This window comes from Sinisalibacter lacisalsi (genome assembly GCF_014640115.1).
Lineage (GTDB): Bacteria > Pseudomonadota > Alphaproteobacteria > Rhodobacterales > Rhodobacteraceae > Sinisalibacter > Sinisalibacter lacisalsi.
Window position 1 is genome coordinate 22,501 of sequence record NZ_BMGI01000001.1, and the last position, 56,159, is coordinate 78,659.

General features: G+C 66.0%; 50 protein-coding genes and 2 tRNA genes (1 of these 52 running past the window's edge). 19 read left to right on the top strand and 33 right to left on the bottom strand.

The annotated features are described in order from the left end of the window. Window positions 1–374 precede the first annotated feature (374 nt). Window positions 375–1,355, bottom strand: a complete 981-nt coding sequence (locus IEW01_RS00115; protein ID WP_188525576.1) for an aldo/keto reductase — start codon at window positions 1,353–1,355, stop codon at window positions 375–377. 806 nt (window positions 1,356–2,161) lie between these two features. Here IEW01_RS00115 and IEW01_RS00120 point away from each other — a divergent pair. Continuing rightward, window positions 2,162–3,925 (top strand): FkbM family methyltransferase, encoded by a 1,764-nt coding sequence (locus tag IEW01_RS00120; RefSeq protein ID WP_188525577.1) that lies wholly within the window; start codon window positions 2,162–2,164, stop codon window positions 3,923–3,925. A 32-nt stretch (window positions 3,926–3,957) separates the two neighbouring features. Here the strand turns inward: IEW01_RS00120 and msrQ are convergent, their stop codons facing one another. The 4 genes from msrQ to clpB form a co-directional block, all read right to left on the bottom strand. Then, window positions 3,958–4,575: a protein-methionine-sulfoxide reductase heme-binding subunit MsrQ gene (gene msrQ, locus IEW01_RS00125; protein WP_188525578.1), complete on the bottom strand. Its 618-nt coding sequence runs from the start codon at window positions 4,573–4,575 to the stop codon at window positions 3,958–3,960. After that, entirely contained in the window at window positions 4,575–5,477 is a 903-nt protein-coding gene (gene msrP / locus IEW01_RS00130; RefSeq protein ID WP_188525579.1) for a protein-methionine-sulfoxide reductase catalytic subunit MsrP, read from the bottom strand. Before msrP ends, msrQ begins: the two co-directional genes overlap by 1 nt. A gap of 65 nt (window positions 5,478–5,542) precedes the next feature. After that, complete coding sequence (locus IEW01_RS00135; protein ID WP_188525580.1) at window positions 5,543–7,036, bottom strand: FMN-binding glutamate synthase family protein; 1,494 nt, start codon at window positions 7,034–7,036, stop codon at window positions 5,543–5,545. A 133-nt stretch (window positions 7,037–7,169) separates the two neighbouring features. Further along, on the bottom strand, window positions 7,170–9,785 hold the full coding sequence (clpB, locus tag IEW01_RS00140; protein ID WP_188525581.1) for an ATP-dependent chaperone ClpB: 2,616 nt from the start codon (window positions 9,783–9,785) through the stop codon (window positions 7,170–7,172). A gap of 271 nt (window positions 9,786–10,056) precedes the next feature. Here clpB and pyrF point away from each other — a divergent pair, with 271 nt between their 5' ends. Next, entirely contained in the window at window positions 10,057–10,746 is a 690-nt protein-coding gene (gene pyrF, locus IEW01_RS00145; protein WP_188525582.1) for an orotidine-5'-phosphate decarboxylase, read from the top strand. 105 nt (window positions 10,747–10,851) lie between these two features. On the opposite strand, the gene IEW01_RS00150 is transcribed toward pyrF, so the two are convergent. Both IEW01_RS00150 and IEW01_RS00155 read right to left on the bottom strand, forming a co-directional pair. Next, window positions 10,852–11,121, bottom strand: a complete 270-nt coding sequence (locus tag IEW01_RS00150; protein ID WP_188525583.1) for an NfeD family protein — start codon at window positions 11,119–11,121, stop codon at window positions 10,852–10,854. Beyond that, the gene (locus tag IEW01_RS00155; RefSeq protein ID WP_188525584.1) at window positions 11,118–12,014 is read right to left on the bottom strand and encodes an SPFH domain-containing protein; all 897 of its coding nucleotides are present in this window, start codon (window positions 12,012–12,014) and stop codon (window positions 11,118–11,120) included. The genes IEW01_RS00150 and IEW01_RS00155 overlap by 4 nt, the downstream gene beginning before the upstream one ends. 279 nt (window positions 12,015–12,293) lie before the next feature. Here IEW01_RS00155 and IEW01_RS00160 point away from each other — a divergent pair, with 279 nt between their 5' ends. Then, window positions 12,294–12,770: a rhodanese-like domain-containing protein gene (locus tag IEW01_RS00160; protein ID WP_188525585.1), complete on the top strand. Its 477-nt coding sequence runs from the start codon at window positions 12,294–12,296 to the stop codon at window positions 12,768–12,770. A 45-nt stretch (window positions 12,771–12,815) separates the two neighbouring features. On the opposite strand, the gene IEW01_RS00165 is transcribed toward IEW01_RS00160, so the two are convergent. Then, complete coding sequence (locus tag IEW01_RS00165) at window positions 12,816–13,499, bottom strand: hypothetical protein (RefSeq protein WP_188525586.1); 684 nt, start codon at window positions 13,497–13,499, stop codon at window positions 12,816–12,818. A gap of 250 nt (window positions 13,500–13,749) precedes the next feature. Between IEW01_RS00165 and IEW01_RS00170 the strand changes: the two genes are divergently transcribed. After that, window positions 13,750–15,003 (top strand): DNA polymerase IV, encoded by a 1,254-nt coding sequence (locus IEW01_RS00170; RefSeq protein WP_188525587.1) that lies wholly within the window; start codon window positions 13,750–13,752, stop codon window positions 15,001–15,003. A 10-nt stretch (window positions 15,004–15,013) separates the two neighbouring features. On the opposite strand, the gene IEW01_RS00175 is transcribed toward IEW01_RS00170, so the two are convergent. After that, entirely contained in the window at window positions 15,014–15,877 is an 864-nt protein-coding gene (locus IEW01_RS00175) for an N-formylglutamate amidohydrolase (protein WP_188525588.1), read from the bottom strand. A 163-nt stretch (window positions 15,878–16,040) separates the two neighbouring features. On the opposite strand from IEW01_RS00175, the gene IEW01_RS00180 reads away from it, so the two are divergent. Both IEW01_RS00180 and ykgO read left to right on the top strand, forming a co-directional pair. Then, window positions 16,041–16,115, top strand: a tRNA-Val gene (locus IEW01_RS00180). 65 nt (window positions 16,116–16,180) lie between these two features. Further along, on the top strand, window positions 16,181–16,306 hold the full coding sequence (ykgO, locus tag IEW01_RS00185) for a type B 50S ribosomal protein L36 (RefSeq protein WP_028287243.1): 126 nt from the start codon (window positions 16,181–16,183) through the stop codon (window positions 16,304–16,306). A gap of 86 nt (window positions 16,307–16,392) precedes the next feature. Here the strand turns inward: ykgO and IEW01_RS00190 are convergent, their stop codons facing one another. Further along, entirely contained in the window at window positions 16,393–18,033 is a 1,641-nt protein-coding gene (locus IEW01_RS00190; protein ID WP_188525589.1) for a peptidoglycan-binding domain-containing protein, read from the bottom strand. Window positions 18,034–18,179: 146 nt separating this feature from the next. Here IEW01_RS00190 and IEW01_RS00195 point away from each other — a divergent pair, with 146 nt between their 5' ends. From IEW01_RS00195 to IEW01_RS00205, 3 genes are read left to right on the top strand one after another with little or no spacing between them, the layout of a single operon-like run. Continuing rightward, window positions 18,180–18,839 (top strand): histidine phosphatase family protein, encoded by a 660-nt coding sequence (locus IEW01_RS00195; RefSeq protein ID WP_188525590.1) that lies wholly within the window; start codon window positions 18,180–18,182, stop codon window positions 18,837–18,839. A 10-nt stretch (window positions 18,840–18,849) separates the two neighbouring features. After that, window positions 18,850–19,905: a saccharopine dehydrogenase gene (locus tag IEW01_RS00200; RefSeq protein WP_188525591.1), complete on the top strand. Its 1,056-nt coding sequence runs from the start codon at window positions 18,850–18,852 to the stop codon at window positions 19,903–19,905. Between the two features lies 1 nt (window position 19,906). Continuing rightward, complete coding sequence (locus IEW01_RS00205) at window positions 19,907–21,049, top strand: saccharopine dehydrogenase C-terminal domain-containing protein (RefSeq protein WP_188525592.1); 1,143 nt, start codon at window positions 19,907–19,909, stop codon at window positions 21,047–21,049. Between the two features lie 49 nt (window positions 21,050–21,098). On the opposite strand, the gene IEW01_RS00210 is transcribed toward IEW01_RS00205, so the two are convergent. The 4 genes from IEW01_RS00210 to serB all read right to left on the bottom strand — a co-directional run bounded on the left by IEW01_RS00210 (window position 21,099) and on the right by serB (window position 25,660). Continuing rightward, complete coding sequence (locus IEW01_RS00210) at window positions 21,099–21,494, bottom strand: DUF3775 domain-containing protein (RefSeq protein WP_188525593.1); 396 nt, start codon at window positions 21,492–21,494, stop codon at window positions 21,099–21,101. Between the two features lie 62 nt (window positions 21,495–21,556). After that, complete coding sequence (locus IEW01_RS00215; protein ID WP_188525594.1) at window positions 21,557–22,789, bottom strand: DNA recombination protein RmuC; 1,233 nt, start codon at window positions 22,787–22,789, stop codon at window positions 21,557–21,559. Beyond that, entirely contained in the window at window positions 22,786–24,615 is a 1,830-nt protein-coding gene (mutL, locus tag IEW01_RS00220) for a DNA mismatch repair endonuclease MutL (protein WP_438810801.1), read from the bottom strand. Before mutL ends, IEW01_RS00215 begins: the two co-directional genes overlap by 4 nt. A gap of 175 nt (window positions 24,616–24,790) precedes the next feature. Continuing rightward, a complete protein-coding gene (gene serB / locus IEW01_RS00225) occupies window positions 24,791–25,660 on the bottom strand; it encodes a phosphoserine phosphatase SerB (protein WP_188525596.1) in 870 nt (289 codons plus the stop codon). Window positions 25,661–25,955: 295 nt separating this feature from the next. Here serB and IEW01_RS00230 point away from each other — a divergent pair, with 295 nt between their 5' ends. Beyond that, a complete protein-coding gene (locus tag IEW01_RS00230) occupies window positions 25,956–27,098 on the top strand; it encodes a phosphoserine transaminase (protein ID WP_188525597.1) in 1,143 nt (380 codons plus the stop codon). A gap of 86 nt (window positions 27,099–27,184) precedes the next feature. Further along, window positions 27,185–28,777 (top strand): phosphoglycerate dehydrogenase, encoded by a 1,593-nt coding sequence (serA, locus tag IEW01_RS00235; RefSeq protein ID WP_188525598.1) that lies wholly within the window; start codon window positions 27,185–27,187, stop codon window positions 28,775–28,777. Window positions 28,778–28,838: 61 nt separating this feature from the next. On the opposite strand, the gene IEW01_RS00240 is transcribed toward serA, so the two are convergent. Next, a complete protein-coding gene (locus tag IEW01_RS00240) occupies window positions 28,839–29,465 on the bottom strand; it encodes an alpha-ketoglutarate-dependent dioxygenase AlkB family protein (protein WP_188525599.1) in 627 nt (208 codons plus the stop codon). A 192-nt stretch (window positions 29,466–29,657) separates the two neighbouring features. Between IEW01_RS00240 and dnaK the strand changes: the two genes are divergently transcribed. Further along, window positions 29,658–31,571 (top strand): molecular chaperone DnaK, encoded by a 1,914-nt coding sequence (dnaK, locus tag IEW01_RS00245; protein ID WP_188525600.1) that lies wholly within the window; start codon window positions 29,658–29,660, stop codon window positions 31,569–31,571. Between the two features lie 72 nt (window positions 31,572–31,643). Beyond that, window positions 31,644–32,795: a molecular chaperone DnaJ gene (gene dnaJ, locus IEW01_RS00250; protein WP_188525601.1), complete on the top strand. Its 1,152-nt coding sequence runs from the start codon at window positions 31,644–31,646 to the stop codon at window positions 32,793–32,795. 22 nt (window positions 32,796–32,817) lie between these two features. Here dnaJ and IEW01_RS00255 read toward each other — a convergent pair whose 3' ends face one another. From IEW01_RS00255 to IEW01_RS00285, 7 genes are all read right to left on the bottom strand, one after another. Continuing rightward, complete coding sequence (locus IEW01_RS00255; RefSeq protein WP_188525602.1) at window positions 32,818–34,131, bottom strand: M16 family metallopeptidase; 1,314 nt, start codon at window positions 34,129–34,131, stop codon at window positions 32,818–32,820. Further along, window positions 34,128–35,471, bottom strand: a complete 1,344-nt coding sequence (locus IEW01_RS00260) for a M16 family metallopeptidase (protein WP_188525603.1) — start codon at window positions 35,469–35,471, stop codon at window positions 34,128–34,130. The genes IEW01_RS00255 and IEW01_RS00260 overlap by 4 nt, the downstream gene beginning before the upstream one ends. A 90-nt stretch (window positions 35,472–35,561) precedes the next feature. Beyond that, entirely contained in the window at window positions 35,562–36,095 is a 534-nt protein-coding gene (locus IEW01_RS00265; RefSeq protein ID WP_188525604.1) for a DUF3035 domain-containing protein, read from the bottom strand. Between the two features lie 56 nt (window positions 36,096–36,151). Next, window positions 36,152–36,631 carry a signal peptidase II gene (gene lspA / locus IEW01_RS00270; RefSeq protein ID WP_188525605.1) on the bottom strand — a complete coding sequence of 160 codons (480 nt, stop codon included), beginning with the start codon at window positions 36,629–36,631 and terminating at the stop codon, window positions 36,152–36,154. Window position 36,632: 1 nt separating this feature from the next. Then, window positions 36,633–38,222 carry a bifunctional phosphoribosylaminoimidazolecarboxamide formyltransferase/IMP cyclohydrolase gene (purH, locus tag IEW01_RS00275; RefSeq protein WP_188525606.1) on the bottom strand — a complete coding sequence of 530 codons (1,590 nt, stop codon included), beginning with the start codon at window positions 38,220–38,222 and terminating at the stop codon, window positions 36,633–36,635. Window positions 38,223–38,231: 9 nt separating this feature from the next. Further along, window positions 38,232–39,947, bottom strand: a complete 1,716-nt coding sequence (locus IEW01_RS00280) for a heparinase II/III family protein (protein WP_188525607.1) — start codon at window positions 39,945–39,947, stop codon at window positions 38,232–38,234. Between the two features lie 126 nt (window positions 39,948–40,073). Next, on the bottom strand, window positions 40,074–41,345 hold the full coding sequence (locus IEW01_RS00285; RefSeq protein WP_188526628.1) for an RsmB/NOP family class I SAM-dependent RNA methyltransferase: 1,272 nt from the start codon (window positions 41,343–41,345) through the stop codon (window positions 40,074–40,076). A gap of 65 nt (window positions 41,346–41,410) precedes the next feature. Between IEW01_RS00285 and IEW01_RS00290 the strand changes: the two genes are divergently transcribed. After that, window positions 41,411–41,590 (top strand): DUF1674 domain-containing protein, encoded by a 180-nt coding sequence (locus IEW01_RS00290; protein WP_188525608.1) that lies wholly within the window; start codon window positions 41,411–41,413, stop codon window positions 41,588–41,590. A 13-nt stretch (window positions 41,591–41,603) separates the two neighbouring features. Here the strand turns inward: IEW01_RS00290 and holA are convergent, their stop codons facing one another. The 3 genes from holA to IEW01_RS00305 all read right to left on the bottom strand — a co-directional run bounded on the left by holA (window position 41,604) and on the right by IEW01_RS00305 (window position 45,767). Then, window positions 41,604–42,626 (bottom strand): DNA polymerase III subunit delta, encoded by a 1,023-nt coding sequence (holA, locus tag IEW01_RS00295; protein WP_188525609.1) that lies wholly within the window; start codon window positions 42,624–42,626, stop codon window positions 41,604–41,606. A gap of 3 nt (window positions 42,627–42,629) precedes the next feature. Continuing rightward, on the bottom strand, window positions 42,630–45,176 hold the full coding sequence (leuS, locus tag IEW01_RS00300) for a leucine--tRNA ligase (RefSeq protein WP_188525610.1): 2,547 nt from the start codon (window positions 45,174–45,176) through the stop codon (window positions 42,630–42,632). An 87-nt stretch (window positions 45,177–45,263) separates the two neighbouring features. Then, entirely contained in the window at window positions 45,264–45,767 is a 504-nt protein-coding gene (locus IEW01_RS00305) for a DUF3576 domain-containing protein (protein ID WP_188525611.1), read from the bottom strand. Window positions 45,768–46,055: 288 nt separating this feature from the next. Here IEW01_RS00305 and IEW01_RS00310 point away from each other — a divergent pair, with 288 nt between their 5' ends. Together IEW01_RS00310 and IEW01_RS00315 are read left to right on the top strand one after the other, a co-directional pair. Beyond that, window positions 46,056–46,913 carry a porin gene (locus tag IEW01_RS00310; RefSeq protein WP_188525612.1) on the top strand — a complete coding sequence of 286 codons (858 nt, stop codon included), beginning with the start codon at window positions 46,056–46,058 and terminating at the stop codon, window positions 46,911–46,913. Window positions 46,914–47,015: 102 nt separating this feature from the next. Then, window positions 47,016–47,669 (top strand): YggS family pyridoxal phosphate-dependent enzyme, encoded by a 654-nt coding sequence (locus IEW01_RS00315; protein WP_188525613.1) that lies wholly within the window; start codon window positions 47,016–47,018, stop codon window positions 47,667–47,669. On the opposite strand, the gene IEW01_RS00320 is transcribed toward IEW01_RS00315, so the two are convergent. Together IEW01_RS00320 and ribA are read right to left on the bottom strand one after the other, a co-directional pair. Next, window positions 47,660–48,151 carry a L,D-transpeptidase family protein gene (locus IEW01_RS00320; RefSeq protein ID WP_188525614.1) on the bottom strand — a complete coding sequence of 164 codons (492 nt, stop codon included), beginning with the start codon at window positions 48,149–48,151 and terminating at the stop codon, window positions 47,660–47,662. The genes IEW01_RS00315 and IEW01_RS00320 overlap by 10 nt on opposite strands. Window positions 48,152–48,168: 17 nt before the next feature. Continuing rightward, window positions 48,169–49,254: a GTP cyclohydrolase II gene (ribA, locus tag IEW01_RS00325; RefSeq protein ID WP_188525615.1), complete on the bottom strand. Its 1,086-nt coding sequence runs from the start codon at window positions 49,252–49,254 to the stop codon at window positions 48,169–48,171. A 155-nt stretch (window positions 49,255–49,409) separates the two neighbouring features. Between ribA and IEW01_RS00330 the strand changes: the two genes are divergently transcribed. Further along, the gene (locus IEW01_RS00330; protein WP_188525616.1) at window positions 49,410–50,096 is read left to right on the top strand and encodes a response regulator transcription factor; all 687 of its coding nucleotides are present in this window, start codon (window positions 49,410–49,412) and stop codon (window positions 50,094–50,096) included. A gap of 329 nt (window positions 50,097–50,425) precedes the next feature. On the opposite strand, the gene IEW01_RS00335 is transcribed toward IEW01_RS00330, so the two are convergent. The 3 genes from IEW01_RS00335 to IEW01_RS00345 all read right to left on the bottom strand — a co-directional run bounded on the left by IEW01_RS00335 (window position 50,426) and on the right by IEW01_RS00345 (window position 52,869). Continuing rightward, on the bottom strand, window positions 50,426–51,520 hold the full coding sequence (locus IEW01_RS00335; protein ID WP_188525617.1) for a site-specific DNA-methyltransferase: 1,095 nt from the start codon (window positions 51,518–51,520) through the stop codon (window positions 50,426–50,428). Between the two features lie 96 nt (window positions 51,521–51,616). Next, on the bottom strand, window positions 51,617–52,246 hold the full coding sequence (gene rnhB / locus IEW01_RS00340) for a ribonuclease HII (protein ID WP_188525618.1): 630 nt from the start codon (window positions 52,244–52,246) through the stop codon (window positions 51,617–51,619). Window positions 52,247–52,368: 122 nt separating this feature from the next. Beyond that, the gene (locus IEW01_RS00345; RefSeq protein WP_188525619.1) at window positions 52,369–52,869 is read right to left on the bottom strand and encodes a hypothetical protein; all 501 of its coding nucleotides are present in this window, start codon (window positions 52,867–52,869) and stop codon (window positions 52,369–52,371) included. 175 nt (window positions 52,870–53,044) lie between these two features. On the opposite strand from IEW01_RS00345, the gene IEW01_RS00350 reads away from it, so the two are divergent. Then, complete coding sequence (locus IEW01_RS00350) at window positions 53,045–53,347, top strand: hypothetical protein (RefSeq protein WP_188525620.1); 303 nt, start codon at window positions 53,045–53,047, stop codon at window positions 53,345–53,347. Beyond that, complete coding sequence (locus tag IEW01_RS00355; RefSeq protein ID WP_188525621.1) at window positions 53,319–54,020, top strand: winged helix-turn-helix domain-containing protein; 702 nt, start codon at window positions 53,319–53,321, stop codon at window positions 54,018–54,020. The genes IEW01_RS00350 and IEW01_RS00355 overlap by 29 nt, the downstream gene beginning before the upstream one ends. 67 nt (window positions 54,021–54,087) lie before the next feature. Here the strand turns inward: IEW01_RS00355 and IEW01_RS00360 are convergent, their stop codons facing one another. The 3 genes from IEW01_RS00360 to IEW01_RS00370 form a co-directional block, all read right to left on the bottom strand. After that, a complete protein-coding gene (locus IEW01_RS00360) occupies window positions 54,088–54,963 on the bottom strand; it encodes a lysophospholipid acyltransferase family protein (protein WP_188525622.1) in 876 nt (291 codons plus the stop codon). Between the two features lie 152 nt (window positions 54,964–55,115). Further along, window positions 55,116–55,192, bottom strand: a tRNA-Arg gene (locus IEW01_RS00365). Between the two features lie 41 nt (window positions 55,193–55,233). Then, window positions 55,234–56,159: the 3' portion of a LacI family DNA-binding transcriptional regulator gene (locus IEW01_RS00370; protein WP_268236793.1), read on the bottom strand. The gene runs 148 nt beyond the window's last position; 926 of the gene's 1,074 nt are visible here — the last part of the coding sequence; the start codon falls outside the window, past its right edge; its stop codon occupies window positions 55,234–55,236.

The window sequence follows — 56,159 nt, forward strand, 5'->3', positions numbered from 1 at the left end:
TCCGCTGCGTCGGTGAGGGGGTATTTACGGTTCGGTGCCGGGGGGCGCAAGTGGTTTTTTTCAGAAACATGACATTTTTTCGCCGGGACCCGTTTTTTCAGCCAAAAACATGGGCTTACGCAATCAAATGTCGTTCCGGCCCCGGTTTTGAGCAACAAAGTTTGCCGCGATGCAGCGCGGATTTCCCTGCCCCTCAGGGTTATCCACAGACTCATATGGGGGTGCTTGACCATTTTTTCAAATTTCACCCCTGAATCGGCCCGGATTCCCGGTCGGACCCGGGCGACTCGGCCGATTCCGGCGGGTCGGCGGGGCGATTCACCGGCGAGTCGCGCCGACTCGCGCCGTGAATCGGCCCCGGAACCCCCGATTCATCAGATCGGGCAGCGCACCAGCGGGCGGATTCGCTCCACGTAGACCTCGCGCAGCGCCGCGTGGACCGATTCATCCAGAGGCGGCAGTTCAGAAACCCGGGCATTGCGCGCTGCCTGGTCCGGGCGCGAGACACCAGCGATCACCGAACTCACCGCCTCGTGGTCGAGAATCCAGCGCAAGGCGAAATCGGCGAGGCTCATACCCTCCGGCACGTGCGGACGAATCCAGTCGAGCGCGTCGATCGCCTTGTCCAGTTCGATGCCCGAGAATGTCTCGCCCACCGAGAAGGCCGCGCCATCGGCGTTGTAGTTGCGGTGATCGGTTTCGGGAAAGCGGTGACCCTTCTCGAATTTCCCGGTCAGCACCCCGGAGGCGAGCGGCAGGCGCACGATGATCCCGACGTTTTTCTCCTTCGCCTCGTCGAAGATCTCCCACCCCGCGTCCTGCCGGTAGAGGTTGAAGATCATCTGGAGCGTGGCGAGCCCCGGCCGGGCCAGGCAGAGCCGGGCTTCGGCGATGGTTTCCACGCTGGCGCCCCAGTTCCTTGTCAGCCCTTCGGCCTTCATCTCTTCCATGATGTCGAAGATCGCGCCCTGCTCCAGCACCGCGGGCGGCACGCAATGGAGTTGAACGAGATCGAGGCTGTCGACGCCAAGCCGCTCCGCCGAGGCACGCAGGTGATCGCCGATTGCGCCGGCCTCGTATCCATCGGGATAGAGCGCCTCGGTGCGGCCCACCTTGGTGGCGACGACAGAGCCCTTGCCCGCCCCTTTCAGAAACAACCCCACCTGGGTTTCGCTGCGGCCGGCGCCGTAGACATCCGCGGTATCATAGAAGGTGATGCCGGCGTCATGCGCGGCCTTCAGCGCGGCCTGCGACGTGTCATCCTCGATCGGGCCGAAATCGCCGCCAAGCTGCCAGCAGCCCATGCCGATTTCCGAAACCTCGAAGCCGGTCTTTCCGAGAAGACGGGATCTCATTCTGCCCTCCTTTTCCTATCGGCATCCTAGCTGTGAACACTCACCTGGTTGTTCTTCCGTTTCGGAGTTAGGCTGCAATCGCCAAACTCCAGCCGAGGACCCCGAAGGAAGAACAGCCCACATCACAATGCCCGCACCATGCTGCACAGTCGAGGACTGATCGCCCTGCGACATCGGGGGGCGCCGCCATCGGTGACCGCCATGGAACCCGCGATATCGGTTCGGACAATCTACAAATGGCTGCACCGTTTGCGTGAAGGCGGCAAGCCGCGCGTTCCAATGCCTCGATTGCACCCACCCGCCGCCCGGCCGCTATCGGCGCGACCCCGGCCCGGTGATTTGATCCATGCCGACACCAGGATAGCCGGACCGGTTCCAGCGCGCCGGCCACCGCGTAACCGGCGGGCGCAAGGACAATCGCAGTGGCGTTCCTCGTCCGGGCGCTGCGGTGGTTGCGCAGCAGGGGTCCGTGCGTCGAGCAGGACATGATCGACAAAGTATCAGCCACTATCTCAGGCCTCTGGGGCAAGGCCCTGCGCTGGCTCTGAACAGCCTTGCGTGAAGTCACATCCGGCGTCGGCCCGATGCTTTCCGGCACCCCCGGACAAACAACCGCGATATATGGCGCGAGCCTCGCCAGCAGAAACGGTGCCCCCGAATTGCCCGGCAATGTCTTGTATTGCGCAACAATGTATAGCATCGTTTCGGAAGATGTTGGGATCCCCATGGCCGCTGTTTCGATCCGGCGCCGCCGGACGCGGCCCCCTAAATAACCAAGTTGGATCTTTCCCGTGACGGCAGACCAGATGGAATACGCGGCACTCTGCAAAGGCGTGCGAGTGCCGCACTCTCCCTTCCTGACCGAGACTCGCATCGCCCGCATCAGGGAGGAGCGCTATGAGGGGGACGAAATCGCCGGTGCACTCACGGTGGTGCGACGCGGCGACCGGGTTCTCGAACTGGGCGCCGGCCTTGGCATTGTCGGTGCAGTGACGGCGAGAAACGCTGCGCCCGAAGCCGTGCTGTCCTTCGAGGCCAACCCCGAATTGATCCCACACATCCGCGAGCTCCACCGGATGAACGGCCTCGAAGACACCGTCGAACTGCGCAACCAGGTTCTGGTCTCGGCCATGGAGCGGCCCGACACCGTCACCTTTCACCTGCACAACTCCTTTCTCGGCTCGTCGCTCGCCGAAAACACGTCGCGCAAGACGCGTCCGGTCGACGTGCCGACAGCAGAGTACCGCGCGGTTCTGGAAGACTTCCGGCCCACCGTTCTGATCATGGATATCGAAGGCGGTGAGCTCGACTTTCTGAAGCATGCCGATCTGTCCGGCATCCGGGCGGTGGTGGTCGAGTTCCACCCGAAGGTCTACGGCAAGGAGGGCATGCAGGCTTGCAAGCGCATCCTGCGGAACGCCGGTTTCGAGAAGCTTGACGGTCCCTCGACACGCCTAGTCTGGACGTGCGCCCGCGCGGACCGGGGCGCCTCGCCGCCAGATCCCCTTGGGGGCTGGTCACACGGTCTACGCACAATCACGGGCGCGATTGTCCAGGCCCCCCGACGCCGCGAGAAATACACGCCGTCCGGCGTCATGGAACAGGACGGTACAGATGTGCCAGACGCCGCGGTCTGGCACGGCAAGCGGCGAACCCATGAACCCTTCGCCGCGCCGGCTTCGGTCGCGGAGGAGATCCCCGGCACTTGGCTTTGGGGTGGCACGCTCTGGAGCTATTTCGCGCATTTCATCGTCGAAAGTTCCGGGCGGCTCTGGGCGCTCGATCATCTCGAAACCCCGCCGGACGGAATCCTCTTCATCCCTCGTCGTGACAGCCAAGACACAGACCTCAGCCAGTTCCAGATCGCGTTCTTCCAGGCCCTCGGGATAGATCTTCCCATAAGGGTGGTGACTGACAGCGCCCGGGTTGAAAACCTGGTCGTTCCTGGTCAGGGTTTCGGTCTCGGCGAGATCAGCGCGGGCACCCCGGCGTTTCGCGATTTCATTCATAATCGCTTCGGAAGCGACGTGGAGCCAGAGGGCAGCGATAAACTCTATATCTCGCGCAGCCGGCTCGGACCGAACCGCGGCAAGCTCCTGGGTGAAGAACAGATCGAGGAGGCCCTTGCCAGCCAAGGCTACGAAATCTTCCATCCGCAACTGCACGATATGCGAACCCAGATCTCCCGCTACAAGGCGGCGCGCAAAGTGGTCGCCGCCGAGGGCTCTGCGTTGCACCTGTTCGCTTTCGTCGGCCGCGCCGATCAGAAGGTGGCACTGATCCCGCGCCGCCGCTCCGGGGCCACAACCCATATCATCACACACCTCGAGGGCTTTACCGGTGCCGCGCCGACCGTCCTGAAAGTTCTTCGCGATGTCTGGCAGCCGGTCTCGACCAAGCGCAAACGCCTCGCGGTCGGCGAACCGGACCTACAGCTCCTTCAAGCCGAGCTTGCCCGCGCCGGGTTCATCGACGAAGGACCAGCCTGGCCGCCGCTGGAACCCGACGCAATCCGAGCCTTCCTTGGCGACGGTTTCGAGGCGACAGGCGAAACACTGCTGCCGGGCTGAACCCGTCCGCCGTCCGCCTGCCCCGCCACGGTTCAGGCACGGGCCGACCGGCGCACGACTGGCGGCCGCGGGATCAGCCTGAGCACGATCAGGATCACGAAAGCGGCGAGATAAACCAGCGGTTCGATCTGCCAGCCCTTGCGCAGCATCACGAAATGCACCGCGCCCAGCACAACGGCCGGGTAGACCAGCCAGTGCAGTTGTCGCCACCGCTTGCCGAGTTTGCGCACCGAGGCGTTGTTCGAGGTGGCCGCCAACGGCACGAGCGCGAGGAACCCGACCATGCCCACCGTTATATAGGGCCGCTTCACGATATCGGCCCAGATCCGCGCCGGGTCACGGATATCGAGCACCAGCCAGGTCAGGAGGTGCATACATATATAGTAGAAGGCGAGAAGCCCGATCATGCGGCGGAAACGGATCAGGTTGATCCCGGCAAAGCGCCGCAACGGGGTGACCGCGAGGCCCAGGAGCAGGAACTGGAGGCCGAGCAGCCCCAGCCGGTGCTCCAGCGCAGAGATCGGCTCCGCGCCAAGCCCCCCGGTGAGCCCGAGATAGAAATACCAGAAGGGCGGCAACGCCCCCATGGCGTAGAGAGGCCAGGTCGGCACGCGCCGAAGGCCCGCGTTGATCCGGTCGGAGAGTGACATCAGAAGAACCGGCTCAGGTCCATACCCGCATAGAGGCTTGCCACTTCCTCGGCGTAACCGTTGAACATCAGCGTGTCGATCCGCGACGCGAAGATGCCGGCACCGACCTCCCGCTCGCTCGCTTGGCTCCAGCGCGGGTGATCCACTTCCGGGTTCACGTTACTATAGAAGCCGTATTCACGCGGGTTGGCCTTGTTCCAGCTCGTCGGCGGCTCGCTGTCCGTCAGCGTGATCCGCACGATCGACTTGATCGACTTGAAACCATATTTCCACGGCACCACCAGCCGCAGCGGCGCGCCGTTCTGATTGAGCAGGCTCTCACCGTAGATACCGGTGGCAACCATGGTGAGCGGGTGCATCGCCTCGTCGAGCCGAAGCCCCTCCACATAGGGCCACTCGAGCACCCGCGAGCGCGTGCCGCGCATTTCCTCCGGGCGATAGAGCGTCTCGAAGGCCACGTATTTCGCCGACGGCTGCACGCCGACCTTCTCCAGAAGCGCGCGCAGCTCGAAGCCGTTCCACGGAATCACCATCGACCACGCCTCGACGCAGCGGAAACGATAGATCCGCTCCTCGATGTCCATGCCCTTGAGCACGTCGGCGAGATCGTAGCTGCCGGGCCGGTCCACCAGCCCGTCGATCTGCACGCTCCACGGGTCGGTCGTCATCGCGTCGGCATATCTGGAAGGGTCTTCCTTGCCGGTGCCGAACTCGTAGAAATTGTTGTAGCTCGTAATGTCTTCGTAAGACGTCGGCTCGCGCTCGATCGGAACGGCCGCCGCGATCGGCCCGGCGATTGCGCCGAACCCCAGCCCGGACGCGCCTGCGATGATCTGTCGGCGGTTCAGCCAGCTTTGCTTCGGGGTCACGTCGGCCCAGGTCAGTTTGCTCTTGTAAGCCATCTTGCACCTCTCTCCGGTTTGTCCCCTCCTAGCTGACCTTTCTACGCCCGCCAAAACAACGTGGATCAACTTACCGCGTGCGTGCTGTAACTTGGGTAGAGCTCGTTCATCGGAATCGAGCGGCCATCGTTCTGCACGATGCGCACGTGCCGCCGCCGCATCTGACGCGGCTCCGACACGCCCACCGAATGCGCGATCGTCTCCACCTCGCCGATCACGCCGGCGGCGAAATGCGCCACCTTGTCGGCCTTGATCTGCGGCACGAGGCCCTTCTGCAGCCTCGGATTATGGGTCGTGACCCCGGTCGGGCAGGTGTTCCGGTTGCACTTCAGGGCCTGGATACAGCCGAGCGAGAACATGAAGCCGCGCGCGCTCACCACGAAATCCGCCCCGGCGCAGATCGCCCAGGCCACGTCGCCGGGGTTCACCAGCTTGCCCGAGGCCACCAGCCGGATGCGCTGGTGCAGCCCGCGCTGGTTGCGCAGATCGGTGATGCGCGGCAAGGCCTCGCGGATCGGCATCCCCACGAGGTCGATCAGCGGCATCGGCGCCGCGCCGGTGCCGCCCTCGCCGCCGTCGAGGGTGATGAAATCGGGCGCGCTGTCGGGGCCGCGGTGCAGGATCAGATCGAAAAACTCGGCGAACGGGTCGACACGCCCCACCACCGTCTTGATCCCCACCGGCTTGCCGGTCACCTCGCGGATATGGCCGATCATGTCGAGCAAGTCGCCCCAATCGTCGATTTCCTCGTGGCGGTTCGGGCTTTCGCTGGGCAGGCCAACCGGGATGCCCCGGATCGCCGCGATTTCCTCGTCAACCTTCGCGCCCGGCAGGATGCCGCCCTTGCCGGGCTTGGCCCCCTGCGCAAGCTTGAGCTCGAACATCTTCACCTGAGGATAGGCCGCCACTTCGCGCAGTTTTTCGTCCGAGAGCTTGCCGTCGGGCCCGCGAACCCCGTATTTCGCCGTGCCGATCTGGTAGACGATGTCGCATCCGCCCTCGAGGTGAAACGGCGAAAGCCCGCCCTCGCCGGTGTTGAGCCAGACCCCCGCCTTCTTCGCCCCCATCGACAGCGCCCGCACCGCCGGACGCGACAGCGCACCGTAGCTCATGCCGGAGATATTGAAGAACGAGGGCGCGGCGTAGGGTTCGCGCGCGGTCGGGCCGATCAGCAGGGGCTCGGTCCTGGCGTATTGATCGCCCAGCGGCGGGAAGGCCGCGTTCATGAAGATCGGGGTGCCGGGCAGCGAGATGTTGCGGGTGGAGCCGAAGGCGACGGTGTTGTCCTTGCCCTCGGCCGCGCGATAGATCCAGTCGCGCTGGGCCCGGTTGAACGGCATCTCCTCGCGGTCCATGGCGAAGAAATACTGCCTGAAAAACTCGCCCAACTCGGTGAACAGCCCGCGAAACCGCCCGATCACCGGATAATTACGCCGCACCGCGTCGGCGGTCTGGATCCGGTCCACGGCATACATGAAGACCGCGGCAACCAGCATGAAGCCGATCGCCAGCACCAAGAGCAGCGCAAGCAACTCCAGAATCCAGACGGTCGTTCCCATGAGCGTTCCTCCCGGTTTGGGGGATCATAGGCGATCCGCGCCGTTCCGAAAGGGATTGCGGCTCACCAGCGGGGAAAATCGGCGTGAAAAAGGGCGGGGCGATGCCCCGCCCTTTCACGTCCTGATGCCTGGCTCAGTGCAGCACGGCATCATCCGGCTTGGGCCGGTTCGAGGCCCCGGTCTTGCCACCGATGATCAGCCCGTCGGCCCCGGCGGTTACCGGCACCACGTCGCCGTCGGCGATCTCGCCGGAGAGCAACCGCTCGGCCAGCGGATCCTGCAAGGCGCGCTGGATCACCCGCTTGAGTGGCCGCGCGCCATAGACCGGGTCATAGCCCTGATCGGCGAGCCAGACCTTCGCGTCGGCATCGAGCGAAAGGGCGATGCCCCGCTTCGCCAGCCGCTTCGAGAGCAGGCCGATCTGGATATCGACGATCCCGTCCATGTTGGCCCGGGTGAGGCGATCGAAGATGATCGTCTCGTCGAGCCGGTTGAGGAACTCGGGCCGGAAGTGCGCGCGCACCGCGTCCATCACGTCGCGCTTCGCCTGGCTGCTGTCGGCATCCTCCGGCAACTGGCTCAGCGCCTGGCTGCCGAGGTTCGAGGTGAGCACGATCAGGGTCTGCTTGAAATCGACCCTGCGGCCGTGGCCATCGGTCAGCACCCCGTCATCGAGCACCTGCAACAGCACGTTGAACACGTCCGGGTGCGCCTTCTCGACTTCGTCGAACAACAGCACCTGGTAGGGCCGGCGGCGAACCGCCTCGGTGAGAACCCCGCCCTCGTCATAGCCGACGTAGCCCGGAGGCGCGCCGATCAGCCGGGCGACCGAGTGCTTCTCCATGAACTCCGACATGTCGATACGCACCATCGCGCTGTCGTCGTCGAAGAGGAATTCGGCCACCGCCTTGGTCAGTTCCGTCTTGCCCACGCCGGTCGGCCCGAGGAACAGGAACGACCCCAGCGGGCGGTTCTCGTCGTTGAGCCCGGCGCGCGCACGACGCACCGCGTTGGCCACGGCGATGACCGCCTGGTTCTGGCCGATCACCCGCTTGTGCAGGCCATCCTCCATGCGCAACAGCTTGTCGCGCTCGCCTTCCAGCATCTTCGAGGTCGGAATGCCGGTCCAGCGTTCGACAACGCCCGCGATCTGTTCGGGCCGCACGGCCTCTTCCACCATCACGTCGTCGTCGCGGCTTTCGGCCTCCGACAGCTTGCGCTCCAGCTCGGGAATGATCCCGTAGGAAAGCTCGCCGGCGCGCGCCAGGTTGCCCTCACGCTTGGCGGCGTCGAGATCGGCACGGGCGCGATCGAGCTTCTCCTTGAGATCGCGCGCGCCTTCGAGCTTGGCGCGCTCGGCCTGCCACTTGGTCGTCATCGCGTCCGATTTTTCCTGCAGCCCGGCCAGCTCTTCCTCGATCTTGGCAAGCCGGTCTTTCGAGGCCTTGTCGTCTTCCTTCTTCAGCGCCTCGGCCTCGATCTGCATCTGCAGGATCTGCCGGTCGAGCTGGTCAAGCTCCTCGGGCTTCGAATCCACCTCCATGCGCAACCGGCTCGCGGCCTCGTCGACCAGGTCGATCGCCTTGTCCGGCAGGAAGCGGTCGGTGATGTAGCGGTGCGACAGGGTCGCGGCCGCCACCAGCGCGGAGTCGGAGATCCGCACGCCGTGGTGCAGTTCGTATTTCTCCTTGATGCCGCGCAGGATCGAGATGGTGTCTTCCACCGTCGGCTCTTCCACCAGCACCGGCTGGAACCGCCGGGCCAGTGCCGCGTCTTTCTCGACATACTTGCGGTATTCATCGAGCGTGGTGGCGCCCACGCAGTGCAACTCGCCGCGCGCCAGCGCCGGTTTGATGAGGTTGGCCGCATCCATCGCGCCATCGGCCTTGCCAGCGCCGACCAGCGTGTGCATCTCGTCGATGAACAACACGATCTCGCCCGCCGCGGCGGTGATCTCGTTCAGCACGGCCTTCAACCGCTCCTCAAACTCGCCGCGATACTTCGCGCCGGCGATGAGGGCGCCCATGTCGAGCGCGAGCAGCTTCTTGTTCTTCAGGCTCTCGGGCACGTCGCCGTTGATGATCCGAAGGGCCAGCCCCTCGGCAATGGCAGTCTTGCCGACGCCCGGCTCGCCGATCAGCACCGGGTTGTTCTTGGTGCGGCGCGAAAGCACCTGCATCGTGCGGCGGATTTCCTCGTCGCGGCCGATGATCGGGTCGATCTTGCCTTCCTCGGCGGCCTGCGTGAGGTCGCGCGCGTATTTCTTGAGGGCCTCGTAGCTGTCTTCGGCGCTCGCCGAATCCGCCGTGCGGCCCTTGCGCACATCGTTGATCGCGGTGTTGAGGTTCTGCGCGCTGACAGCGCCCGCTTCGAGCGCCTCCTTCGCCTTCGACTTGACCAGCGCCAGCGCGGTCAGAAGCCGTTCGACGGGCACAAAACTGTCGCCCGCCTTCTTGGCGAGCTTCTCGGCCTCGTCCAGCACACGCCCGGTCTCGGTCGCGAGATAGATCTGCCCGGCATCGCCGGTGACCTTCGGAATACGGCCGAGCGCGGCATCGACCGCCTCGCGCACACGTTGAGGCTCGCCCCCGGCCTTGCGGATGAGGTTCGCGGCCATACCCTCTTCATCGTCCATGAGGGCTTTGAGCAGATGCTCGGGCGCGAGCTGCTGATGGTCTTCGCGCATCGCGATCGTCTGGGCAGCTTGAACAAACCCGCGCGACCGCTCGGTGAACTTCTCCAAGTTCATCTTTCTCTCCTTTTCAAAGCGCCCAATTCGCGAATGCCCGCTCAGCGGCACATCCTGTCTGGGCCTCGCACTTCAGATGGGTTCAGGGGGGAAGTTCCGCAAGATCAGCGCCTTGAAGAATCTCCTTCCGGGTCCTCCTCGAAATCACGGCGAAAAGAACCGCATGCCTGCCGGGTCTCGTTGACAGACAACAGCGAACCGCCTGCGGGGCCCGCCTTGCCGCTCGCGCAGGCTCAGCCTATCAAGGGGTAAAATCCGCAGGAGTGCCGCAATGACCGATGACCGCCTGATCGTCGCCCTCGACGTGCCCAATGCCCTCGAAGGGCTGCAAATGGCGCAAAGGCTGGGCGATAGCTGCCAGTTCTACAAGATCGGCCTCGGCATGCTCACCGGCGGCGGGCTGGCGCTGGCCCGTGAGCTGATCGACGAGATGGACAAGCGCGTGTTTCTCGACATGAAGCTGTTCGACATCGGCAACACCGTCGAATCCGCCGTGCGCGGGCTCGCGCAATACGGGCTCGATTTTCTCACCGTGCACGGCGACCCCCACGTGGTGCGCGCCGCCGGCGAAGGAAAGGGCGGGTCCGACCTGCGCATCCTCGCGGTCACGATCCTCACCTCGCTCGACCGGGCCGACCTCGACGCCGCCCTCATCAAGCCGGGCGACATTCAGGAACTGGTGGCCGAGCGCGCCCGGCGCGCCTTCGAAGCCGGGGCCGACGGCGTGATCGCGAGCCCGCTGGAAGCCGCGCTGATCCGCGCCCTGCCCGAGGCCGCGGGCCGCCTCATCGTCACCCCCGGCGTGCGTCCGGCCGGCGCGGCGATGGGAGACCAGAAACGGGTGATGACACCCGGCGAGGCGATCCGCGCAGGCGCCGACCATATCGTCGTCGGCCGCCCGATCATCCGTGCCGACGACCCGCGCGGCGCGGCCGAAGCGGTGCTCGCCGAAATTCCCTGACATCCAGGATTTCTTGGGTCGGAAAATACCTCGGGGGGTCGCAGGGGGGCAGCGCCCCCCTTCTGGAAGATCGAGCGCGGCGCAGCCGCACCGCCTGGCAACGGCTCAATCCTCGTTGATGTCGCGATGAAATACCTTGCGCTGTCCCTTGCGCACGCCAAAGATCTGCCGGAGCGCGATCCACGCCAAGAGCGAGACCATGGCGAAGATCACCAGCACCCATGGCAGGCTCAGCACCACGCCCAGGCCCACCAGAACCCCCACCACGACGGCGCCGAGGGCGAAACCGACGAAGAAGAACCCCGGCGCCACCAGTTCGAGGATCGCGAGCACAAGCCCGGCCGCGACCCAGGCCCACCAGATCTCCCAGATCATTTCGGCTTGCCCCGGAGCATCGAGAAGGCATCGGCGAACGCGTCAAGCGCGTTCGCGGGCAGAACCAGGGTCTGGTTGCCCGCGCCGGTGCCGAGCTTGGTCAGCGCCTCGACCTGCTTGAGCGCCACCTGGTATTGCGCCGCCTCCAGCCCGTTGTCGGCGATCGCCCGCGCCACCACTTCCGTTGCATAGGCCTCGGCATCGGCCTGGATGCGGCGCGCCTTGGCAGCCTGTTCGGCCGCGTAGAGTTCGGCGTCGGCATTCAGCTCGACCGCCCGCTTCGTGCCCTCGGCCTCCGTGACCTGCGCGCGCCGGGCGCGTTCGGCGTTGAGCTGCTGCAGCATCGCGTCGCGCGTGGCCTGGTCGAGGTTCACGTCGAGGATCTCGGCCCGGGTCACCTCGATCCCCCAGGCGTCCACCGCGTCTTCCACGCTCGACTTGATCTGCGCGATCAGCTGCGACCGGTTCGACTGCACTTCGTCGAGGTCCATCCGGCCGATCTCGGCGCGCACGATCCCGGCCACGGTGGTGGCGATGGCGCCGTCGATATCGCGGATGCGGTAGACGGTCTTTTCCGGCTCCAGGATGCGGTAGAACACCGATGTGTCGATCTGAACCAGCACGTTGTCGCGGGTGATCGCGTCCTGGCTGGCATTGGGCAACTGGCGTTCGAGGATCGAGATCCGGTGTGCCACACGATCGATAAAGGGGATGACGAAGTTGATTCCCGGCCCGAGCACCGATTGCAGCCGCCCGAAACGCTCAACCACGTATTTCTGGCTCTGCGGCACGATCCGCACCCCGAGGAAGATGGCGAGAATGATGAAGGCCGCGAGCAGCAGCAGCACGATGTTCGCGCCAAGGAACTGGCCGGCAATATCTTCGGTGGGCATGGTCACGCTCCCAGAGCACAGGAAATATGGCCGCGAGTATGGTCCGCCGCCGCGCCGCGCTCAAGCCTATATGAGCGGCCCTCGCCCCGCTAAAGGGTGCAAAGAATCCGGGCGAGCCCGCCTCAGGTGGGCCGGCCACGTTTTGGCTCTGCCCGGTCGCATGATGCGGGGCTGCCCGTGCAGCCCTCGCCCCGGACGTTGCGCCCGGCCGCCGAGCGCCGGGGTTGAGGCAACCTCGGGGGCTGCCTATCTGCTTCCAAACCTGATGAGGACAACGCCATGACCCGCAAGACCTACAGCCAACTCGCCCAGGAAGCCGCCGAACGCATCGAGGAAATCATGCCCTGGGACGTGCCGGACTTCCTCGCCGCGAACCCCGACGCCCTGTTGCTCGATATCCGCGAGCGCGACGAATTCGCCCGCGCCCATATCGCAGGCTCGCTCAACGTTCCGCGCGGCATCCTCGAAAGCGCCGCCGAATGGGATTATGCCGAAACCGAGCCGGCGCTGGTCACCGCCCGCGACAAGCCCGTGGTCATCATCTGCCGCTCCGGCAACCGCTCCGCGCTGGCTGCCGAAGTGCTCGAACAGATGGGATTCGAAAACGTCCGCTCCGTCAAACTCGGCATCAAGGGATGGAACGACGCCGACCTTGACCTCGTCGACACGTCCGGTGCCGCGATCGAGGGCGACGACGCCATGCCGCTCATCGAGATCCAGCCAAGGCCCGAGCAGCGAGACCCGGCGCGCGACTGAGGGCGGCCAGGCGGCCGCCCCCTTCGCTGTGATCGACGCTTGCGGTCAGTTCAGGCCGAGGGTGGCGCGCAGTTCCGCGAGCGCCTCGGGCGAGAGCGTGGCACCGCCGCTGGCCACAAGAAGCACGTCTTCTTCGGCAGCCTGAAGCTCCGCGTAGGTTGCCGCGTCGGCGTTGGACAGATCTTTCAGCCGCGCCAGTTCCGTCTCGTAAGCCAAGGCGGCAGCATGTTGGTCCAGCAGGGCCTGGTATCCTTCGTCGGTCTCGTCGGTGGCCTCGATCTGAGCCTGCAGGTCCGCCGAGGCCGGGCCATCGTAGCTGCCTTCGAAAGCAACGTATTCATTGTAAGAGGCGATCCACTCATCGTAAGCGGCGCCGGTCTCGACCGCCGCATCACGGTATGCCGCGATCTTGCCGACCTGGCTGTCGGGCGAGGCGTTCTTGAATGCATTCTCATTGGCATGCATCGCGTTGAGGCCCTTGAGTTCGCTGGCGAGCGCGCCCTTGTTCCGCTTCTCCCCGGCGGCTCCGGCAGAACGGTTGGCCTTGGCCGATTTCTCGCCGCCGGCCTTGCCCCCGCGGTTGCTCGCGCCTCCGCCGCCCTTTTCGCCGGATTTCCCCTGCGCGTAGGCCGAATCCGCGCTCAGCACGGTTGCTCCGATCGCAATCGGGGAAAGCGCCAGGGCGGAAACGGCCAGCGCAACGACTTTTTTCGTGAGATGGTTCTTCATGGGTTGGTCCCTTTCTGTGTTCTTCTGAGGGCTGTCTGGTCAGCGGCGGGAATCGGGGGAACGCAAAAGCACATGGCGGTGCGCGCAATCGCCCCCGCTATGACGGATCTACACCGATGCCAGTATCGGACCGATGCTAGGGCAAAAGTGGGCAACTTTGTGGCTAAATTGGGATCGGGCCAGACTTCCGCGGCATCCCGCCGACGATGGCCGCTTCCGCCCCTTCGCCCGGCCCTGCTATACTGTTCCCATGCCCGCTCTCTGCCGCGACTGTTTTCACACCTTCGAAGCCGGCGCCCGTTGCCCCGCCTGCCGGTCGCCGCGCGTTCTCTCCCATCCCGAGCTTTTCGACCTCACCATCGCCCACATGGATTGCGATGCCTTCTATGCCTCGGTCGAAAAGCGCGACGATCCCGCCCTCGCCGACAAGCCGGTGATCATCGGCGGCGGGCAGCGCGGCGTTGTTTCCACCGCCTGCTACATTGCCCGCATTCGCGGTGTCCGCTCCGCCATGCCGATGTTCCAGGCACTGAAGCTCTGCCCCGAGGCGGTTGTGATCCGGCCGCGCGGTGAGCATTACGCCGCCATCTCTCGCCAGATTCGTGCGCTGATGGAGGAACTGAGCCCGGCCATTGAGCCGCTGTCGCTCGATGAGGCCTTTCTCGACATGACCGGCACCGCGCGCCTCCACGGCGCGCCGCCAGCGGTGATGCTGGCCCGCCTGGTGAAGCGGATGGAAGACGAGCTGGGCCTGTCCGGCTCGATCGGCCTGAGCCACAACAAGTTTCTCGCGAAGGTCGCCTCCGACCTCGACAAGCCGCGCGGCTTCTCGGTGATCGGGGCGGCCGAAGCCGCCGACTTCCTGCGCGACAAGCCGGTGAGCCTGATCTGGGGGGTGGGCGGCGCCACCCGGGCCAGCCTCGAACGCGCCGGTATCCGCACCTTCGCCGACCTGTTGCGCTGGGACAAAACCGATCTCCACGCCCGCTTCGGCACGATGGGCGACCGGCTCTGGCACCTCGCCCGGGGGCAGGACGATCGCCGCGTCTCGTCCCACCACCCGGTCAAGTCGATCTCGAACGAGACCACCTTTTTCGAAGACACCGCCGACCCGGAACTGCTCGACGGCCACCTCTGGCGGTTGGCCGAAAAGGTGGCCGACCGCGCCAAGGCGAAAGACATCGCCGGCCGCGTGGTTACGCTCAAGCTCAAACGCGCCGACTTTCGCGGCCTGACCCGGCGCATCTCCCTGCCCGACGCCACCCAGTCGGCTGACCGGATCTATCGCACCGCGCGCGCGCTGTTCGATACCGCCCTCGGCGAGGCGCCGTTCCGGTTGATCGGCGTCGGCATCTCCGATCTCGCCTCCGCCGAAACCGCCGACCGTTCCGGCGACCTGCTCGATCCACAGGCGGCGCGAAGAATCGCCGCCGAACGCGCCACCGACGCGATCCGCGCCCGCTTCGGTACGGGAGCGATCCTGAAGGGCCGCGCGATTCGGTGAGACTGTTCGCCTATTCGGCAGCCAGTGGCATATCCTCGACAGGCCGGCCGATTTCGGCGATCCCGCCGATGATCTCGTCGAGCACCCGCCGGATCCGCTCGAAGCCGGCGTTGGGCCGGATTTCCGCCTCGTCCATGTAAAGCGCGCGGTCGATCTCGATCTGGATCACGTGCTGGCGGCGCGAGGGGCGGCCGTAATACTGAGCCGTGTAGGCTCCGGCAAAGGGAACATTGCGCGCCACGACGAAGCCGGCGGCGCGAAACGCCGCCTCGACCCGCGCCACGATCGCTTCGCTGGCCGACGCGCCAAAGCGATCGCCGATCACGATCTCGGGCTTCACATCGCGCGCACGGCACAGGCTCTCGATCGCCTCGTGCGGCATCGAATGGCAATCAATCAGGATCGCCTCGCCGAACAGCGCGTGCGATTCGTCGAGCAACGCCTTGAGCCCGGCGTGATAGGGAAACCAGTGCTCGGCGAGCCGCGCCTCGGCCTCGACGAGCGGCAGCTTGCCACGATAGATCTCGCGCCCGCCCGCGACCACGCGCGGGATCACCCCCAGGCCGGCACTCACGCGCGGATTGTTCGCGCCGCGCTTCACGCCCCGGATCAGCGACGGATCCAGCTCTTCCGCCCCCCGGTTGAGATCTACGAAAGCGCGCGGCGTATTGGCGGCGATGAGCGGCGCGCCGTGGGCGGGCGCGCCGGAAAACAGAAGGTCGACGAAGGCATCTTCCGAGGTGCGGATCGTATGTTCGTCAAGCACAGAGCGGCGCAGAAACCCCTGACCATAGGCGCGGCCGGAATGGGGCGAAGCGAAAACCACGCTCGTCGTGCGCCGGATCGGCTGGTATGTTTCGTAGACGTCGGGCATCGCGCGCCACCTCCTGACACGCACTATAGGAGGATTTACGCGCCCGCCAAAAGCCCCTTGCGCAGCCTTCGGCAACCTTCTATAGACCCGAGAACCGGCGCGGGGTTTCCCGCGTCTGTGTGTTTGAATGCCCCGGTCGGGGTGTTCGGGCAAAGATCTGGAAGGGCGATTAGCTCAGCGGTAGAGCACTTCGTTGACATCGAAGGGGTCACTGGTTCGATCCCAGTATCGCCCACCATCGCCGCCCGAGAGGGCAAGGAATTCAACTGGCGCTCCCGGCGCCGCGATATGAGGAGAAGGGCCATGAAAGTCCGCAACTCGCTCCGTTCGCTGAAGTCTCGGCACCGCGACTGCCGCGTCGTGCGCCGCAAGGGCCGCGTCTACGTCATCAACAAGACGCAGCGCCGGTTCAAAGCCCGTCAGGGCTGAGCTTAGCAACGAGCTGATTTGAAAGGCCGTCGGGTGTAGCCCGGCGGCCTTTCGCTTTTCTCACAACCGGGCGGCGCCGGCTCAGCTCAGCGCACCGCGAGCAACCGCACCATGGTTTCCTGCGTAACGAACCCGGTGACCGCGATATCGTTCGCCCGCTGGAACCGGCGAATCGCGCGGCGCGTGTCCTTGTCGAAGATGCCATCGATCCGCCCGGGATCGAACCCGGCGGCATTCAGGCGATTCTCCACCAGCAGACGGATGATGCCGTTCCCGGCAACCCGCGCCTCCTCCGCCTTCGCGGCCTCCGCCTCGGCGTCGCCGTCATCGCGGGTCAGTTCGTCCAGCCGGGCGCGCGCCTCCTCGCCGAAAGCCCCCTGCGGGTAGCGCGCGAGGTAATCGCGATAGGCCGCGGGCGTGTCTGCCGCGCGTGCCGCATCCCAGGCCTGGCGTTCCTCCGCGCGCGCGGCCGCGCGCTTGTCGGCCTCGATCTCGGCCAGCCGGCTCTCGGCGACACCGGCGAACAGCCCATCGGGATAGCGCGAGAGGTAGGCGCGCAAGCCCGCTTCGGACGAGCCGCGCCCGGTTTCACGCCAGTAGTTCGTGTCGCGCCGTTCTTCCTCGGCCTGCCGACGCGCGGCCTCGGCTTCGAGCTCCGCCGCGCGCACCGCCGCCACGTCGCGCAAGGCCCGCAGCTGGTCGGCTGTCAGGTAACCGGTGGCCGGATAGCCCTCGGCGCTCTGCCACGCGGTGATCGCGGCGCGTGATCCGGGGCCGAAGATCCCGTCGATCCCGCGCGGATCATAGCCCAGAAGCGAAAGATCACGCTGGATGTCGCGCCGGGCATTCCGGTCGAGCCCCATCGCCGCCTCAACCGCCCGCGCCCTGTCGTCGGCGCTGCCCTCGATCCGCCGGATCTCTCCCCGCGCGGCCGAAGAGAAGCGCCCGCTCGGGTAGCGGTCGAGGTAGGCCTCGAAGGCTTCAACGGTGCCGATCTGTTCGATCACCTGCCACCATGCCGCCTCCATGTCGGGTTCGAGCCGAACCTGGGGCGCAGCAGCCCCATCGCCGGGAACGGGCAGGAACGGCACGGCATCGGAGAGGAACCCCGAGACGGCCAGATCACGGCGCGAGTCGCCGAGACCGGAGGCCATATCGGCACCGGGCACGAGCACAACCTCGCGGGCGGCCCGCAGAAGCTGGTTGAGCGGCCCGGACACCACCGTCACGCCCTGCGGCGCAGTCACATCGGCACCCGGCACCAGCCCGGTGCCCTCGATCCTCTTGCCGGACCTGGCCAACATCACCACGGCCTGCCCCGGCCGCTCCGCCACGATATCGAGGATCGCCCCAAGCGGCACCGCCGCGCTGCCGACCGAGAGATCGTCAGGCTCGGTGGCCTCGCGGGTAAGCAGCCAGGCCTCGCGCGGCGTGCTCACCATGTGGCCCGAGAGAAGCACGAACACCCGCTCCGCATCTGCAACGGCATCGCGAAAGCGCGCCACCGTGCTCCAGGCCCCGGACGCGCTCTGGTCGAGTGAAGAAATGACCCTGAACCCGGCCGACTCCAGGCTTTGCGCCATGTCGGCGGCCTCGGGTGCGCCCGGTAGATCGGGCAAATCCCGGTAATCATCACCGACGACAATCAGCGCCACATCTTCCGCGGCGGCGATTCGCGGCGCGAGGCAGAAAACCGCCAACGCCAACGCCTTGAAAACAGGTCTCATGTCATCCTCCCGTCACATCCGGACTTTACCAGTGTCTACCAATTCCAGCCCCACCGCAAAGCCGCTGCCGATCCGGCGGCGCTTTCCCGCCTCCCGGGGCGCAAAACGCCCTTTCCCCCGATGCCCTCCCACGGTAGCCATGAGCCATGTCGCAGATCACGCTCATCCGCCACGGCCAGGCCAACTCCGCCGCGCAGGACGAAACTGGCTATGATTCGCTTTCGCCGCTCGGCCACCAGCAGGCCGCGTGGCTCGGCGGCTATTGGGACGAGGCGGGCGAGGGCTTCGACCGGATCTATTCCGGAACGCTGATCCGCCATGTCGAGACGGCGGGGGCGATGCAGGCCACGCGTTTCGGCGAGGTCGTGGCCGACCCGCGGCTGAACGAGGTTGCCTACTTCGACCTGTCGGCCCGTATGCATGAGCAATATGGCATCCCGATGCCGACAAATCGCGACGAATTCATCGACCACCTGCCGCTGGTGTTCACCGCCTGGCAGGACGGCAAGATCGAGGGCGCGGCGGAGAGTTTCCATGCCTTCCAGTCGCGCGTTTCCGACGCGCTGCACGAGATCGCCGCGGGGAGCGGCCGCGCGCTCGTGGTCACCTCGGGCGGGCTCATCGCCATGGCCGTTCGCGTGGCGATGGGGCTGGAGCTTGGCGCCTTCGCCCGGCTCGCGCTCACCATCATGAACACCTCGGTGCACCAGCTGCACCCGGTCGGCGCGGGTCTCACGCTCACGCAGTTCAACGCCGTGCCGCATCTGGCCCGGCCCGACAGGCACCACGCGCGCACCTATATTTGAGGAGGGCGGGATGACGCATCTCTGGGTCCGGGCCGAACAAAGGCCCAACGAGGAACGGGTGGGGCTAACGCCCGAAGGTGCGCGCGCCTTGATCGTGGCGGGCATCCGGGTGAGCGTCGAGGAAAGCGCGCAGCGCAAGATCCCGATCGAAGGCTACCGCGATGCAGGCTGCGAGATCGTGGCCGAAAACGCATGGCCGCGAGCGCCGCGCGACGCGATCATCTTCGGCCTGAAGGAATTGCCCGACGACGACACGCCGCTCACCCATGCCCACATCATGTTCGGCCACGCCTTCAAGGGTCAGCATTCCGGCCGCAGGCTGCTCGCACGCTTCAAGGCGGGCGGCGGCACGCTCTACGACCTCGAATACCTCGTCGACGAGGCAGGCCGCCGGATCGCCGCTTTCGGCTACTGGGCGGGCTTCGCCGGGGCCGCCGTTTCGGTCAAGGCCTGGGCGGCGCAGGAGGCCGGCGGGATCTGCCATCCGGTCGCCACCTACCCGGGCAAGACGGCGCTGGTGGAGGAGCTGCGCGCCGAACTGGCCGCCACCGCCCGCCCGCTGCCCCGCGCCATCGTGATCGGCGCGCTCGGCCGCGTCGGCACCGGCGCGGCTGATCTCTGCGCCGAACTGGGCATGGACGTGACCCGGTGGGACATGGCCGAAACCGCCGGCGGCGGGCCGTTCCCCGAGATCCTCGAACACGAGATCTTCCTGAACTGCATCTTCGCCCGCCCCGGCACGCCGGTGTTCGTGGGCCCCGACGCGCTCGACAAGCCCCGGCACCTCTCGGTGATCGGTGATGTCGCCTGCGACCCCGACAGCGATTACAACCCGGTGCCGATCTACAGCACGGCCACCGACTGGCAGGCCCCCGTGGTGCGCGTGGCCGACAGCCCACCGCTCGACGTGATGGCGATCGACAACCTGCCCTCGCTCCTGCCCGTCGAAAGCTCCGAAGACTACGCGGCACAGCTTCTGCCAGCGCTTCTCACGCTCGACAGGTTGGGCGAAGGCGTCTGGGGCCGCGCGAAAGCCACCTTCGACGAACAGATGAAAGGGATCTGAGATGACGATTCATTGGTGCGGCACCGGCCTTTCGGCCATTCCCGGCCTCAAGCGGTTGATCGAGGCGGGCCGCAAGGTCGTGGTGTGGAATCGCACGGTCGAGAAGGCCCGCGAAGCGTTGGGCGCGCTCACCGACGATATCCGCGCCTTCGATCTCGAAGCTCTCGGAGCGGCACTCGCCCCCGGCGACGTGGTGGTTTCGATGCTCCCCGCCGACTGGCACGTGCGGCTGGCCGAGCTTTGCATCGAGAAGGGCGCACATTTCGTCTCGTCGTCCTACATCGCCCCCGAGATGCGCGCGCTGGATGAGAAGGCGAAGGCGGCAGGGGTCACGCTCGTCAACGAGGTTGGGCTCGATCCGGGGATCGACCACCTGATGGCGCATTGGCTGGTGGAGGACTACCGCAAGTCGCCGGCGTATGACCCGAAAAACACCGTCAGCTTCACCTCCTATTGCGGCGGTGTGCCGAAACATACCAACGCCTTCCGCTACAAGTTTTCTTGGTCGCCGCTCGGGGTGCTGAAGGCGCTGCGCTCGCCCTCGCGCTCGATCAAGGCCCATTCGCTGCTCGAAGTCGCCCGGCCATGGGATGCGATCTCGAGCTACGACGCGCCGCTGCCGACGCCCGAGACCTTCGAAGTCTACCCCAACCGCGATTCCATTCCCTTCATGGCGCAATACGGGTTCGATGAAGCCTGGCCGGTGAAAGATTTCGTGCGCGGCACGCTGCGGCTGGGTGGCTGGGCGGACGCCTGGGCGGATGTGTTCCGCGAGATCGAAACGCTGGAAGGCGCGGCCGGCGAGGACCGGCTCAAGGAAATGTCGGATCAGTTCTGGGCCGAGAACGCCTATGACGAGGGCGAACCCGACCGGGTGGTGCTCTGCGTCGGGCTCAGCGCAACGAACGAGGGCGAGGATGTTTATCACAAGACCTGGACGCTCGACGCCCATGGCGACGAACGCGGCACGGCGATGGCACGGCTGGTTTCGGTCACCGTCGCGCTCGCCGTTTCCTCGGTGCTCGACCGCGAGATCAAGCCCGGCGTCTCGGCGGCGCCTTCGGATGAACGGCTGGTGCAACGCTGGCTAGACGAGATCGACACCCAGGCTCAGCACATGCAACTGGTGGACCACCTCGCCTGAGGCGATCGGGGCGATTCCCGCAAGCGGGGATCGCCCGACGCGAAAGCGCCTATTTCAGGTGCTCGTCGATCAGTTCTTCCGAGTCGTAGCCCAGCGCTTCAAGCCCGGACGTGAGATAATCCGAAAGCAGGGGCACACCGAGCAGGTAATCCTCGGTCGGCGCCGTGGCTTCCGACTTGGCGGTCTCGATCGCTTCTTCGAGATCGTCGGCGGTGAAGGTATCGCGCCCGATCCACATGATCGCCACGAGGCTGGCCTGCTCGTCGGAGTTCAGATCCGAGATATAGCTGCGCAGTTCGTCCTCGGTTGCGTCGGACGGCCGCGATTCGAGGATCGAGTCGGCCTCGGCATCGTCCATTGGCGTATCCCAACGGCCGGTCTTGGCGTCGAGTGTGCGGGCGCGGATAATGATCCGGGCCACCTTGGAGGGGCTGATCTCGATCATGTCTGCTCCTGTCCTGATCTTCTCCCGCTATAGCGCGAAGCCAGCCACCCCTACAAGGGCACTCACCCCTTCGGCAGCGGCATGACGCTTTCCTCGCCCTCGCCTGGAGCGATCTCCTCGAAGTCGAAATTGTCGAGTTTGGCGGCCCGTTTGCCCGCGCGTTCGGCGGCGATACCAAGCCCCTCCAGATCGGCCCGCGCCTGCCCGAAATGCGAGTTGAGCTTGTCGACCCGTTCCACCACCAGTTCGACGTCGCGGTGCAACTGCCGCAGCGTCTTGCGAATCGCCCCGGCCTGCTCGCGCATCCGGGCATCTTTCAGAATCGCGCGCATGGTGTTGAGCGTGGCCATGCAGGTGGTGGGCGACACGATCCAGACCCGCTTTTCGAACCCCTCCCGCACCACCTCGGGAAAATTCGCATGCAACTCGGCATAGACCGCCTCCGACGGCAGGAACATCAACGCGCCGTCGGCGGTTTCGCCCTCGATGATGTATTTCTCGCTGATCGCCTTGATATGGGCCCGCACCGCGACGCGCATCGCCTTGGCCGCCTCGTTCACCTCCCATTGCGTGTCGGCCTTGCGCAGCGCCTCGTAAGCCTCCAGCGGAAACTTCGAATCGATCACGATCGGCCCCGGCGGGTTGGGCAGGTGGATCAGGCAGTCCGCGCGCCTGCCGTTCGATAGCGTGGCCTGCAGGTTGTAACTGTCCGACGGCAGGGCCTTCGACACGATATCGGTGAGCTGGATCTCCCCGAAGGCGCCGCGCGTCTGCTTGTTGGAGAGAATGTCCTGCAACGAGAGCACATCGCCCGAGAGCCGGGTGATGTTTTCCTGCGCCTTGTCAATGGTAGCGAGGCGTTCCTGCAACTGGGTGAGCGATTGCGTGGTCTTCACGGTCGAGCCCTGCAGCGATTCGCTCATCCGCTCCTGCATCTCCGACAGCGACCGCGCCGCGCGCATCGCGTTTTCATGCAGCCGTTCCTGCATCTGGCGCTGAACCTCCGCCAGCCGCGCCTCCATCGTCTGCACCATCCGGGTCTGCCCGTTGGCCTGCGCGTCCGATACGCTGCGCAAGCCCCCGGTGAGCTGATCCTGCCCTTGCCCCAGCACCTGCACCGCGTGGCCGAGCCCGCCGATCTGGCGCGAGAGGTCTTCGGCCATCCGCGCCGACCGGCCGGCGCGGGCCACCGCGACGATCAGGAGAACGACGATCAGAAAAAGCGCACCGGCCGCGACGAGCGCGGCCAGAACCATCGGATCCGTGAGATCGAGGGAGGCGGCGGTCTCGTTCATGTCCGGCCAAAAAGCCTTTCGATATCGGCCAGCTTGAGTTCCACGTAGGTGGGCCGGCCGTGGTTGCACTGGCCCGAATGCGGCGTTGCCTCCATCTCGCGCAGTAGTGCGTTCATCTCCTCCGGGCGCATCCGCCGTCCGCTGCGCACAGAGCCATGGCAGGCGGCGGTCGACAGCACCGCCTCGATCCGCGCCTGCAGCGTGTTCGACGCGCCAAGATCGGCCAGTTCATCGAGGATGTCGCGGATCAGCGCCCCGGCATCCACCGTGCCGAGGATCGCGGGCGTTTCGCGCACCGCGATCGCGCCGCCGCCGAATGGCTCGATCCCGAGGCCGAGGCGCGCGAGGTCCTCCGCCATCCCGAGCAGCCTTGTCGCCTCGCTTTCCGAAAGGTCCACGATCTCGGGCACCAGCAAGGCCTGGCTCGCCACGCCGGTTTCTTCCATCTGGCGCTTCAGTTTCTCGTAGGTGAGCCGCTCATGCGCGGCATGGCCGTCGACGATCACCATGCCATCCGCCGTCTGGGCGATGATGTAGTTCTCGTGCACCTGCGCCCGCGCCGCGCCCAGCGGCCGCTGCTCGTCCGCCCGCTGACAGGCCTCGCTGTGGTCCGGCGCATCCCAACGCGCCGAGGGCGCGGCGGCCTCGGCAAATCCCGGCTGCACGTCGGGGGCCTGCATCTCGTAGGCCGTCCGCGCGAGCCCCGGCCCCGGCCTGTCCATCTGGTAGACGCGCGGCCCGGTCGCTTCGGGACGCATCGCCCCCAGCGTCGCCCCGGCAACGGTGCTCGACGCGCGGTGCCCAGCCTCGGCCAGCGCGTGGCGCAGGGCCGAAACGATCAGCCCCCGCGCCACCCCCGGCTCGCGAAACCGCACCTCCGATTTCGCCGGGTGCACGTTCACGTCAACCAGGTGCGGATCGCAGGAAAGAAACAGCGCCGCCGCCGGGTGCCGGTCACGGCTGAGGAAATCGAAATAGGCGGCGCGCAGCGCGCCGACCAGGAGCTTGTCGCGCACCGGCCTGCCATTGACGAAGAGGAACTGCGCCACTGCCGCGCCGCGCGAATAGGTCGGCAGCGCGGCATAACCGGTAAGCCGAAGCCCCTCTCGCTCGGCGTCGATCCGCAGCGCGTTCTCACCGAAATCGCGCCCGAGCACACGGGCGAGCCGCCCGCCCAGCGCATCGAACATGTCGCCCGTCTCGGGCACCGCCTGGAACACAATCCGCCCTTCGCCGCCGCCGGAGACATCGCGCAAGGTGAACCCGATGTGCGGCTCGGCCATCGCCAGCCGCTTCACCACGTCGCCGATCGCCTGCGCCTCGGCCCGGTCCGAGCGCAGGAACTTGAGCCGCGCAGGCGTGGCATAGAACAGGTCGCGCAACTCCACCACCGTGCCACCCGAAAGCGCGGCGGGCCGCACCGGCCCGGCCTCACCCCCCGCCACGCGGATCGTCGCCGCCTCGTGGCCCGCCGTGCGCGAGGTGATCGTGAGCCGCCCCACGGCGCCGAGCGAGGGCAGGGCCTCGCCGCGAAAGCCGAAGGTATGGATATCGAGCAGATCGGACCCGTCGATCTTCGAGGTCGCGTGCCGGGAAAGCGCAAGCACAAGCTCCTCGGGCGCCATGCCGGTCCCGTCATCCGTCACCCGGATCAAGGTCTTGCCGCCGTCACCGTAGGCCACCTCGATCCGCCGCGCGCCCGCGTCGATGGCGTTTTCCACCAGTTCCTTGACTGCGGAGGCGGGCCGCTCCACCACCTCGCCCGCCGCGATCCGGTTGATCACGGCATCGTCGAGCTGGCGGATCACCGGGCGGGACGCGCTCATATGGGGTGCGGCATCTGACATACTACAAGACCTAGCACGTGAGCGGGCGATTCTGCCAGTGGGCGCGGGCACCCACGAAGCGCAGGTTTGCTGGGTAAAACGACCGAAGGCATCAAGGTTAACGGCCGTTAAGGTTAATGCGCGCCGAAGGCAGCGCCACCCGCAATCCCCGGCCTCACCCGGCGAAGTCCGCCCGCGCGTAGCCTTGAAGGTAGAGCAGCGCCGTCAGGTCGCCATGGTTCACCCGGATATCGCACTCGGCCGCAACCGACGGCTTGGCGTGCAGCGCCACGCCGGTGCCCGCGAGCCCGAGCATGCCCAAGTCGTTGGCGCCATCGCCCACCGCGATTGCGTCGGCGGGGGTGATCCCGAGCCGGGCCGAAACCTCTTCCAGCGCGGCCACCTTCGCCGCGCGCCCAAGGATCGGCTCCACCACCCGCCCGGTCAGCTTGGCCGCCTCGATCTCGAGATCGTTCGCCCGCGCCTCATCGAAACCCAGAACCGCGGCCACGCGGGAGGCGAAGGCGGTGAACCCGCCGGACACCAACACCGTATAGGCCCCGTTTGCGCGCATCGTGGCCACCAGCGCCCGGCCGCCGGGCATGTAGGTGATCCGCTCCGACAGCACCTTGTCGATGACCCCGGCGTCGAGTCCCGCGAGCAGCCCGACCCGTTCGCGCAATGCCCCCTCGAAGCCGAGTTCGCCATTCATCGCCCGCGCGGTGATCGCGGCCACATGCGCGCCCACCCCCGCCTCGTCGGCCAGCTCGTCGATACATTCCTGCCGGATCATCGTCGAATCCATGTCGGCGATCAGCATCCGCTTGCGCCGCCCTGCGGCAGGCTGCACCGCGAGATCGACGCCGAGCTTCTGCATATCGTCCCAGACCTCCCAGAGGTTGCCGGGCCGCGCAGGAAGCGAAAATTCCGCCGCTTCACCGGGCGCGAGCCAGACCGCATCGCCGCCGCCCCAAGCGTTGCGAAGGTTTTCCACCAGCAGGGCATCCAACCCTTCGGGCGCGGCGATAAGCGTGGCGATGAACATGAACGGTCTCCGTTTGCCTGCGCGCGGCCTCTAGCCGATCAGGATACCAAACACCAGCCTGACGCTTCTTGCTTCTTGGGTCCGGAATTACCTTCGGGGGCCAGGGGGGCAGACAGCCCCCCGGCGCATCCAGCCGCGCCAAAGTTTCCGATCTGCTCCACAGGGTGTCGCATCCATTCCCCAAACCGGCGCATCCCGGCGATTTTCCATGTTGTGAAGCCACGGCATTGGCCGTATCTGCAGCGGCGGGACACCCCTCCCCAACGAGGGGCGAATATCTGGAAGGATACCATAGATGGTCACCGATCAACCGGCAGCGCGCCCGGCCAATCCGCGCTTTTCGTCCGGCCCCTGCGCCAAGAATCCCGCTTTCTCTCTCGATAAACTCGCCGATGCCCCCCTCGGGCGCTCGCACCGTGCCGCCGTCGGCAAGGAAAAGCTCCTTGCCGCGATCGAGGGCACCCGCGAGATCCTCGGCATCCCCGCCGATTACCGCATCGGCATCGTGCCCGCCTCCGATACCGGCGCGGTGGAAATGGCGATGTGGTCGATGCTCGGCGCGCGCGGCGTCGAGATGCTGGCCTGGGAAAGCTTCGGCGCGGGCTGGGTGACCGACGTGGCCAAGCAGCTCAAGCTCGACGCAGTGGTGAAAACCGCCGATTACGGCCAGCTTCCCGATCTGGCGTCCGTCGACTTCGCCAACGACGTGGTCTTCACCTGGAACGGCACCACCTCCGGCGTGCGCGTGCCGAACGGCGACTGGATCGCCGCCGACCGCGAGGGGCTGACGATCTGCGACGCCACCTCCGCCGCCTTCGCGATGGACCTGCCCTGGGACAAGCTCGATGTCACCACCTTCTCCTGGCAGAAGGTGCTGGGCGGCGAAGCAGCCCACGGGATGCTGATCCTGAGCCCGCGGGCGGTGGAACGGCTCGAAAGCTACACACCGGCATGGCCGCTGCCGAAAATCTTCCGCCTCACCAAGGGTGGCAAGCTGATCGAGGGCATCTTCAAGGGTGAGACGATCAACACGCCCTCGATGCTCGCCGTCGAGGATTACCTCGTGGCGCTCGACTGGGCGCGCTCGGTGGGCGGGCTCGAGGGCCTGATCGCCCGGGCCGACGCAAACGCGCAGGCCGTGTTCGACTTCTGCGACACGCACGACTGGATCGCCAACCTCGCCGACAATCCGGCGACGCGCTCCAACACCTCGGTTTGCGTCAAGTTCACCGACGACCGGATCAAGGACGGCGCCGCCTTTGCCAAGGCCGTGGCCAAGCGGCTTGAAGCCGAGGGCGTGGCCCATGATATCGGCGCATACCGCGACGCCCCGGCGGGCCTCAGGATCTGGTGCGGCGGCACGGTCGAAACCGCCGACGTTCAGGCCCTGCTCCCCTGGCTCGACTGGGCGTTCAACGCCGAGATCGCCGCACAGTAATCGCGTGGCGGGGCCTGGCCCCGCCTCTCCCCCGATCACAGACCGGGCTGCAGCCCGGAACCCCTCACAATGCAAAGGAACCCCCCATGGCCCCCAAGGTTCTCGTTTCCGACAAGCTTTCCGAAACCGCTGTCCAGATCTTCCGCGACCGTGGCATCGAGGTCGATTTCCTGCCCGACCTCGGCAAGGACAAGGAAAAGTTCATCGCCGAAATCGGCAAGTATGACGGCCTCGCCATCCGCTCCGCCACGAAGGTGACGGCCGACGTGCTCGAGGCCGCGACCAACCTCAAGGTGGTCGGCCGCGCCGGTATCGGCGTCGACAACGTCGATATTCCCGCCGCGTCCAAGAAGGGCGTGATCGTGATGAACACCCCCTTCGGCAACTCGATCACCACCGCCGAACACGCCATCGCCATGATGATGGCGGTCGCGCGCCAGGTTCCCGAAGCCGATACCTCGACGCAGGCCGGCAAGTGGGAGAAGTCGAAATTCATGGGCGTCGAGGTTACCGGCAAGACGCTGGGCGTAATCGGCGCGGGCAACATCGGCGGCATCGTCTGCGATCGCGCCCGCGGCCTCAAGATGAAGGTGATCGCCTATGATCCGTTCCTGAGCGAGGAACGCGCCGACAAGATGGGCGTGGAAAAGGTCGAACTCGACGAGCTTCTGAAGCGCGCCGATTTCATCACCCTCCACGTGCCGCTCACCGACAAGACCCGCAACATCCTCTCGGCCGAGAACATCGCCAAGACGAAGAAGGGTGTGCGGATCATCAACTGCGCCCGCGGCGGGCTTGTGGACGAGGCCGCCCTGGCCGAGGCCATCAAGTCGGGCCACGTCGCGGGCGCGGGCTTCGACGTCTTCGAGGTCGAACCCGCGAAAGACAGCCCGCTGTTCGGGCTGCCCAACGTCGTCTGCACGCCGCACCTCGGCGCTTCGACCACCGAGGCGCAGGAGAACGTAGCGCTGCAGGTGGCCGAGCAGATCTCCGACTACCTGCTCACCGGCGCCGTGACCAACGCGCTCAACATGCCCTCGGTCACCGCCGAGGAGGCCAAGGTGATGGGCCCGTGGATCAAGCTCGCCGGGCACCTCGGCGCTTTCGTCGGCCAGCTCACCGACGAGCCGATCGAGGAGATCAACATCCTGTTCGACGGGGTCGCGTCCGAGATGAACCTCAAGGCGCTCGATTGCGCGGTGATCGCGGGGCTGCTCAAGCCGGTGATTCCCGAGGTCAACATGGTCTCGGCCCCGGTGATCGCCGCGGACCGGGGGGTGAAAACCTCGACCACGAGCCAGGCCAAATCGGGCGTGTTCGACGGCTTCATCAAGCTCACGGTAAAGACCCCGACGCGCGAACGTTCGATCGCGGGCACGGTGTTTTCCGACGGCAAGCCGCGCTTCATCCAGATCAAGGGCATCACCATCGACGCCGAGATCGGCCACCACATGCTCTACACCACCAACAAGGACGTGCCGGGCATCATCGGCGCGCTGGGTGAAACCATGGGCGGCCACGGCGTGAACATCGCCAACTTCACGCTGGGCCGCACGACCTCGGGCGGAGACGCCATCGCGCTGCTCTATGTCGACGCCCCGGTGCCGGAGAGCGTGCTCGAGGCGCTGCGCAAGACCGAGCTGTTCCAGATGGTCGCGCCGCTCGAATTCGAGGTTTGAGCCACGCGCAAAGCGAAATGCAAAGCCCCGGTGGAAACGCCGGGGCTTTTTCGCTGAATGGCTAATCCACGACCCGGAGCGTGAGGTTGATCCGGCCGCCCTCCTTGAGCAGCGTCGACGACCCGGCCCTGATCCGGTCGATGCCGTGAAAGGCCAGCCGGGCCGGGCCGTCGAGCACGAGCACGTCGCCCGAGGCCAGCCAGACCGACTCCGTGGAACCGCCGCGCTCGGTGCCGCCGATGCGAAACAGCCCCTCGTCGCCAAGGCTGATCGAAACCACCGGCTGCGAGAAGTCGGCCTCGTCGCGGTCCTGGTGCATCCCCATCTTCGCTTCGCCCCCATAGAAATTCACCAGGCAGCAATCGGGCGCCCGCGCGTCGGGCGCGACGGCGCGCCAGACCTCGCGCACCTGTTCGGGGATCGCGGGCCAGGGCGTGCCGGAGGGATGATGGTCGATGTAACGGTAGCCGCGCCGGTCGGAATACCAGCCGTAGCGCCCGGCGCTCGTCATCCGCACCGACATTTTCCGCCCCCAGCGGGTTTCGGGCGAAAACAACGGCGCGGCGGCCACAACGCCGCGCAAAGCCTCGGCCAGATCGGCTTGCGCCACCGGCCCCAGGAACCCGCGATAGAGCCTGGCGCTGCGCACCATCAGGGCGGGCGTCGCGGTGCCATCATTTCGCGTCATGAGCAAATCCCTGAAAACGACTCGCTTTTTTTGCATTTTCCCGCCGCCGACGCGGCTTGCAGCCCCCAATACCCCTCCTTATATACGCCCAGACGCCGGAAGGGGATTGCTCTTGCGGCCAAGAAACTGGGATCGGGCAAGGGTGCTTTCCAAGGCCCACGCCCACAACATCGCCAAGAGAGGATTTTGAGCATGGCCAAAGTCATCGGTATCGACCTCGGCACCACCAACTCCTGTGTTGCCATCATGGACGGCGCGCAGCCGCGTGTCATCGAGAACTCGGAAGGCGCGCGCACGACGCCTTCGATCGTCGCCTTCAAGGACGACGAGCGCCTCGTCGGCCAGCCTGCGAAACGTCAGGCCGTCACCAACCCCGATAACACCGTTTTCGCAGTCAAGCGCCTGATTGGCCGTCGGTTCGACGATCCGGCCGTCGAGAAGGACAAGAAACTTGTTCCCTACACCATCATCAACGGTGGCAACGGCGACGCCTGGGTGGAAGCCGCGGGCGAAAAGTATTCTCCCTCGCAAATCTCCGCCTTCATCCTGCAGAAGATGAAGGAAACCGCCGAGAGCTACCTCGGCGAGGATGTGACGCAAGCCGTCATCACCGTGCCCGCCTATTTCAACGACGCCCAGCGTCAGGCCACGAAAGACGCCGGCAAGATCGCCGGCCTCGAAGTGTTGCGCATCATCAACGAGCCCACCGCGGCGGCACTCGCCTATGGCCTCGACAAGAAAGAGACCAAGACGATCGCGGTCTATGACCTCGGCGGCGGCACTTTCGACATCACCATCCTCGAAATCGACGATGGTCTGTTCGAGGTGAAATCCACCAACGGCGATACCTTCCTCGGCGGTGAAGACTTCGACATGCGGATCGTCAACTACCTCGCTGACGAGTTCAAAAAGGAAAACAACGTCGACCTGACGAAAGACAAGATGGCGCTCCAGCGGCTCAAGGAAGCCGCCGAGAAAGCCAAGATCGAGCTGTCTTCGTCGAGCCAGACCGAGATCAACCAGCCGTTCATCTCGATGGGGTCGGACGGCCAGCCGCTGCACATGGTGATGAAACTCACCCGCGCGAAGCTTGAAAGCCTCGTGGGCGATCTCATCAAGAACTCGATGAAGCCCTGCCAGGCCGCGCTCAAGGATGCGGGCCTGTCGACCGGTGACATCGACGAGGTCATCCTCGTCGGCGGCATGACCCGGATGCCCAGGGTGGTCGAGGAAGTCACCAAGTTCTTCGGCAAGGAACCGCACAAGGGCGTCAACCCCGACGAGGTCGTGGCACTGGGCGCGGCGATCCAGGCCGGCGTGCTCCAGGGCGACGTGAAAGACGTGGTTCTGCTCGACGTGACCCCGCTTTCGCTTGGCATCGAAACGCTGGGCGGCGTGTTCACCCGCCTGATCGACCGCAACACCACGATCCCGACCAAGAAATCCCAGGTCTTCTCCACCGCCGAAGACAACCAGAACGCGGTGACGATCCGGGTGTTCCAGGGCGAGCGCGAGATGGCAGCCGACAACAAGATGCTTGGCCAGTTCAACCTCGAAGACATCCCGCCCGCCCCGCGCGGCATGCCGCAGATCGAGGTGACCTTCGATATCGACGCCAACGGCATCGTTTCGGTTCAGGCCAAGGACAAGGGCACCGGCAAGGAACACCGGATCACCATTCAGGCCTCGGGTGGCCTGTCGGATGAAGATATCGAAAAGATGGTGAAGGACGCCGAGGAAAACGCCGAGTCCGACAAGCAGCGCAAGGAGCTTGTCGAGGCCCGCAACCAGGCCGAAAGCCTCATCCACTCGACCGAAAAGGCGATGGAAGAGCATTCGGACAAGGTGGATCCGACGACGATCGAGGCGATCGAGCTGGCCATCTCGGCGCTCAAGGAAAATCTCGAGAAGGACGACGCCGGCAAGATCAAGTCGGGCATCCAGAACGTCACCGACGCCGCCATGAAGCTGGGCGAGGCCATCTACAAGGCCGAGCAGCAGGCACAGGGCGAAGAAGGCAAGGACGACGAGGGCTCGCCCTCGGGTGTGGATGACGACATCGTCGATGCCGACTTCGAAGATCTCGACGACGACAAGCGGTCGTAAGACCCGAAAAGCGCGTGCGCGGCCTGCCACCACGGCAGGCCGGCACCTGCGTTCCCAAAGGGGGACTGACCGATGTCAAAGCGCGATTATTACGAGCTTCTGGGCGTTTCCAGGGATGCGTCGCCGGAAGAAATCAAGAAAGCCTACCGCACCAAGGCCAAAGAACTTCACCCCGACCGCAACTCCGACAATCCCGATGCCGAGGCGCAGTTCAAGGAAGTGAACGAGGCCTATGACGTTCTGAAGGACGCCGACCGGAAGGCAGCCTATGACCGTTTCGGCCACGCGGCCTTCGAAGGTGGCATGGGCGGTGGCCCGCGCCCGGGCGGCGGCGGGTTCCAGGGCCAGGGCGATTTCGCCTCGGCCTTCTCCGACGTGTTCGACGATCTGTTCGGCGACTTCATGGGCGGGGGTCGCGGCGGCGGTCGCCAGCGCGCCACGCGCGGGTCCGACCTGCGCTACAACCTGCGCGTCACGCTCGAAGAGGCCTATAACGGGCTTCAGAAAACCATCAACGTGCCCACCTCCGTCGCCTGCGACGCGTGCAACGGCACCGGCGCCGAGGGCGGCAGCGAGCCCGTCACCTGCCCCACCTGCTCGGGGATTGGCAAGGTGCGCGCCCAGCAGGGCTTTTTCACCGTGGAGCGCACCTGCCCCACCTGCCACGGCATGGGCCAGATCATCAAGAACCCGTGCAAATCCTGCCAGGGCCATGGCCGGATCGAGAAGGAACGCGCGCTGAGCGTCAACATCCCGGCCGGGGTCGAGACCGGAACGCGTATCCGCCTCGCGGGCGAAGGCGAAGCCGGCATGCGCGGCGGCCCTCCGGGCGACCTCTACATCTTCATCGAAGTGGCCCAGCACCCGATCTTCGAGCGCGAAGGTATGCACCTGCATTGCCACGTGCCGGTGTCGATGACCGCGGCCGCCCTGGGCGGCGACATCGAGGTGCCCACCATCGACGGCGGCCGCTCTCGCGTGAAGATCCCGGCAGGCAGCCAAGCGGGCAGGCAGATGCGCCTGCGCGGCAAGGGTATGCCGGGGCTGCGCGGCGGCGGGCATGGCGACATGTATATCGAGCTGGCCGTCGAAACCCCGGTAAACCTCACCGGGCGGCAGAAGGAACTTCTGAAGGAATTCGAGAAGCTCTCGGAGGAGAACAACCCCGAGAGCACGAATTTCTTTTCCAAGGTCAAGAGCTTCTGGGAGGGGATGAAAGGCTAGGCGCGCGGCGCCCGGCCTGCCCTCATTCGCTGCTCTCGACGCCTTCAGGCGACCCCACAATCACGAAGCGCAGATCTTCGGGCCGGAAAAGCTCGGCCGCTACGCGGTTGATCTCGTCCAGCGTCACCGCCTCGATCTGCGCGTTGCGGGTCTTGACGTAACTCGTGGGATACCCCTGCATCTGCATCCCCACCAGGATCCGCGCGATCGGGCCATTGCCGTCGAAGCGCAGCGGGTAGGCCCCGGTGAGATAGAGTTTCGCCGACTCGAGTTCTTCCTCGCTCACGCCGTCGCGCGCCATGCGCTCCCATTCGGCGCGCACCACCTCGATGGTTTCCGCCATCCGCGCGTTCACCGTCGAAACCGTGCCGATCAGCGATTCGCTGTAGTCCGAGTCGATCAGGTAGGTTCGGATGCCGTAGGTCAGCCCGCGTTTCTCGCGCACCTCAGCCATCAACCGGCTGTTGAAGCCACGACCCCCCATGATGTCGTTGAGGATGAAGGCGGGGAAGAATTCCGGTGTGCCGACCTTCACCCCGCTGTGACCGAATCGCGCCACCGACTGCGGCGTATCGAAGGGAACGACCGTGACGCCCCCCGTGGCGCCGAAAGCGACGGGCTCCGGCAGCGGCGCGCCCTCGTCAGGGAGATCGCCAAGCAGGTCGTCGATCAAGGTGCCAAGCTCCTCGGCGGAAATATCGCCCACGGCCGCGATATAGACACGGTCTCGCGCGATGGCTCTGGAAAAGGCGTCCAGAATATCGGGCCGCGTCAGCGCGGTGACGCTCTCGAGCGTGCCGCCATAATAGCTGCCATAGGGGTGATCGCCGTAGGCCAGCCGATCGAACGCGGCGCTCGCCAGGGCATCGGGGTCGTTCTCGCGATTCCTGAGGTTGGCGATCACCTGCCGACGCACCCGCTCGATCGCATCGTCATCGAATCGTGGGTTCACCAGCGCTTCGCGCAGCAGGTCCACCGCCGCCTCGCGGTTCTCCGACAGCATCCGCGCCGAAACCGAAAGGCTGTCGTCGCCGACGCTGAACCGGAAGCTTGCGGCCAGCGCCTCGCGCGCCTCGGCGAAGCCGCGCGCGTCGAGATCGCCCGCGCCCTCTTCGATCAGGGCCGTCATCAGGTTGATCGCCCCGCGCTTGCCCGGCGCATCGAGTGAGGCCCCGCCGCGAAAGCGCAGCTCCAGCGCGACGAAAGGGATGGAAGGCTCCTGCACCAGCCACGCGGTGAGCCCGCCGGGCGAGGTGATCTCGGTTATGTCGATCTCGGACCGCGCGGGAAGCGCCGCGACGATCAGGAACAGGAACGCGGCGGCAAAGCGTTTCATTGCACCTCCTCCCCGCCCTCGGACAGCAGCCATCCGGTGACGGAAGACTGTTTGTCGAGCACCTTTCGGGCCGCGTCCATCACGGCTTCCGGCGTGACCGCCTGCAGCACCTCGGGCCAGGCCTGCACGTCGGCGACGGTAAGGCCCGTGGTCAGGCCGCGCCCGAAACGGTCGGCGATATCGCCCACGTCATCGAGCGCGTAGATCTCCGAGGCGCGGATCTGCATCTTGATGTTCTCGAACCGCTCCAGGTCTGGCCCGGTTTCGAGGAACCGCGCCAACTCCGCATCGAGCGCCGCCTCGGCTTCCTCGAGGCTCACCCCTTCGGCCGGGATGACGACGAAGGAAAACGTGCTGTCGTCGAATGAGGTGGCGTTGTAGCTGGCGTTGGTGAACACGGCGATCTGCTGATCGAACTGCAGGGCCGAGCCGAGAACCGAGGTCACCCCGGAGCCGCCCAACAGGCGGGCCAGAAACACCAGCGCCGCCGCGTCTTCCTGCGCGCCCGCGTCCCGCGACGGCGCAAGGTAACTGCGCACCAGCCAGGGCTGCGCCACCCGCGGATCTTCCATCACCACGCGACGCTCGGCGCGCGACGGCGGCTCCTGCGGCCGCACCCGGGGGGAAAGCCCTTCGGATGGTTCAAGCCCGCCGTAATGACGTTCGGCCAAGGCGCGCACCTCGTCGGGCGACACGTCCCCGGCGACGATCAGGATCGCGTTGTTCGGGGCATAGAACCGGCGGTAGAACTCAAGCGCATCGTCACGGCTGAGGCCCGCCATCTCGTGGCGCCAGCCGATGATGGGAATGCCGTAAGGATGGTTCCGATACAGCGCCGCGCGCAGGTCTTCCCGAAACAACGCGTTGGGGTCGTTGTCGATCCGCGTCGCGCGTTCCTCGAGAATCACGTCGCGCTCGGTTGCCACCTCTTCCGGCGACAGCACGAGGTTGCGCATCCGGTCGGCTTCCATTTCCATCATCAGCCCGAGCCGGTCGGCGGCGACGCGCTGGAAATAGGCGGTGTAATCGAACGAGGTAAACGCGTTGTCGGAACCGCCGTTGGCTTCGACCACCCTGGAAAGCTCTCCCGGGTCGAGGCTCTGCGTGCCCTTGAACATGAGATGTTCAAGGAAATGCGCGATCCCGGACTTGCCCGGCGGCTCGTCGGCCGAACCGATGCGGTACCAGACCTTGTGCACGACCGCTGGCGCGCGGTGATCCTCGACCACCACGACCTGCATGCCATTGTCGAGCGTGAAACTGGTCACCTCGCCCGACGCCTGGGCAGGCATCGCGAGCAGGCCGAAAAGGGCGATGAACGTAGCCGTCAAGGCGCGCATACGGAATCCTCCATGTGACGGAAGAGTTATCTGCTTCCGGCGATCAGGCAAGGCTGGCACGCGTGGATGTGATCGGGCGAAGGCCCCGCGTTACTCGACCTTGATTTCGGGATCAGGCGGGGCGGACGGGGTCCAGACCCCGGCGGCGCGCAATCGGTCGAGTTCGATGTGCTGATCCAGCGACATCGGCTTGTAGCTCGAATAATAGACGTTCACGTTGAACAGCCGCTCGAGCAGCAGCCCATTGTTTTCGCGCCGCCACTCGAGGTCTTCCGCCGCCAGCGTCTCGCGAATGTTCGCCGCAACACCGTAACGGGCGGTGTAGGAAACCAGCGCCTGCTCCCCGGCATAGATCTGGCCGCGTTCAAGGCGATCAGGATTGCCGCCCAGCGCGGCGACAGCGTCGCCTTGCGGATTGGGATCGACGAGATTGCGCCCGCCCGGCGTGGGCTCGGGCAGCGCGGCGTAGTCTTCCGGCGCCTCCAACGGCTTCGTCGGCAGGATGGAGAACTCGTCGGGCGTGTCGGACTTGATGTTCATGAGCTCAGGCTGGTCGCTCTCGCAGGCGACAAGCACTGCCAGCCCGGCAAGCGCCAAGACAGTTTTGCCGAACGTGCCCCGCATGGACGTCTCCTTCACCCCGAGCTTCGCCCCCTCTTTACCGCATAAGATTCCGCGCGTCACGGGGTCTTTGGTCTCGATTTTTCACCTGTGAACAACACGAGCCCGATTGCGCCCACAAAGATCGCCGCATCGGCGATGTTGAAAGACCACGGATTGGCGATTCCGCAGCAAGTCATGTTGAGGAAATCGGCCACCGCGCCGTAGAGGAGCCGGTCGATCACGTTGCCGATCGCGCCGCCGAGCAGAAGCCCGGCAAAAACCTGCCCGAGCCGCCCCATCGCATCCTTGTGCACCCACCACACGACCCAGGCGGAAATCGCCAGCGCCACGGCGATGAGCACCCAGCGCATCACGTCGCTGTCAGACGCGCCAAGGCCGAAGTTCACCCCCCGGTTCCATGCCATGCGCAAGGTGAGGTAGGGCGGCCACACGTCGATCTGCAGTCGCGTTTTGAGATCGAGCAGGTGCACGACCCAGACCTTGATGATCTGGTCGAGGGCGAAGGTGATCGCCGCGGTGGTGATCATCCACCGCATGTCAGTGCCGGAAGTGCCGCATGCCGGTGAAGACCATGGCCAGCCCGGCCTCGTCGGCGGCCGCGATCACCTCGGCGTCACGCATCGAGCCGCCGGGCTGGATCACGCAAGCCGCGCCAGCCGCCGCCGCTTCCATCAACCCGTCGGGGAAGGGAAAGAACGCATCCGACGCCACCGCCGACCCGATCGCCGGGCTTTCCGCCAACCCCAGTTCCTTGGCCATGCGCCCGGCCTTGATCGCGGCGATATTGGCCGAGTCCAACCGGCTCATCTGGCCCGCGCCCACACCCACGGTGGCGAGATCCCTGACGTAGACGATGGCGTTCGATTTCACGTGTTTGGCCACCTTCCAGGCGAACAGCAGGTCTTTCAACTGCGCCTCCGTCGGGGCCTTCCTGGTGACGACCTTGAGATCGTCGAGGCCGATAAAGCCGTTGTCCTTGTTCTGGAACAGCTGCCCGCCCGACACCTGCCGCACCGTCATGCCGCCCGCGCGCGGATCGGGCAGGGCCTCGGTGGTGAGCAGACGCAGGTTCTTTTTCGCGGCGAAAACTTCCCGCGCTTCCGCGCTCGCACCGGGCGCGATCACCACCTCGGTGAAGATCTCGGCGATCGCCCGCGCCGTTTCGCCGTCGAGCGGCTGGTTGAGCGCCACGATCCCGCCGAAAGCGGAGGTGCGGTCGCAGTCGAACGCCTTCTGGTAGGCCTCGAGCAGCGTTTCGCCGCGCGCCACGCCGGAGGGGTTGGCGTGCTTGATGATCGCCACCGCCGGGCCGTCTGCGGGATCGAACTCCGCCACCAGCTCGAAAGCGGCGTCGGTGTCGTTGATGTTGTTGTAGGACAGCTCCTTGCCCTGGTGCTGCACGGCGGTGGCCACGCCGGGGCGCGCGCTGCCGTCGATGTAGAACGCCGCCTGCTGGTGCGGGTTCTCGCCGTAGCGCAGCGTCTGCGCGAGCTTGCCCGCCACCACCCGGCGGCGCGGCGCGGCCTCGCCGATCGCCTCGGCCATCCACGTGCTCACCGCCGCGTCATAAGCCCCAGTGCGGGCATAGGCGATCTGGGCCTGCTTCTGGCGGAACGCATAACTCGTGGCGCCATCGCCGGCGTCAAGCTCGGCGAGCAGCGCGTCGTAATCCTCGACATCCACGATGGTGGTGACGAACGCGTGGTTCTTCGCCGCCGCGCGGATCATCGCCGGGCCGCCGATGTCGATGTTCTCGATCATCTCGTCATAGCCGGCCCCGCGCGCGAGCGCCGCCTCGAACGGGTAGAGGTTCACCACGAGCAGGTCGATCGCGCCGATCCCGTGCGTTTCCATCGCCGCCGTGTGGTCGGGATTGTCGCGCAGCGCCAGGAGGCCGCCATGCACCATCGGGTGCAGCGTCTTCACCCGCCCGTCCATCATCTCGGGAAATCCGGTGGCATCGGCCACGTCGCGCACCGCCACGCCGGCCTCGCGCAGCGCCTTGGCCGAGCCGCCGGTCGACAGGATCTCGATCCCGCGCGCTTCCAGAGCCCGGCCCAGCTCGACAAGCCCGGTCTTGTCGGAAACGGAAATCAGCGCGCGGCGCACAGGGGAAAGATCGGTCATGTGGGTTCCTCAGGTGTCTTCTGGCAGCCCGCCTGGCTCGTCTCGCACCAGATCACGCAGCCCCACCGGGGTATCCTGTGCCTTGGCGAGCGACCAGCGGATGCGCGTCGCATAGTCCAAAGCGACGCCGGAGAGAACCACCTGTTTTGACGCACGCGGCTTCAAGCGGCCTTTTTCGAGGTAAACACCGGGATCGAGCGAGAGCGTGGCGGCCCCTTCATAGCGCATCACCCAGATCTCGCCCGATTTCAGCGCCATGGAAATGGCGGTGCCGCCAAGGTCGATCGCCGCGTCCACGTCGGGGTGGAGATGAAAGCGAAGGGCGAAGCGGATGCCCGCAAGCCCGGTTCGGTCAAGCGCGGCGCGGAAGATCTCCTGCTCCTCGTCTGAAACCGCCGCCAGGGTTTCCTCGCCGAACACCATCCGGCCATCGACGGCCATCTCCAGCCGCCGCACGTATCCCAGCCCGTGCTCCGGCACATAACCGTCATGCCCCGCAACGATCCCGGCGATTCCGTCGGCCTCGATTTCCTGGATGTGAACCTCACGCGGCGTGCGCTCCAGCAGCGCCCGTTCGCCCGCCCCGCTGCGGTGCGACGGGCCCAGCCGCGATGACGAAACACCCTCGATCCCGAGCACAGAATGCGAAGGCGTTGCCCGACCGGCCTTGCGCCATGCCTCGCCGAAATCCGCGCCGGAACCGCAATTCACGATCAACGGCCTGCGCCCCGAGGTGATCTCGATGGCCAGCGTCGAGGCGTGGCCATTGGCCGAAGCCTCGCCCCGTGGCGGTGCGGCTGCATCCATGATCAGCGTGGTGCGCCCGCCGTGCAGACGGGCATAGCCCATTGCCAGCCCCGCGTTGGTGCTCGCGCGCACGCCCGACGTGGCAAGCGCCTGATCCAGCCGCCCCTCCGCACCGCGCCCGCCACCGTGAAACCGGGCCAGCCCGCCGTCGGCGTGGCGCAGGGCGCGCAGCGTCGGGGCGATGCGCTCGATGGCCGCGATATGCTCGGCCCGGGCCATCCGCCCGCTCTCGGCCAGCGCCAGCGCCGCCCAGTTGAGCAGGGTGAATATTTCGAGGAGTTCCTCGGGGTTGCGCGTGGGAATTCCGCCCTCGGCATCGATCTGCCGATTGCATTCCTGCGCCAGCCCGCGCGTGGCGGCCTCGACATGCGGCTCCATCCCCGTGAGCGACAGCCCGGCGTAGATCAGACCGGTCAACGCCTCGAAGCGCGGCAACCCGGGCGATGCCGCAGGCCAGCGCCGGGCAAGGAACAGGGTCTGCTGCCCAAGCGAGCGATAGAACGCCTCGTGCGTCTCCCCCTCCTGCCCCGAGAGCAGGAAAAGCGCGTGGTTTATCCAGCGAATCAGCCGCCGTCCGGTGAGATCGGGCGTCCAGCCCGGCCCCTTGCCGCCGCCGAATCGCTCGATCCAGTCGAAGGTCCAGCCTTGCGCCTTCTGCCGGGCGGCGTGGTCGCCCAGCGCGGCGAGATCGTCGAGCCATGCAAACCCGTGCAGCGCCTCGGCGAAAGCGGAGACCGGCGGCTCCAGCGCCCAGACCGATACATCCCGCGCCTCCACCAGGTGCCCGGCGAACAACAGGTTGCCCGCCACCAGTTGCTTGCCACGGGCGAAACTGCCGATCGAGCGCGGCTCGGGTTGCGAGACAAAGCCGGTAGGTGGCCGCGCACGCGCCGCGCGGCGGGCATGCCAGCGGTTCATCCAGCGCGTCTTTCGCGCGGACCATGGTTCACGTTGCGACACGGAACTGCCTCGGCTCGGTTTTCGATCGCCCCTTGGCGGGGTCTTGGCCCGCATCATAGCCGCGCGACCCGCCCAAGTCATCGCCTATTGCGGCTTGACGAGGCAGGCGATGAAGAAGCCGTCCATCCCGCCGCGGTCGGCCCAGTAGTCGGGGCGTAGCCGCAGCCCACCCTCCGCGCCCGTCCAGTCCGGGTCGATCCCCGGGCGCGCAAGCCGTGCGCGGTCGACAACGAGATCGGGGTGGCGAGCGAGGGCGTCGCGGAGTTGCTCCTCGCCTTCGTCGATCAGCAGCGAACAGGTGCAATAAACCAGCCGGCCGCCCGGCTTCAGCAGGGCGAGCGCGCGGTCGATCAGCCGCTCCTGCAGTTCGAACAGCGCGGGAAAACCACCCCCGTCCTTGGCATAAGGCAAATCGGGGTGGCGGCGGATCGTGCCGGTGGCCGAACAGGGCGCGTCGAGCAAGATCGCGTCAAAGGGGCCGCCCTGGTAGGTGAGCGCATCGGCGGTCACCACCTCGGCCGCCAGCCCGACGCGGGTCAGGTTCTCCTCCAGCCGTCCCGTTCGCGCGGACGAGATGTCGACGGCGGTCACCTCCGCACCCGTGGCCGCCAGTTGCATCGTCTTGCCACCCGGCGCAGCGCACAGGTCAAGCACCCGCTCGCCCGGTTGGGCATCGAGCACTTGCGCGGGAATCGCCGCGGCAGCGTCCTGCACCCACCATTCTCCATCAGCGAACCCCGGCAGGGCCGAAACCTGGCTCTGGCCTTCGATGCGCACCGATCCGGTGGGCAACAGCGCTCCGCCCAGCCGCTCGGCCAGCGCTGCGGCGTCGCCCTTCGGGGTGAGATCGAGCGGCGCGCTGGCGTAGTGCGCGGCCTCCATCGCCTCGACGGCGGCCTTGCCGTAGTCGTCGATCAGGGGCTTGCGCAGCCATTTCGGCAGGCGCGGCACCGGCAGCGCGGGCCATTTCGCCGCCTCCGCCGCCACTTTGCGCAGCACCGCGTTCACCAGCCCCGCCATGCTCGCGGTATTGCGTCCGGCCCGCGCGATCGCCACGCAGGCGTTCACCACCCCGTGCGCCGCCGCGCCTTCTTCGCAGATCTCCGCCACGCCAAGCCGCAACAGGTTCATCACCCGGGCGGGGGGCCGCTTTTTCAGGTGCGGCCCGAGCATCCTGTCAGACCGGTCAAGCACGCGCAGCGCGGTGGTGACGAGCCGCTGCGCCCGGGCGCGATCGGGGGCAGGCAGCCCCGCAACACGCCGCGCGAGCACTTCCGAAAGGAGCCTGTGCTCGTCGAGCACATCGCCCATCAGATCAAGCGCCACCTTGCGCGGCCGGATCGCGTCGCTCACCATCGGCACTCCTTTGCCATTCTTCGCGCCCGGGCCTATATCATGCGCAGAGCACAAGGAAGAGCGCGATGAACGAGACCGAGAAACGCGACTTGCCCCCCGAAGCGATCCGGGCACTGGCCGAAGCCGAGGAGCGCCGCAAGGCAGCCCGGGCCGCCGAGTTGCCCAAGGAATACGGCGGGCGCGACGGCCCCGAGCCGGTTCGCTACGGCGACTGGGAAAAAAAGGGCCTTGCGATCGACTTCTGAGGCCCCGCGCCACTCAGCGGCGCGGCATGTGGGCGAGGCGGATCAAAGCCCGCTCCATCAGCGCGGTTTGCGGTGCGCGCGAGGATGAGCGCAGTTGCAGATCGGTGTCGATCAGCAATTCGAGCGCCGCTTCCAGCCTGTGCACACCCCAGGCCTGCGCCTGCCGGATCATCCGGTCACGTGACTTGAAGTGAACCGGCGGCCGGGCGCGGGCGATGCCCTTGGCAGGCCCCTCCGAATCAGACGCCGCAAGATGCAGGGTGCGGAAATGCCGCGTGGCGGCGATGCAAAGCCCCACCGGCTGCACGCCCTGCGCTTCCAGCCGCGCGAGCAGCGGGCCGAGCGCCGCCGGTTTGCCCTCGGCGGTGGCGTGCAACACGTCATCCATCTCGGCCTCGGTGGAAGACGGCGCGCAGGCCAGCACGTCGGCGGGCGAAAGCGGGGTGGGATCGTTCAACTTGTAGAGCGCGAGCTTCTCGATGGTCTGGCGCAAGTCGCCGGGATCAAGCGCGCCCGCGAGCCCCTTGAGGTCAGTCATCGCTTCCGAACTCACCGAGGCGAGCCCGGCCTTGCGCAGGTCGGCCTCGATCTCGGCCTGGCTGGGCGGATCGTCGTAGATCGCCACGGCATAGGCGTTCTTGTGCGTCTCGAAGAACTTGCGCAACGCCGAGCGCGGCGTGAGGCTGCCCGCCGTTACCACCACCGTGGCGTCGCCCGCCGCCCAATCGTCGAGCGCGGGGGTGATCGTCTTCGCAAGCGTGTCGGTCGCGTCTTCCACGAAGGCCACGCGCGCGCCGGGGAAGAAACCCTGCGCCTTGATCGCGTCGGAAAGCTGGGCCGGGTCCTTGCGCAGATCGCTGGCCGGGATGCGGGTGAGGCGCATTTCCTCGTCGCCGGTCGGACCGACCAGATTCGCGATCAGCTCCTGCCGCTTCAGCGCCACGCGCATGGCGTCGGCACCGTAGATCAGCACCCCCGCGAGGCCCGGGTCTGGCTTCGCGAAGAAGCGGAGGGCGTCGCGGGGGGCGAGTTTCATCGGTCAGGCCACCACATTGACGATCCGGCCGGGCACCACGATCACCTTTTTCGGCGCCGCGCCGCCAAGGGCGCGCTGCACACCATCGGTGGCGAGCGCCAGCGCCTCGATCTCGTCCTTGGCCATGTCTTTCGCCACGGTGATCTCGTCGCGCCGCTTGCCGTTCACCTGGATCGGCAGCGTCACCGTATCGTCCACCAGCAGCGCCGGGTCGGCGACCGGCCAGGGCGCGTTGGCCACCAGTCCTTCGCCGCCCAGATGCGCCCAGACCTCCTCGGCCAGATGCGGCGTCATCGGCGCCATGAGCTGCGCCATGACCTTCATCGCCGCGCGCTTGGCCTCGGCCCCGGCGCTTGATTTCGCCAGCGTGTTGGTGAAGGCGTAGAGCCTGGCGATCGAGGTGTTGAACAGGAAACCGTCGATCCCCTTGGTCACCGCGTCGATCGTCTTGTGCGTCTCGCGCAAAAGGTCGTCGTCGCCCTCGCCGGCTCCACTCGCCCCGGCGATCTCGTCGGCCATGCGCCAGACCCGCGCGAGGTGCTTGGCCGCCGCCTCGGCGCCTGCCGCCGTCCATTCCACGTCACGTTCCGGCGGGCTGTCCGACATCACGAACCAGCGCGCGGTATCGGCGCCGTAGGTTTCCACGATGTCGACGGGATCGACCACGTTGTTCTTGGATTTCGACATCTTGGCGGAGGGGATGATCTCGACCTCCGCACCGCCATCCTTGAGGAAGGCCTTGCCGTCGCGCAGCTCCACCGCCTCGGGGTAATGATAGACCGGGCGGCCGTTCTCGTCGCGCGTCATGTAGATCGCGTGGGTCACCATGCCCTGCGTGAACAGCGCGTTGAACGGCTCCTTCGACTTCTCCGGCAGGTGGCCGCAGATGTGCATCGCGCGGGCGAAGAAGCGCGAGTAGAGCAGGTGCAGGATCGCGTGCTCGATGCCGCCGATGTATTGATCGACGTTCATCCAGTATTCGGCATCCTCGGCGACGGTTGGCGTATCCGCATGCGGATTGGTGAAACGGGCGTAATACCACGACGAATCGACGAAGGTATCCATCGTGTCGGTCTCGCGCTGGGCCGGTGCGCCGCATTTCGGGCAGGTGCAATCGCGCCACGTCGGGTGCCGGTCGAGCGGGTTGCCGGGCACGTCGAAGCTCACATCGTCGGGCAGCTTCACCGGCAGGTTCTCTTTCTTCTCCGGCACCACGCCGCAGGCTTCGCAATGCACCACCGGGATCGGGCAGCCCCAGTAGCGTTGCCGCGAAAGGCCCCAGTCGCGCAGGCGGTATTGCGTAACCCCCTCGCCCCAGCCCTCCGCCTCGGCGAAGCGAATCGTGGCCTCGATGGCCTCCTCGCCGGTGGCCTCGTCGAGCCCTGCGAAGTGGTTAATCCATTTCACCTTTTCGCTTTTCGGCGGCACGAAGGCCTCGCGCTCGACCGGGGCCGGTTCGTCGAGCGCAAAGAAGGTGTCGATCACCGGCAGGTCATACTTGCGGGCAAAATCGAGGTCGCGCTGGTCATGCGCGGGGCATGCGAAGATCGCGCCGGTGCCGTAATCCATCAGGATGAAGTTGGCGATCCAGACCGGCAGCTCCCAATCGGGATCGAGCGGGTGCGTCACCCGCAACCCCGTGTCCATCCCCAGCTTTTCCGCCGTCTCGATCGCTTCCGCCGTGGTGCCACCCTTGCGGCATTCGGCGACGAAGGCGGCCACGTCCGGGTTCTCGGCTTCCAGCTTCCTGGCAATCGGGTGATCGGGCGAGATGCCTACGAACGAAGCCCCCATCAGCGTGTCGGGCCGGGTGGTGAACACTTCAATAGCCTCGCCCGCGCCCACAGGCTCGAAGGCAAAGCGCAACCCGCGCGACTTGCCGATCCAGTTCGCCTGCATCAGCCGCACCTTCTCGGGCCAGTGCTCCAGCCCGTCGAGCGCCTCCAGCAGTTCCTCGGAGAAATCCGAGATCTTGAAGAACCATTGCGTCAGCTCGCGCCGTTCCACCTCGGCGCCCGAGCGCCAGCCCTTGCCGTCGATCACCTGCTCGTTGGCGAGCACGGTCATGTCGACCGGGTCCCAGTTCACCACCGCATTCTTGCGGTAGACGAGGCCCTTTGCCATGAAGTCGATGAACATCGCCTGCTGCTGGCCGTAATACTCCGGGTCGCAGGTGGCGAACATGCGGCTCCAGTCGAGCCCGAAGCCGAGCGGCTTCATCTGGTCGACCATCGTGTCGATGTTGTTGTAGGTCCAGGTTTTCGGGTGGCCGCCGCTCGCCATCGCGGCGTTCTCTGCGGGCATGCCGAAGGCGTCGAAGCCCATCGGGTGCAGCACGTTGTGCCCCGTCGCCAGCTTGTAGCGCGCCACCACGTCGCCCATCGTGTAGTTGCGCACGTGGCCGATGTGAATCCGGCCCGAGGGGTAGGGAAACATCTCCAGCACGTAGTACTTGGGCCTGGACGGATCGCGTTTTGCCTCGAAGGTGCCGGCCTCTTCCCAGGCCTTTTGCCATTTCGGCTCTATATTGCGCGCATCGTAGCGAGACATTGCGGTGGTTCTCCGAGAAATGAAAACGCCGGGCAGTGGCCCGGCGCTTGTGTAGTCTGACGAATCGGTGCGGTCCAGTGCCGGACGTTAAAGGTTGCGGTCCTGGATGCGCAGCTGGCGGGCGCGCGCGAGAATCGCGTCTTCCACCCGGTGCGCGGTTTCGGCCGAAACCGGGCCGCCGCGAGTTTGCAGCGCCACTTCGATCGACCGCGCGTCAAGCGCAGGGTCGCGCACGAAAACGGTGGCCTTGTAGGCCTGCCCGCCGCCCGGGGGCGTGCCGTAGCCGAACACCATCACGCCGGTGAACGGATCGGCGGCCTGCAGCGGCAGGAAGTTCAGCACGTCACGCGCGGCGTTCCACAGATACTTGTTGACCTCGACGGTGGTGTTGGGGTCGTCGCGGTCGGCAAACAGATCCCAGATCGTTTCACGGTCGGGCTCAGCACGCTCGCGCTGCGGCCGTTCGTTCGCGGTGGTGGTGGTTTCCTGCCCGCCGCCGAAAAGGTTGCCAAGGCCGCTGCCACCGCAACCCGACAAGGCAAAAAGCCCCGCCACGATGAGCACCTTGGTCGTGGTCTGCCCGATGCGCATGAAAAAGCCCCGCTGATCCAAGTTCTGCCCCTAAGTAACCAAGGCAAAAAGCCCCGGCAAGCGTTTTCCCGGTTACAGGGGTTGAGGCGGGGTGCGTGGCACACACTATATAGGGCCGATCCGCCGCCCGGCGCGCATACTGTGGCACAGTTGCACCATACCGGGGCACAAAAGCCGGGGGCATTCTGGATCGCTTGCAATGCCCCCGGGAAAAAGCGAGGAAACAGCATACTCAATTCGGATTCCCCTGAATTGAGGTGCACCTTTAGAGAAAACGAGGGAAACGAAATGAAAAAGATTCTCCTTGCTTCGACGATCCTGGTGGGTTCCGCCGGCGTCGCCGCTGCTGACAACGCAAACTTCTCCTTCTCGGGCTCGGCCTTCTTCGGTGTGGGCTACGAGACGGCGGGCGGTACCTTCGCTCCGGAAATCGACTCGTCGTTCACCGTCGGCATGATGAGCACCACCGACCATGGCCTCGAGTTCGGCGCCACGATCACCGTCGGCGCGCCCGGCGTGACTTGGGAAGATGACCACACTGACACCGCCTTCGGTACCTTCTCCGAAAATGGCATGTCGGTTTCCGACTCCTCCGTCTACATGTCGGGCGACTGGGGCAAACTCGCCGTCGCTTACGACGCTGACGGTTCGGGCGCTGGCGCCACCACCACCGACTGGGACGTGGTTGCGACCTACTCCAACACCTGGGGCGACTTCGGCGTGTCGGCCTACTACACCTTCGCCGTTGACGGTGCCGCCGGCACCAACGGCGACCTCGGCGTGAAGGGCACCTACTCCTTCGGTGATTACTCGGTCTACGCCAAGTACGACTGGGACAACTCGGTCACCGACTGGCGCGTGGGCCTCGGCGGTTCGGCCACCATGTCGGGCTTCACCGTTTCGGTTGACGCCGAGTACACCAACAACCCCCCCAGTGACTGGGACTGGAAAGCTGCGGCTGACTACACCACCGGCGCCTACACCATCGGTGCGTTCGTCGAAGACGACGGCACGGATGACCTGATCGACTGGGGTCTGAACGGCTCGTACGATCTGGGCGGCGGCATGTCGGTTGACGCGGCTGTGATCCGTGACCAGGACACCACCAACACCCTCGTGAAGGCCGGCGTTTCGATGGCCTTCTGATCCCACTCGGGATTTGAAATCAGGGAAGAGCGGGCTTCGGCCCGCTCTTTTCTTTTTGGGCCGGCTGTGGTCTCTCAAGGCGCAAACGCTGGAGGATCACCCATGCCGCTTTCCGACATTTCCGCCCGCATCCGCGAGGAAGAAGCCCGCACCGGCCGCGCGCCGGGATCGACCCGGCTGATCGCCGTTTCCAAGGTGCAGCCTCTCGACCGGGTGATCGCCGTGCTCGAAGAGGGCCACCGGCTGTTCGGCGAAAACAAGGTGCAGGAAGCGGCGGGCAAATGGCCCGATCTGCGTGACCGTTTCCCCGGCGTCGAGCTTCACCTGATCGGCCCCTTGCAGACCAACAAGGCCCGCCAGGCGATGCAGCTGTTCGACGCGATCGAAACCATCGACCGCCCCAAGCTCGCCCGCACCATCGCCCGGCTGAAAGACGAGCTTGGCGCCTGCCCCAAGCTCTTCGTGCAGATCAACACCGGCGAGGAAGAGCAGAAGGCCGGGGTGATGCCCGCCGAGGCCGACGCCTTCATCGCCGAGTGCTGCGCCCTCGGGCTGGAAATCGAGGGGCTGATGTGCATCCCGCCGGTGGAAGAGGAGCCCTCGCTCCACTTCGCGCTGCTGAAAAAGATCGCCGACCGCAACGGGATCACCGAGCTTTCCATGGGCATGTCAGGCGATTTCGAGAAGGCGGTGGCGCAGGGGGCCACTTTCGTCCGCGTCGGTTCCGCCATCTTCGGAGAGCGTAATTACGGCTGAACGATGATCCGGCTCCCGGGCCGCCAGCGCGCCAGGATCCAGGCCAGGTGATCGCAACGAAACGCGATACAGCCCGCCGTGGGATAGCGCGGCCGCCGCCAGACATGAACGAAGATCGCCGATCCCCGCCCCGGCTTGGCCAGCGGATAGTTCCAGTCGCTCGCCAGCACCAGATCATAGAGCGGATCGGCCCGCCGCAGCGCCTCGTGCGAAAACCGGTAGCCCGGCCCTTGGCGCCACTGGTTGTAATCGGGATCGTCCGGGTCGTCCGACCAGATATCGCGCGGGCCGATGGCGGCGAGCGGCAAGGCCGTGCCCGGGCGCGCGCCCCGGTCGGCCCGGTAGCCGCCGTGCAGCAGGTGCCACACACCGGCAGGCGTGGCCCCGTCCCCCTCGCGTTTGTTCAAGGTCATCCCGCCGCGCCCGATCGAAACCGGAAAGCGCCGGCCCATGAAACGCGCGCCCCAGCGCGTCACCACCATGTCACCGCGCCTCGGGATCACAGCAGGTGGCCCGATTTCGCCGCCTTGGTCGCGAGGTAGGCGCGGTTGTGATCGCCCTCGCCCACCTTGAGCGGCACCCGCTCGACCACCTCGATGCCGGTGCCTTCCATCATCGCCACCTTGCGCGGATTGTTGGTCATCAGCCGGACGGCATGGAAGCCAAGGCTTTTGAGAATCTCAGAGCCGATGCGAAAATCGCGCTCGTCGTCCTCGAAGCCGAGCCGATGATTCGCCTCGACCGTGTCAAACCCTTGATCCTGCAGGGAATAGGCGCGCATCTTGTTGGCCAGCCCGATGCCCCGCCCCTCCTGGTTGAGATAGAGCAACACCCCCGCCCCCTCGCGCGCCATCGCCTCCATCGCGGCATGAAGCTGCGGCCCGCAATCGCATTTGACGCTGCCCAGCACGTCGCCGGTGAAACAGGCCGAATGCAAGCGGGTGAGCACGGGGCGGGCGCGGTCGGGCCTGCCGATCTCGATGGCGTAGTGCTCCTCGCCGCCGTCCTTGGGACGAAAAACGTGCAGCCGCCCGGCCTGGCTCACCTCCATCGGCACCCGCGCGGCGGCGATCTCGGAAAGCGCGCTCGATTCCCACGCCAGGTCCTGCTCGGAGAGATCGAGCCATGTCAGCCCGTTGGCCGCAGCGGTCGCCGGCCCTTCGTCGACCGCCACGATCACCGCGGCGGGCAGGAGCTGGGCGGTTTTCGCAAGTGCAACCGCGGTGCGGGCAATGCCCTCTTCACCGCCGCGCTCGGTTTGAAGCGGGCCTTTCATCGGCATCATCAGGTCATCCGCCGGGTCGGCCACGTTCTGGATCCAGCGCACGTCGGCATCCTGCGGCACGATCACCCGGGCGACGTGCTCGGAATAGGCCCGCGCCTTCAGCGTTTCGGCCCGGCGCGGGGTGATCGCGAGCAACGGCACGCCGAAACTGCGCAGGCTCGCCAGCCGCTCGGGCGAGAGCGTTTCCGCCGCCGCCACCAACGCCGCGGCCCCCTTGATGCCCAGCACCATCGGAACACCCATGCGCAGGTCGGCCCGCGCGCGGGCGGCAAGTTCTCTGGTATCGGGGCGAAGGGCCATGCGTTTCCTCGAATTCACGCCCCTAGATAGGCTTTCACGCGGAAATGTGAAACAAATACCGCTTTTTCGACACGTCCGCGTGAGGGCACTGCAGCAATTGTTGCCGCGCCCGTGAGGCCACCTCAGATAACGTCAAGACAACACGGAGGACCGAGATGGCGACCCACAAGAACATCCTGCTCGTCGACGACGACGAGGATCTGCGCGAGGCGCTGGCCGAACAACTGGTGATGACCGATGATTTCGACGTGTTCGAGGCCGGCAACGGCGCCGAGGCGATGCAGAAAACGCGCGAGGGGATCTTCGATCTGGTGATCCTCGACGTGGGCCTGCCCGATACCGACGGCCGCGAGCTGTGCAAGCTGATGCGCAAGCAGGGCGTGAAATGCCCCGTGGTGATGCTCACCGGCCATGACAGCGACGCCGACACGATCCTCGGCCTCGACTCGGGCGCGAACGACTACATCACCAAACCGTTCAAGTTCCCGGTCCTGCTCGCCCGTATCCGTGCACAGCTGCGCCAGCACGAGCAGAGCGAAGACGCGATCTTCCAGCTCGGCCCCTACACCTTCAAACCGGCGATGAAGATGCTGATCACGGAAGAAGACCGAAAGATCAGGCTGACCGAGAAGGAAACCAACATTCTCAAGTATCTCTACCGCGCGCAGGATGGCGTGGTGGCGCGCGAAGTGCTCCTGCACGAGGTCTGGGGCTACAACGCGGGCGTGACGACGCACACGCTGGAAACCCACATCTACCGCCTGCGTCAGAAGATCGAACCCGATCCCTCGAACGCGCGGTTGCTGGTGACGGAAAGCGGCGGCTACCGCCTTGTGGCGTAACGGCCACAGCCGGAAACCCGGACACATTGTTGCCCATTTTACGGGGTATCCTGCAAAATGATCGCGATCGTTTCGCGAAACGTATGACTTTCATCCCTTGCCCGCGTCGGGGTCATGATGCGGGATCCTCCCTGTTGGACTGACCCGGGCATTGCCCGGGTCTTTTTTTGCCAAGGCAGGGGCCCGGGATCTCCGGCAGGCCTGCTATAGCCCCAGAAAAAAAAGGGCCCCGCCACAAGGGCGGGGCTTCAGTTGGGGTGCCCATGGCGCGTTGCCACGGGCACAGGCGGTACCTCGGTTTCGTCGGCTCTGTCGGCCTTCGGGAAAATTCAGGACGTTTCTGCGCGGATCTGCTGGCGCAACACGTCGATCGACACGGTCTTGCCGTCGCGCCGGAAGTGCCAGTAGGTCCAGCCATTGCAGGACGGCGCGTGTTCAAGCGCGGCCCCGACCTGGTGGATCGAACCTTTCGCCTCGCCGGAAATCAGCGTGCCGTCGGCACGAACCTTGGCGACGTGGCCGCGGGGGCTCACCAGAACCTCGCCCGGCCGCAGCATCCCGCGCTCGACCAGCTGGCCGAAGGGCACGCGCGGCTCGGCGCGCTTGGAGGAGGACACGCTGAGCGCCTCCTTGTCGAACTTGCGGATCTTCGCGAGCCGCTTCTCGGCCGCGGCGCGATACGCCTCTTCACGCTCGATGCCGATGTATTCGCGCCCCAGCATCTTGGCCACCGCACCGGTGGTGCCGGTGCCGAAGAACGGATCGAGCACCACATCGCCGGGGTTGGTGGTGCCCAGGATGACCCGGTGCAGCAGCGACTCGGGCTTCTGCGTCGGGTGGGCCTTGTCGCCGTTCTCGTTTTTCAGCCGCTCATGGCCGGTGCAGATCGGCAGCACCCAATCCGAGCGCATCTGCACGCCTTCGTTCAGCGCCTTCAGCGCCTCGTAATTGAAGGTGTATTTCGACTCTTCCGACTTCGACGCCCAGATCAGCGTTTCATGCGCGTTGGTCAGCCGCTTGCCACGGAAATTGGGCATCGGATTCGATTTGCGCCAGACCACGTCGTTGAGAATCCAGTAGCCCTGGTTCTGCAACTCCGCGCCCATGCGAAAGACGTTGTGGTAGGATCCGATCACCCAGATCGCGCCGTTGGGCTTGAGGAGCCGGCGGGCAGCGGCGAGCCAGGCGCGGGTGAAGTCGTCGTAAATCCGGAAACTGGCGAACTGGTCCCAGTGATCGTCGACGGCATCGACCTTGGAATTGTCGGGCCGGTGCAGATCACCCTTGAGTTGGAGGTTGTAGGGCGGATCCGCGAAGATCAGGTCAACCGACGCCTCGGGAAGGCTGTTCATCACTTCAATCGAGTCGCCGGCCAACACCTGGTTGATCGGCAGACTGGCCGCCTTGGTGGAAATTTTCTTCATTGCTCTGCCTCTGTCCCCGGCGCTTGTGCGCTCGTTCTTGGGAACAAAGATGAGTCAAAGCTGATTCGCCGTCAATTTCTTTTTTGAATCAGACACTTACGGTTTTGCTTGATACAAGATATTGTGCACCGGCCGGAACGAACGCCTATGGTGTGGGGTCACCCCGAGATCTTGAAGCGCCGAAATGTGGCTTTTCGACGGATATCCGGCGTTGCGCTCCCAGCCATAGCCCGGATGCTGTTGCGCAAGATCCACCATGATCCTGTCGCGCGTCACTTTTGCCACGATCGAGGCCGCCGCGATGGAGAAAGCGCGCCCGTCGCCCTTCACCACGCATTCGGCTGGCAGCGTCAGGCCCTTCGGCACGAGGTTGCCGTCGATCAGCACATGATCGGGCGCGCAAACAAGCCCGGCAACCGCGCGTTCCATCGCCAAATGCGCCGCGCGAAGGATGTTGAGCGTGTCGATCTCGGCCACGCTGGCATGAGCCACCGAAACCTCGGCCCGAACCATGATCTCTTCGAACAGCGCCTCGCGCCGCGCCGCGGTGAGCTTCTTGGAATCGTTCAACCCGGCGGGAATATCGTCAACGCGCAACACAACGGCGGCGGCGGTCACAGGGCCCGCGAGCGGACCGCGCCCCACCTCATCGACCCCTGCAATGCGCGAGGCCCCGGCAGCGATGGCGGCGAATTCGAGCGAGTAATCGGGGCAACTGGCTTTCATGCGCCTTGGGTCGCGCATCGGGATGCGCGGCGCAAGAAAAAACGGGCGGGGGGCCGAAGCCCACCCGCCCGGGGCGCGGATAACCTGCGACGCGCCGCGCCCCTGCTCGAACGCCCCAGGGCTCAGCGGCGCACCGACCGCGGCCGCGACTGCGCTTCCTTGTAGCCGAAGCGCGCCAGACACTGGGCGTCATAGGCATTCACATTCTGCCGGAGGCGCGGCACCCAGACCCGTTCCTCGCAGCGGTCGGGCAGGAACGCCCAGTAATCAAAATTCCGCATCAGGCAGGAGCGTGTGTAATAGACGCCCCGGTCCGGGCCGCCCTGCACGTAAAGATCGCACTGGGCAGGAATCGTCTTGCGCGGATCGGGGCGCTGCGGGCCGCGGCCGGGATGCCGCGCGGGCGGGTGCCGGTCGATCACGCTCCCGCCGCTGTTTTCCTTCGCGGCGGATGCGATGATCCCGGCGGTGACCAATGCGAAGAACGATGCCGCCGCGACGGCGCCGAGTTCCGCCTCGCCGGCCCTGGCCGGGGTTACGCTGACGGGTGTCAGCGCGAGGGAGGCCGAAAGCGCCGTAACGATCGCGGTGCGGGTAATGCTCTTTGTGAAAATGAATGCCATGACTTGTCCTTTCCTTGGGATACGGCCCCGGGCGGGCCGGATTGGAGATCGAGGTGGGACAAGCCTGAGCGGCGGGCGCGACGACACACAATAACAGCGGGTTGTTATGAGATATCAGCCCTGCCCGGCCCGCTTTGATATTGAATAGCCAACGTCTTGCGCGCAGGGTTTCGGCATGAAAAACCATCTTCTCTTCGTCGCGCTTGGCGCCGTTCTCGCCATGACCGCAGCCCCCGCAGCGGCCGAGTGCTACGCCGATTACAAGGCCAAGCGCGACAACCCGCTGCGGCTGCACTACGGTGTGATCGCGCTGCCCGACGACGCCTGCGCCTCGCGCGAAACCGCCGCGCCGGTGATCGCCCAACGGATCAGCGACGACGGGTGGACTCTGCTCGATGTCGTCTCGATCTTCGGGGCGGCGGAACTGGATGACGAGAAAAGGAAAGACAGTGCGGGAGACTACTACCTCCGTTACTGAGGCGCGGCTCGCGGGCAACCGGGTGGCGGCGATCGGGATTTTCGCGGTGGTCGCCATTCTCGGCGCGGCCGCGGTGTTCCTGTTTCTCAACCTGCCCGACGCCAACGCCTTCAATGCGCGCGTCGAGCGCATCTTCGTCGAGAACGATCTCACCTCCGAGGCCGAGATCAAGCTGCTCGAGATTCTCGCGCAATCCGGCACCGCCTTCTCCGATACGCTCACGAGCTACCGGGTGGTGATCTTCGTGCTGATGATCTTCGCCGCCGCCCTGCTCGTGGCCGCGCTCGTTTTCGTGCTCACCATCATCGTGCTCAACCGGCGGATGGGCGAGATCGAGCGAGCCGGCATCCAGATCAATTCCCTCATCATCAGCCGGGCCGACCGGACGGTTTATCTCAACAACATGGAATTCGCCCTCACCCAGGCGGCGCTCGAAACGCTCGCGGTGCTGGCCGAGGCGCGGATGGACGACGACGTGCTTTCAGGCGCCGAGATCGAAGCCGTGATTTCCGGTCGCGACGCCACCGATTGCGACGAGGCCGCCGGCGCAACCCGGATAAAACGCCTGCGCGACGCGCTCGGCAACCAGCTGATGTCGGAGTTGCTGGTCCGCACCATCGCCCGGCGCGGCTACATGCTCTCCATCGACAAGAACGTGATCCGGATGGTTTGAGGGGCGGATTCCCACCGCAAGAAACCGCGCCCGGCAAGCGGCAAGAGGCACCGGGCCAGGCGTAACGTCAGGCGCCGTTCCAGCGACCAAGCAGCCAGTACCACTGGTCGGGATTGGCCATGATCCGCGCCGAAAGGCTGTCGTTGAAGGCCTGTGTCATCGTGAGCGGGTCAGTGTGCGGGATGGCCTCCTCGAACGTCACGTCGAAGCTGTTGCCGTCCGCCCTGCGGATGCCATAGGCGGGCACCATGACCAGGCCGTATTTCAGCGCAAGCTGGGCGGCGGCAAGGGATGTCAGCGCCGGGCGACCGAGGAAGGGCAGGCGCACGCCCTCGACATATTTCTCGTCGAGCAGGATTGCCATGAAACCGCCGGCGCGCAGGTGGCGCACCAGTGCCTTGGTTCCGATCCGGCCGGTTTCGAGGATTGGTTTGCCGCCCGCCTCGATGCCCGAGAGCAGCCGCCGCTGGTAGTGCGGGTTGGTCTGCGGTTTGTAGACGGCCCCCGTTTCCATGCCGCGCGCCTTCAGCACTGCCCGCACCGCCTCCCATTGGCCGAAATGGCCCGAAACGATGATCGCACCCTTCCCCGCCGCGCGGGCCTCTTCAAGCGCCGCAAGGCCGGGGCCGGACACGTTGAACCTGTCTTGCCGGGTCTGGAACTCGGCACAGTGATAGATCTCGAACAGCGTCTGCCCCATCTGGCGGCCCATCTCCCCGCTCAGCCGCGCCCGCTCGCCGCGCGGCATGTTCGGGAAGGCGCGCAAAACCTCGCGCTCGAAGCGCCACCGCGCGGGCGGAAACCAACGCATGACCATCCCGATCGCCGAGCCCAGCGCGCGCGACCGTGTGCCGAACCGGCGCCAGCGTGACAGGGTCAACGCCGACAGCAACGGGATGTATCTCAGTTGGTTCCAGGTGAACCTGAACGGGCGGGAAAACATGCTGGGTACATGGCCAGTCAGTGACGAATTGCCAAGACCAAACCGGAATCGGCGGACACAATCCGCCAATTCCCGTGGAAGAGGCTTCGAAACCGATGCACCGGCCGGGCGGAAATGGCCGCGCGCAGGCCAGGGCACGAATTGCCGAGCTATGGCGACCCCGGCAGGATTCGAACCTGCAACCTGCCCCTTAGGAGGGGGCTGCTCTATCCAGTTGAGCCACGGGGCCGCGCGCGGACTTAATGGCGATTCGGCGCCGATTTGTCCATGTTATTCCGGGTAGAGCCCTTCCGAGGGGCGCAGCCGCAGCGTGTTGCCGTGGCGGATCGTGGGGTTGAGTTCCACGCGCCTGCCGCGCGTCGGGCCGCCATCGCTTACGCTCACCTCGGCGCCTTGCGCGATGATCTCGGCGGCCTTGCGCCCGATCTCGGCGCGGCAGGAATCCATCGTGGCCAGTTGCATTGAAAAGCCGTCGAGCAGTTCGATGCCGTTGAACCCCGCCAGCCCGAGGCGGCCGGGCACGTCGATGCCCGCATCTAGGCAATGCAGCAGTCCGCCCGCGCCGATCATGTCGTTGGAGTAATAGAGAAAGTCGATCTCGGGGCTGCGCTCGAGGATCGCCGCCGTCATCTCGCGGCCCTTGGCCAGCGCCGAGCCGCCGGCATAGAACTCCTGGTCGACCACCTCGAGACCGGCCTTCGCCAGGGCTTCGGTGAACCCCTCGAAGCGTTTGCGGGCGCGGTGATCGAGCGGCATCTTGGTGCCGAGGAAGCCGATTTTGCGGTATCCCGCCTTGACGATCGTTTCCGCCATCATCCGCCCGGCGCGGCGATGCGAGATCCCCACCACGCTGTCGATCGGGGTGCCGTCGGTGTCCATGATCTCGACGATGGGAATGCCCGCGCTACGCAGCATCGCCTTGGCGGCTTCGGAGTGTTCGAGCCCGGCGATGATCACCCCGGAAGGTCGCCATGAGAGCATCTCGTAAAGCACCTTTTCCTCGCGTTCGGGCAGGTAGTTCGTCACCCCGACAACGGGCTGGAGCGGGGTATTGTCGAGCACGTCCGAGATCGCCGTGAGCACGCGGGGAAAGACCATGTTGGACAAGGAAGGGATGATAACAGCCACGAGGTTCACCCGCTGCGAGGCGAGCGCGCCGGCGATCTTGTTGGGCACGTAGCCAAGGTCTTTCGCAG

Coding starts and splice junctions, on each gene's coding strand:
- IEW01_RS00115 (WP_188525576.1), bottom strand. CDS start 1,355: ATGAGATCCCGTCTTCTCGGAAAGACCGGCTTCGAGGTTTCGGAAATC.
- IEW01_RS00120 (WP_188525577.1), top strand. CDS start 2,162: ATGGAATACGCGGCACTCTGCAAAGGCGTGCGAGTGCCGCACTCTCCC.
- msrQ (WP_188525578.1), bottom strand. CDS start 4,575: ATGTCACTCTCCGACCGGATCAACGCGGGCCTTCGGCGCGTGCCGACC.
- msrP (WP_188525579.1), bottom strand. CDS start 5,477: ATGGCTTACAAGAGCAAACTGACCTGGGCCGACGTGACCCCGAAGCAA.
- IEW01_RS00135 (WP_188525580.1), bottom strand. CDS start 7,036: ATGGGAACGACCGTCTGGATTCTGGAGTTGCTTGCGCTGCTCTTGGTG.
- clpB (WP_188525581.1), bottom strand. CDS start 9,785: ATGAACTTGGAGAAGTTCACCGAGCGGTCGCGCGGGTTTGTTCAAGCT.
- pyrF (WP_188525582.1), top strand. CDS start 10,057: ATGACCGATGACCGCCTGATCGTCGCCCTCGACGTGCCCAATGCCCTC.
- IEW01_RS00150 (WP_188525583.1), bottom strand. CDS start 11,121: ATGATCTGGGAGATCTGGTGGGCCTGGGTCGCGGCCGGGCTTGTGCTC.
- IEW01_RS00155 (WP_188525584.1), bottom strand. CDS start 12,014: ATGCCCACCGAAGATATTGCCGGCCAGTTCCTTGGCGCGAACATCGTG.
- IEW01_RS00160 (WP_188525585.1), top strand. CDS start 12,294: ATGACCCGCAAGACCTACAGCCAACTCGCCCAGGAAGCCGCCGAACGC.
- IEW01_RS00165 (WP_188525586.1), bottom strand. CDS start 13,499: ATGAAGAACCATCTCACGAAAAAAGTCGTTGCGCTGGCCGTTTCCGCC.
- IEW01_RS00170 (WP_188525587.1), top strand. CDS start 13,750: ATGCCCGCTCTCTGCCGCGACTGTTTTCACACCTTCGAAGCCGGCGCC.
- IEW01_RS00175 (WP_188525588.1), bottom strand. CDS start 15,877: ATGCCCGACGTCTACGAAACATACCAGCCGATCCGGCGCACGACGAGC.
- ykgO (WP_028287243.1), top strand. CDS start 16,181: ATGAAAGTCCGCAACTCGCTCCGTTCGCTGAAGTCTCGGCACCGCGAC.
- IEW01_RS00190 (WP_188525589.1), bottom strand. CDS start 18,033: ATGAGACCTGTTTTCAAGGCGTTGGCGTTGGCGGTTTTCTGCCTCGCG.
- IEW01_RS00195 (WP_188525590.1), top strand. CDS start 18,180: ATGTCGCAGATCACGCTCATCCGCCACGGCCAGGCCAACTCCGCCGCG.
- IEW01_RS00200 (WP_188525591.1), top strand. CDS start 18,850: ATGACGCATCTCTGGGTCCGGGCCGAACAAAGGCCCAACGAGGAACGG.
- IEW01_RS00205 (WP_188525592.1), top strand. CDS start 19,907: ATGACGATTCATTGGTGCGGCACCGGCCTTTCGGCCATTCCCGGCCTC.
- IEW01_RS00210 (WP_188525593.1), bottom strand. CDS start 21,494: ATGATCGAGATCAGCCCCTCCAAGGTGGCCCGGATCATTATCCGCGCC.
- IEW01_RS00215 (WP_188525594.1), bottom strand. CDS start 22,789: ATGAACGAGACCGCCGCCTCCCTCGATCTCACGGATCCGATGGTTCTG.
- mutL (WP_438810801.1), bottom strand. CDS start 24,615: ATGAGCGCGTCCCGCCCGGTGATCCGCCAGCTCGACGATGCCGTGATC.
- serB (WP_188525596.1), bottom strand. CDS start 25,660: ATGTTCATCGCCACGCTTATCGCCGCGCCCGAAGGGTTGGATGCCCTG.
- IEW01_RS00230 (WP_188525597.1), top strand. CDS start 25,956: ATGGTCACCGATCAACCGGCAGCGCGCCCGGCCAATCCGCGCTTTTCG.
- serA (WP_188525598.1), top strand. CDS start 27,185: ATGGCCCCCAAGGTTCTCGTTTCCGACAAGCTTTCCGAAACCGCTGTC.
- IEW01_RS00240 (WP_188525599.1), bottom strand. CDS start 29,465: ATGACGCGAAATGATGGCACCGCGACGCCCGCCCTGATGGTGCGCAGC.
- dnaK (WP_188525600.1), top strand. CDS start 29,658: ATGGCCAAAGTCATCGGTATCGACCTCGGCACCACCAACTCCTGTGTT.
- dnaJ (WP_188525601.1), top strand. CDS start 31,644: ATGTCAAAGCGCGATTATTACGAGCTTCTGGGCGTTTCCAGGGATGCG.
- IEW01_RS00255 (WP_188525602.1), bottom strand. CDS start 34,131: ATGAAACGCTTTGCCGCCGCGTTCCTGTTCCTGATCGTCGCGGCGCTT.
- IEW01_RS00260 (WP_188525603.1), bottom strand. CDS start 35,471: ATGCGCGCCTTGACGGCTACGTTCATCGCCCTTTTCGGCCTGCTCGCG.
- IEW01_RS00265 (WP_188525604.1), bottom strand. CDS start 36,095: ATGCGGGGCACGTTCGGCAAAACTGTCTTGGCGCTTGCCGGGCTGGCA.
- lspA (WP_188525605.1), bottom strand. CDS start 36,631: ATGCGGTGGATGATCACCACCGCGGCGATCACCTTCGCCCTCGACCAG.
- purH (WP_188525606.1), bottom strand. CDS start 38,222: ATGACCGATCTTTCCCCTGTGCGCCGCGCGCTGATTTCCGTTTCCGAC.
- IEW01_RS00280 (WP_188525607.1), bottom strand. CDS start 39,947: ATGAACCGCTGGCATGCCCGCCGCGCGGCGCGTGCGCGGCCACCTACC.
- IEW01_RS00285 (WP_188526628.1), bottom strand. CDS start 41,345: ATGGTGAGCGACGCGATCCGGCCGCGCAAGGTGGCGCTTGATCTGATG.
- IEW01_RS00290 (WP_188525608.1), top strand. CDS start 41,411: ATGAACGAGACCGAGAAACGCGACTTGCCCCCCGAAGCGATCCGGGCA.
- holA (WP_188525609.1), bottom strand. CDS start 42,626: ATGAAACTCGCCCCCCGCGACGCCCTCCGCTTCTTCGCGAAGCCAGAC.
- leuS (WP_188525610.1), bottom strand. CDS start 45,176: ATGTCTCGCTACGATGCGCGCAATATAGAGCCGAAATGGCAAAAGGCC.
- IEW01_RS00305 (WP_188525611.1), bottom strand. CDS start 45,767: ATGCGCATCGGGCAGACCACGACCAAGGTGCTCATCGTGGCGGGGCTT.
- IEW01_RS00310 (WP_188525612.1), top strand. CDS start 46,056: ATGAAAAAGATTCTCCTTGCTTCGACGATCCTGGTGGGTTCCGCCGGC.
- IEW01_RS00315 (WP_188525613.1), top strand. CDS start 47,016: ATGCCGCTTTCCGACATTTCCGCCCGCATCCGCGAGGAAGAAGCCCGC.
- IEW01_RS00320 (WP_188525614.1), bottom strand. CDS start 48,151: ATGGTGGTGACGCGCTGGGGCGCGCGTTTCATGGGCCGGCGCTTTCCG.
- ribA (WP_188525615.1), bottom strand. CDS start 49,254: ATGGCCCTTCGCCCCGATACCAGAGAACTTGCCGCCCGCGCGCGGGCC.
- IEW01_RS00330 (WP_188525616.1), top strand. CDS start 49,410: ATGGCGACCCACAAGAACATCCTGCTCGTCGACGACGACGAGGATCTG.
- IEW01_RS00335 (WP_188525617.1), bottom strand. CDS start 51,520: ATGAAGAAAATTTCCACCAAGGCGGCCAGTCTGCCGATCAACCAGGTG.
- rnhB (WP_188525618.1), bottom strand. CDS start 52,246: ATGAAAGCCAGTTGCCCCGATTACTCGCTCGAATTCGCCGCCATCGCT.
- IEW01_RS00345 (WP_188525619.1), bottom strand. CDS start 52,869: ATGGCATTCATTTTCACAAAGAGCATTACCCGCACCGCGATCGTTACG.
- IEW01_RS00350 (WP_188525620.1), top strand. CDS start 53,045: ATGAAAAACCATCTTCTCTTCGTCGCGCTTGGCGCCGTTCTCGCCATG.
- IEW01_RS00360 (WP_188525622.1), bottom strand. CDS start 54,963: ATGTTTTCCCGCCCGTTCAGGTTCACCTGGAACCAACTGAGATACATC.